39 protein-coding genes, 1 tRNA gene and 1 pseudogene (1 of these 41 running past the window's edge) are annotated in these 57,671 nt (G+C 52.9%); 22 read left to right on the top strand and 19 right to left on the bottom strand.

The genetic code is table 11. The annotated features are described in order from the left end of the window. Both I4V53_RS04545 and I4V53_RS04540 read right to left on the bottom strand, forming a co-directional pair. Positions 1–286 carry the 5' portion of a cytidine deaminase family protein gene (locus I4V53_RS04545; protein WP_195984203.1) on the bottom strand. 119 nt of this gene lie to the left of the window's left edge, so the window shows 286 of its 405 coding nt (coding positions 1–286); it begins with the start codon at positions 284–286; the stop codon falls past the left edge of the window. A gap of 11 nt (positions 287–297) precedes the next feature. After that, the gene (locus I4V53_RS04540; RefSeq protein WP_195984202.1) at positions 298–1,371 is read right to left on the bottom strand and encodes a CPBP family intramembrane glutamic endopeptidase; all 1,074 of its coding nucleotides are present in this window, start codon (positions 1,369–1,371) and stop codon (positions 298–300) included. Positions 1,372–1,509: 138 nt separating this feature from the next. Here I4V53_RS04540 and I4V53_RS04535 point away from each other — a divergent pair, with 138 nt between their 5' ends. From I4V53_RS04535 to I4V53_RS04525, 3 genes are all read left to right on the top strand, one after another. Continuing rightward, on the top strand, positions 1,510–2,361 hold the full coding sequence (locus I4V53_RS04535) for an HAD-IIB family hydrolase (RefSeq protein WP_195984201.1): 852 nt from the start codon (positions 1,510–1,512) through the stop codon (positions 2,359–2,361). 87 nt (positions 2,362–2,448) lie between these two features. Next, positions 2,449–3,090 (top strand): TetR/AcrR family transcriptional regulator, encoded by a 642-nt coding sequence (locus I4V53_RS04530; protein WP_195984200.1) that lies wholly within the window; start codon positions 2,449–2,451, stop codon positions 3,088–3,090. A 118-nt stretch (positions 3,091–3,208) separates the two neighbouring features. Continuing rightward, entirely contained in the window at positions 3,209–4,462 is a 1,254-nt protein-coding gene (locus I4V53_RS04525; protein WP_286167030.1) for an MFS transporter, read from the top strand. A 70-nt stretch (positions 4,463–4,532) separates the two neighbouring features. Here I4V53_RS04525 and I4V53_RS04520 read toward each other — a convergent pair whose 3' ends face one another. The 3 genes from I4V53_RS04520 to I4V53_RS04510 all read right to left on the bottom strand — a co-directional run bounded on the left by I4V53_RS04520 (position 4,533) and on the right by I4V53_RS04510 (position 6,877). After that, complete coding sequence (locus tag I4V53_RS04520) at positions 4,533–5,366, bottom strand: helix-turn-helix domain-containing protein (protein ID WP_195984199.1); 834 nt, start codon at positions 5,364–5,366, stop codon at positions 4,533–4,535. A 34-nt stretch (positions 5,367–5,400) separates the two neighbouring features. Continuing rightward, positions 5,401–6,252, bottom strand: coding sequence for a trypsin-like peptidase domain-containing protein (locus I4V53_RS04515; RefSeq protein ID WP_195984198.1), 852 nt, complete (start codon positions 6,250–6,252; stop codon positions 5,401–5,403). Between the two features lie 112 nt (positions 6,253–6,364). Next, on the bottom strand, positions 6,365–6,877 hold the full coding sequence (locus I4V53_RS04510; RefSeq protein ID WP_195984197.1) for a ferritin: 513 nt from the start codon (positions 6,875–6,877) through the stop codon (positions 6,365–6,367). 131 nt (positions 6,878–7,008) lie between these two features. Here I4V53_RS04510 and ytaF point away from each other — a divergent pair, with 131 nt between their 5' ends. After that, positions 7,009–7,653 carry a sporulation membrane protein YtaF gene (gene ytaF, locus I4V53_RS04505; RefSeq protein ID WP_207747839.1) on the top strand — a complete coding sequence of 215 codons (645 nt, stop codon included), beginning with the start codon at positions 7,009–7,011 and terminating at the stop codon, positions 7,651–7,653. A 102-nt stretch (positions 7,654–7,755) separates the two neighbouring features. On the opposite strand, the gene I4V53_RS04500 is transcribed toward ytaF, so the two are convergent. The 4 genes from I4V53_RS04500 to I4V53_RS04485 form a co-directional block, all read right to left on the bottom strand. After that, complete coding sequence (locus I4V53_RS04500) at positions 7,756–14,568, bottom strand: cadherin-like beta sandwich domain-containing protein (RefSeq protein ID WP_195984196.1); 6,813 nt, start codon at positions 14,566–14,568, stop codon at positions 7,756–7,758. An 805-nt stretch (positions 14,569–15,373) separates the two neighbouring features. Continuing rightward, positions 15,374–16,951 (bottom strand): asparagine synthase B, encoded by a 1,578-nt coding sequence (gene asnB, locus I4V53_RS04495; RefSeq protein ID WP_195984195.1) that lies wholly within the window; start codon positions 16,949–16,951, stop codon positions 15,374–15,376. A gap of 488 nt (positions 16,952–17,439) precedes the next feature. Next, on the bottom strand, positions 17,440–18,039 hold the full coding sequence (locus I4V53_RS04490; RefSeq protein ID WP_195984194.1) for a cyclase family protein: 600 nt from the start codon (positions 18,037–18,039) through the stop codon (positions 17,440–17,442). A gap of 117 nt (positions 18,040–18,156) precedes the next feature. Continuing rightward, the gene (locus I4V53_RS04485; RefSeq protein ID WP_286167029.1) at positions 18,157–18,864 is read right to left on the bottom strand and encodes a 5'-methylthioadenosine/adenosylhomocysteine nucleosidase; all 708 of its coding nucleotides are present in this window, start codon (positions 18,862–18,864) and stop codon (positions 18,157–18,159) included. Positions 18,865–19,090: 226 nt separating this feature from the next. Between I4V53_RS04485 and I4V53_RS13985 the strand changes: the two genes are divergently transcribed. Further along, positions 19,091–20,104, top strand: coding sequence for an N-acetylmuramoyl-L-alanine amidase (locus tag I4V53_RS13985; RefSeq protein WP_195984193.1), 1,014 nt, complete (start codon positions 19,091–19,093; stop codon positions 20,102–20,104). A 171-nt stretch (positions 20,105–20,275) separates the two neighbouring features. On the opposite strand, the gene I4V53_RS04475 is transcribed toward I4V53_RS13985, so the two are convergent. Together I4V53_RS04475 and I4V53_RS04470 are read right to left on the bottom strand one after the other, a co-directional pair. Then, entirely contained in the window at positions 20,276–21,904 is a 1,629-nt protein-coding gene (locus tag I4V53_RS04475) for a hypothetical protein (RefSeq protein ID WP_195984192.1), read from the bottom strand. Between the two features lie 65 nt (positions 21,905–21,969). Next, on the bottom strand, positions 21,970–25,167 hold the full coding sequence (locus I4V53_RS04470; protein ID WP_207747838.1) for a response regulator: 3,198 nt from the start codon (positions 25,165–25,167) through the stop codon (positions 21,970–21,972). Between the two features lie 734 nt (positions 25,168–25,901). Here I4V53_RS04470 and I4V53_RS04465 point away from each other — a divergent pair. The 4 genes from I4V53_RS04465 to I4V53_RS04450 are packed head-to-tail and all read left to right on the top strand — an operon-like array spanning position 25,902 to position 36,613. Beyond that, entirely contained in the window at positions 25,902–28,046 is a 2,145-nt protein-coding gene (locus tag I4V53_RS04465; protein WP_195984191.1) for an EAL domain-containing protein, read from the top strand. Beyond that, positions 28,043–31,630 carry a response regulator gene (locus tag I4V53_RS04460; RefSeq protein WP_195984190.1) on the top strand — a complete coding sequence of 1,196 codons (3,588 nt, stop codon included), beginning with the start codon at positions 28,043–28,045 and terminating at the stop codon, positions 31,628–31,630. Before I4V53_RS04465 ends, I4V53_RS04460 begins: the two co-directional genes overlap by 4 nt. Before the next feature lie 4 nt (positions 31,631–31,634). Next, positions 31,635–32,006 carry an Hpt domain-containing protein gene (locus tag I4V53_RS04455; protein WP_195984189.1) on the top strand — a complete coding sequence of 124 codons (372 nt, stop codon included), beginning with the start codon at positions 31,635–31,637 and terminating at the stop codon, positions 32,004–32,006. Then, positions 32,003–36,613 carry a hybrid sensor histidine kinase/response regulator gene (locus tag I4V53_RS04450; RefSeq protein WP_286167028.1) on the top strand — a complete coding sequence of 1,537 codons (4,611 nt, stop codon included), beginning with the start codon at positions 32,003–32,005 and terminating at the stop codon, positions 36,611–36,613. Before I4V53_RS04455 ends, I4V53_RS04450 begins: the two co-directional genes overlap by 4 nt. A gap of 180 nt (positions 36,614–36,793) precedes the next feature. Here I4V53_RS04450 and I4V53_RS04445 read toward each other — a convergent pair whose 3' ends face one another. Then, positions 36,794–38,254, bottom strand: a complete 1,461-nt coding sequence (locus I4V53_RS04445) for a GntR family transcriptional regulator (protein WP_195984188.1) — start codon at positions 38,252–38,254, stop codon at positions 36,794–36,796. A gap of 292 nt (positions 38,255–38,546) precedes the next feature. Here I4V53_RS04445 and I4V53_RS04440 point away from each other — a divergent pair, with 292 nt between their 5' ends. Continuing rightward, complete coding sequence (locus tag I4V53_RS04440) at positions 38,547–41,324, top strand: PAS domain-containing hybrid sensor histidine kinase/response regulator (RefSeq protein WP_195984187.1); 2,778 nt, start codon at positions 38,547–38,549, stop codon at positions 41,322–41,324. A 210-nt stretch (positions 41,325–41,534) separates the two neighbouring features. Here I4V53_RS04440 and I4V53_RS04435 read toward each other — a convergent pair whose 3' ends face one another. Then, on the bottom strand, positions 41,535–42,167 hold the full coding sequence (locus I4V53_RS04435) for a CatA-like O-acetyltransferase (protein WP_195984311.1): 633 nt from the start codon (positions 42,165–42,167) through the stop codon (positions 41,535–41,537). A gap of 329 nt (positions 42,168–42,496) precedes the next feature. Between I4V53_RS04435 and I4V53_RS14265 the strand changes: the two are divergent. The 5 genes and pseudogenes from I4V53_RS14265 to I4V53_RS14260 all read left to right on the top strand — a co-directional run. Continuing rightward, positions 42,497–42,646 (top strand): annotated as a pseudogene (locus tag I4V53_RS14265) (relaxase/mobilization nuclease domain-containing protein); the annotation flags it as partial. A 331-nt stretch (positions 42,647–42,977) separates the two neighbouring features. Further along, on the top strand, positions 42,978–43,628 hold the full coding sequence (locus tag I4V53_RS04430; RefSeq protein WP_195984186.1) for a TetR/AcrR family transcriptional regulator: 651 nt from the start codon (positions 42,978–42,980) through the stop codon (positions 43,626–43,628). A 13-nt stretch (positions 43,629–43,641) separates the two neighbouring features. Beyond that, positions 43,642–44,745, top strand: coding sequence for an alpha/beta fold hydrolase (locus I4V53_RS04425; RefSeq protein ID WP_195984185.1), 1,104 nt, complete (start codon positions 43,642–43,644; stop codon positions 44,743–44,745). Next, on the top strand, positions 44,742–44,897 hold the full coding sequence (locus I4V53_RS04420) for a cysteine-rich KTR domain-containing protein (RefSeq protein ID WP_502709355.1): 156 nt from the start codon (positions 44,742–44,744) through the stop codon (positions 44,895–44,897). The genes I4V53_RS04425 and I4V53_RS04420 overlap by 4 nt, the downstream gene beginning before the upstream one ends. Next, positions 44,869–44,958, top strand: coding sequence for a hypothetical protein (locus I4V53_RS14260; protein WP_502709354.1), 90 nt, complete (start codon positions 44,869–44,871; stop codon positions 44,956–44,958). Before I4V53_RS04420 ends, I4V53_RS14260 begins: the two co-directional genes overlap by 29 nt. 330 nt (positions 44,959–45,288) lie before the next feature. On the opposite strand, the gene I4V53_RS04415 is transcribed toward I4V53_RS14260, so the two are convergent. The 4 genes from I4V53_RS04415 to I4V53_RS04400 form a co-directional block, all read right to left on the bottom strand. Continuing rightward, positions 45,289–47,199: an ATP-binding protein gene (locus tag I4V53_RS04415; RefSeq protein WP_195984184.1), complete on the bottom strand. Its 1,911-nt coding sequence runs from the start codon at positions 47,197–47,199 to the stop codon at positions 45,289–45,291. 1 nt (position 47,200) lies between these two features. Continuing rightward, the gene (locus I4V53_RS04410) at positions 47,201–48,448 is read right to left on the bottom strand and encodes a class I SAM-dependent methyltransferase (RefSeq protein ID WP_195984183.1); all 1,248 of its coding nucleotides are present in this window, start codon (positions 48,446–48,448) and stop codon (positions 47,201–47,203) included. Between the two features lie 51 nt (positions 48,449–48,499). Further along, the gene (locus I4V53_RS04405) at positions 48,500–48,901 is read right to left on the bottom strand and encodes a KilA-N domain-containing protein (protein ID WP_195984182.1); all 402 of its coding nucleotides are present in this window, start codon (positions 48,899–48,901) and stop codon (positions 48,500–48,502) included. A gap of 207 nt (positions 48,902–49,108) precedes the next feature. After that, positions 49,109–49,184 (bottom strand) — tRNA-Pro (locus tag I4V53_RS04400). 289 nt (positions 49,185–49,473) lie between these two features. Here I4V53_RS04400 and I4V53_RS04395 point away from each other — a divergent pair. From I4V53_RS04395 to I4V53_RS04385, 3 genes are all read left to right on the top strand, one after another. Further along, positions 49,474–50,196 carry a 16S rRNA (uracil(1498)-N(3))-methyltransferase gene (locus I4V53_RS04395; RefSeq protein ID WP_195984181.1) on the top strand — a complete coding sequence of 241 codons (723 nt, stop codon included), beginning with the start codon at positions 49,474–49,476 and terminating at the stop codon, positions 50,194–50,196. A 13-nt stretch (positions 50,197–50,209) separates the two neighbouring features. Further along, positions 50,210–50,932, top strand: coding sequence for an elongation factor P 5-aminopentanone reductase (ymfI, locus tag I4V53_RS04390; RefSeq protein WP_195984180.1), 723 nt, complete (start codon positions 50,210–50,212; stop codon positions 50,930–50,932). Positions 50,933–51,043: 111 nt separating this feature from the next. Next, a complete protein-coding gene (locus tag I4V53_RS04385) occupies positions 51,044–52,144 on the top strand; it encodes a DUF3298 and DUF4163 domain-containing protein (protein ID WP_195984179.1) in 1,101 nt (366 codons plus the stop codon). 46 nt (positions 52,145–52,190) lie between these two features. Here I4V53_RS04385 and I4V53_RS04380 read toward each other — a convergent pair whose 3' ends face one another. Both I4V53_RS04380 and I4V53_RS04375 read right to left on the bottom strand, forming a co-directional pair. After that, a complete protein-coding gene (locus tag I4V53_RS04380; protein WP_195984178.1) occupies positions 52,191–53,573 on the bottom strand; it encodes a glycine--tRNA ligase in 1,383 nt (460 codons plus the stop codon). Positions 53,574–53,614: 41 nt separating this feature from the next. Beyond that, the gene (locus I4V53_RS04375) at positions 53,615–54,049 is read right to left on the bottom strand and encodes a GtrA family protein (RefSeq protein WP_195984177.1); all 435 of its coding nucleotides are present in this window, start codon (positions 54,047–54,049) and stop codon (positions 53,615–53,617) included. Positions 54,050–54,224: 175 nt separating this feature from the next. Between I4V53_RS04375 and I4V53_RS04370 the strand changes: the two genes are divergently transcribed. From I4V53_RS04370 to I4V53_RS13865, 4 genes are all read left to right on the top strand, one after another. Beyond that, positions 54,225–54,806, top strand: a complete 582-nt coding sequence (locus tag I4V53_RS04370) for a VanZ family protein (RefSeq protein ID WP_195984176.1) — start codon at positions 54,225–54,227, stop codon at positions 54,804–54,806. Positions 54,807–54,885: 79 nt separating this feature from the next. After that, complete coding sequence (locus I4V53_RS04365) at positions 54,886–56,055, top strand: iron-containing alcohol dehydrogenase (protein WP_195984175.1); 1,170 nt, start codon at positions 54,886–54,888, stop codon at positions 56,053–56,055. Between the two features lie 198 nt (positions 56,056–56,253). Beyond that, entirely contained in the window at positions 56,254–56,898 is a 645-nt protein-coding gene (locus I4V53_RS13870) for a S8 family serine peptidase (protein ID WP_207747837.1), read from the top strand. Next, entirely contained in the window at positions 56,882–57,451 is a 570-nt protein-coding gene (locus tag I4V53_RS13865; RefSeq protein ID WP_207747836.1) for a S8 family serine peptidase, read from the top strand. Before I4V53_RS13870 ends, I4V53_RS13865 begins: the two co-directional genes overlap by 17 nt. Positions 57,452–57,671 lie beyond the last annotated feature (220 nt).

Genomic DNA, 57,671 nt, shown 5'->3' with positions numbered 1-57,671 from the left:
GGCAGTTGCCACAGGGTGGGACCACTTCCTCCCCCTGCGCGCCGCGCACCGCTACAATACAGGTGAAATCCCGTTCGCCCGCTGTAATCGCCGCGCCGAGCGCCACCTGCTCCGCACAGGCCCCGTGCAGGGAATACAGGTTGACGCCGGTAAAGATCTGCCCATCGGCGCACCGTACCGCCGCGCCCACCGTATGGTTGAACTGGTCCGCGTCGTAATTGCGCGTAATCGCCTCACGGGCGCACGCGAGCAGCTCGTAATCCGCCGGTTCCAATTGCTTTTTCATCAAATTTCCTCCTATAGATACAGCATCAGGAAGCAGGACAGAATGCAATATACAAGCAGCACAATGGCTCCCGCATTGCCCACCAGTTTCCCAAATTTCTGCGAACCGCGGAGCGTGCTGGCAGAACGCTCCACCGAAAAGAAGCGCTGCCGGCGCACCGCCAGGAAAATCACCGCAATGATCCCCAGCACAATCCAGATATAAAACGCCAGCATATACAGGGCGTTGGCCATTCCATCCCCCATCTGCCGTTCCAGCAGGGTCACGGCCGCCGCCATCCCGTTGTTGATAAAGTGGATGACAATGGACACCCACAGGTTTCCCGTCTTGACCACGACAAACGCCAGCACCAGCCCGCACAGGAACGCGAACGGAATCTGAATAAAGTTGCCGTGGAACATGCCGAACAGAAACGCGGAGCCCAAAATGGCAAAACCATCGCCAAAGCGGCGCAGCCCGTGCAGAATTGCCCCGCGGAAGACCAACTCCTCCACGATGGGCGGGATTACCGCCAGAGAGATAAAATACAGGATTTGAATGGACGGCTCGCCGTTGAGCGGGGAATCCGGAAGCGTGCCGTTCACACCCAGACGGTCCAGCAGGTCGGCAACCCAGTTTGCCGGGTAATTCGCCAGCATGCAGACGCCCATCCCCAACCCGATGCAGGCAAGGGAGGTGCCGAATTTTGTCTTCTGGAACGGAAGCGCGGCGGCCAGAGGAACACGCTTGATCTTGAGATAAAACAACGGCGGGATCGCAAACGCCAGGATATAAGTGACGCCGTTGACCAGATAATACAAAAGGGGCGTGTATCCGCCGTACTCGTTATTTCCCAGCCATCGGAACCCGACCGATTGCAGAAACAAGTTGGCGGCGGAAGGAATGGACACCATCAGCGCCACAACAACGACCAGCATCCAACACAGGCCGCAGGCGGTTCTTCCCAGGCTCCGCTTCTCCTCCGGGTTGCCCAGGTCGCCGGGGACTGCCGGCTGCATATATGGATACGGCGCGGCCGGCGGCTGCACCGGATACGGCACATAGACGCGCTCCTGCGGAATCTGCGTGTTGGGCGGATATACCATAAGAAAACCTCCTTTAATCACAGGCCGGATAAACCGGATAAACAGGCAAATAACTAAATAAATTGTATTATAGCATACCCCACTCCGCGATGCAAACAAAACGTCGGTTGACCGCCGGGCCGCGCGGTGGTAAAATGCATGGGTGTGAAAGACCGCCGTGCGGCGGATTGGGAAAGGCGGATGATGAAACAGATGACAAAACCATACCAGGGCGCTGTATTTTTCGACGCGGACGGCACGCTCATCGACGGACCGGCCGGCGTGTTTTCCCCCACCCCGAAAACCTGTGCGGCCATTGCGCGCCTGCAGGAGCAGAACATCCTCACCGTACTTGCGACCGGGCGCTCCGAGTGTTACATTTTGCCGGACCTGCGGCGGTTCGGCTGCTATATCACCGCAAACGGCGCGCACGCCGAATGCGGCGGCGCGGTAATCCATGACCGGGCGATCGCTTCCAACGCATTGCGTGACCTGACCGCTTACCTCGACGGGGCGAAACTCAACTATGTGCTGGAAACGCCCGCTCTCTGCTACTGTAAGGATCTGAACGAACGCTGTTTTCACGGCATGATGCAAAAATACGGCTTCCCAAAAGAAAACTTCCTGCCGCTGTCCTCTCTGGATGGGCTGAAAATCAACAAGCTGATGGTCATGTACGACGCGATGGACAAGCGGGACCGCTTTCTGCGCGACTTTGGCGACCGGTACGACATCACGGACCAGCCCGGCAACCAGGCCTGCGACGTCGGGCAAAAGGGCGTCTCCAAAGGGTCAGGTGTGGAACAGGTCCTGGCGTATTTTCATATCCCGCGCGAAAGCGCCTGCGCATTTGGCGACGCGGACAACGACTATGACATGCTCGCCGCTGTGGGAACCGGCGTCGCCATGGGCCGCCACACAAAGCGGCTGGAGGAAGTCGCCGCGTTTGTAACCGGCACGGTGCAGGAAGACGGGATCGACACGGCGCTGCGCAAACTCTGCCTGATCTAAAATATGCTCCAATTTTTGCTTGACAGCGAAAACGGCGCATGATAGACTATATACATACCAAACGAATGTATGAAAAGAGGCGCCCGCATGGCACGCAACAAATACCCGGAAATCACCGAAAACCGGATTCTGGACGCGGCAACCAGGCTGTTCTGGGAAAAGGGATATGAACAAACCACCATTCAGGACATCGTAGACGCGCTGGGCGATTTGAGCAAGGGCGCGATTTACCACCATTTTAAATCGAAGGACGACATTGTCAATGCCGTTTGCGACCGCATCAGTATGGAAATCAATCCTTTTGATAAGATTAAAAATGCGCCGGGGTGGAATGGATTTCAAAAGATCCGTCAATTGTTTTTGCTCTCGCTGTCCAATAAAAAGCAACGTGAAATGTTTCATCTGTTTCCTTCCCTTTTAAAAAACCCGCGCTTCCTGACGCAGGCGCTGGAGGAATGTATTTCCATGGCGCCGTTGCTGCAGGAAATTATAGAAGAGGGAAACGCGGACGGCTCCCTTTCCATCGCCTACCCCCAACAGGCGGCGGAAACCATTTTGCTGTTGGTGAACATATGGATCAATCCCATTGTATTTTCCGTGAGCCGGGAGGAATTCTCCCAAAAGCTCCGCTATCTGGCGGATTTCCTGAATAACCTTGGATTGCATATTATTGATGAGGAAGTCTGGGCCGCAGCCATCGATTTTCGCGACAGCATTATTCCTGAATAGGCCATTCTTGTATGAATGGCTTTTCTTTTCTCTCTTTTCATACCTTCGTTCGGTATCTATCGACTGTTTCCAGCAATGAGAACCACATACTATATTACTTTGAAAGAGGGCGGTATCCTTGTACCAGAAACTCATGAACCGGGACTTCTCCCTGGTTGTCGTCGGACAAATCATTTCCCTGTTCGGCAACGCCATTCTGCGCTTTGCCCTGCCGCTGTATCTGCTGGACCAGACCGGCTCCACCGCTCTGTTCGGCACAGTGCTGGCAATCTCGATGATTCCCATGATCCTGTTTTCTCCTATCGCGGGCATGGTGGCAGACCGCGTCAACCGCCGGAACATTATGGTTGCGCTTGATTTCATCACCGCACTGCTGGTCGTCGCGTTCGGTTTTTTATCCGGTATCGGCAACGCGTCGGTGCTCATCGCCGTGATGCTGGTGTGCCTCTCCGTGATTCAGGCGTTTTACCAGCCGGCGGTACAGGCCAGCATTCCTGTGTTGTCCAGTGAAGAAAATCTGCTCAAATCCAACGCCATCATCAACCAGGTGCAGGCGCTCTCCAGCCTGCTGGGCCCCATTCTGGGCGGCCTGCTCTATACGGTCTGGGGCCTGACGCCCGTCGTGTGGGCCAGCGCGGCCAGCTTTTTTGTCTCCGCGGTGATGGAGATTTTTATCCACATCCCCTTCCGGAAGCTGGACTCCTCCGGCGGCGTGCTGGCCACCGCCAAAAACGACCTGAAGGAAAGCCTGCATTTTATGACGCGGGAACGTCCCATCATTTTAAAGGTGCTGGTCTTTGTCTCGCTGTTCAACCTGTTTCTGAGCGCCATGGTCACGGTGGGCGTCCCCTCTTTAATCAAGGTGTCATTACAGCTTCCCGACTCGCTGTACAGCCTGACGCAGGGCCTTTTGGCGGGCGGCGCATTGGCGGGCGGCATCCTGACCGGCGCGCTGGCGTCCCGCCTCTCTCTGCGGCAGATGCACCTGGTCCTGCTGGCGGCGGCATTGGTTCTATTGCCGATGGGTTTTTCCCTGCTGGTGGGCGCGCCTGCGATGGTCTCCTACGTAATTATTACCGCCTGCGGCTTCCTTTTCATGGCGATGGGCACGCTGTTCAGCGTCATGATGCTGTCCTTCCTGCAAAAGGAGACGCCCAACCACCTGATCGGCAAGGTCATCGCCTATGTGCTGGCGCTTGCCATGTGCTCCCAGCCCGTCGGGCAGGCGATGTACGGCTTCTTATTTGAGGCGCTGTCGGAGCACACATATGTCATCATTTTTGCCGGCGTGCTGATTGCCTCCCTGACCGCGCTGGTTTCCAAAAAGACCTTCAGCAACCTGTCTCAGCTGGAGACAGCCGAAGCCGGTTGATCTCATTATGATTCCGGACGCTGTATCAAAATAGAAAACAGTGCGGATCGCAGCGATCCGCACTGTTTTTTTACGGTTCTTCCGCCGCCGGGAATTTATAGCTTTCCTGGTAGAAAGCCTCTCTTTCGCGCACATACGCGGAGGGCGTCACCCCGCAGACCGATTTAAAATCACGGATAAAATGCGCCTGATCGTAATATTGCAGGCGGTGCGCAATCTCCGTCAGGCTCATGCCGCCGGATTGAAGGATTCGCAGAGCCTCGTTGACGCGCAGCAGCCTGCTGTACGTCTTGACGCCCATGCCCAGAGATTCCCGGAACAGGCGGTTTAAATGGCGCTCGCTGTAGCAGCTCTCCTGCGACAGCGCCCTGACCGGCAACGTTCCGTGCCTGCGCCGCAGCTCCGGCAGCAGCAGCGCGGGCAATCTGGCTTCCGGCCCCCGTTCCAGCCGGTTTAAAAAAAACCGGTCCGTCCGCTCCACCAGCTGCCGCAGATCCGCCGCCTGCTCCGCGATTTCTATCAGGCCGGAAAACGGCTGTATCACCTCGGAAAACATGCGCACATCGGTCAGTTCCCGCTGCGGGACGCCGGAGAACCGGTGCGCGCCGCAGGGAAGAAACTCCACAAAGAAGCGCTGCACCAGATCCAGGTCGTTTGTTACCTCCACCGTCTGGGTGGTCGGCCCCCAGAAGTGCCCTTCCACCTTCGCAGGACCAAAAGCGAACACCAGGCAGCCGCTTGCATCCGGAACCAGCCGCAGCGTTTTCGGCCCGCCCTTCTCCACCGCGTAGGAAAACGTATAGTGCGCGATATACGGCTGTAAAAGGGGATGGGGCCGGATATACAGCCGTTCGCTGGTTTTACGCATCAGCTGCGGTAAAGGCCGGTTCAGAAAATCCTGCATGTTTTTCTCCTGTTGTTCTCATAAAGGTAACCTGTTATTTTGCCAGCGCGTTCTCCAGCTGCTCCCGGATGCTCTGCGCGGAATGCCCATACCGCAGAGAACCGTTGGAGCCGATGTGAATCCCGACCAGCTCCCCCTTGCCATTCAGCAGCGGCGCGCCGCTCGCGCCCTGCGTGCTGAACTCGTCGCTGAGGATATAGCCGATCTCTTTTCCGTCGTCCTGCGTCACCACGCAGGGATACAGACAGTCGTCGTAATAGACGGAATTATCATGGTCCAGCCAGGCCGCCAGATAGATCACATCGCCCATCTCGCAGGGGTCCGCCGCAAACGGAATTCCGCCCATCGCACCTGCCCCGTCCACGTAAAACGCGGCAAGGTCCCTGTCCGGGTTCCCGTTTTCAGAAACGGATTCCGCATCCGGGATCGGCACAACGCCGGCCACCGTTCCTGAACTTTCACCCCCGTCGCCGAGGACGTCGTACAAATCGCCGCCCGATATGTAACCAGTCAAATCCCGCAGGTCCACGTCCATCTCATCGGATGTAAAATAGTGGCAGGCGGTCAATAACAGAGGCCGGTCGCTCAAATCGGTTTTGGCCAGAAACGACGTGCCCGCCATAAAGTCCCCTTCCACAGACTTCCAGTCCACGTCAAATACGGTATTCGGTTCCAGCGCCTCAAACTCCGGCAGCGGCAGATAATCCGTATCGGGAACGCTGCGCCCGTCGCTGTCCGTCAGCATATTTCCATCGCTCAAGTCGGACATGATCCGGCCGAGCGCCTGATTCTGGTCCGCGGCGCCGTTCAGCTTTACCAGGGACGCACAGCCCACTGTAGAAGCCATCAGCGCACAGGCCGTCAATACTGCAATCATCTTTTTCATGTTTTTCCCTCTCATTCTCCCTTTTTTGCAGGTATGGATTTCAGTATAGCATCAATTCGCGCAAAAGAAAAGCGGCCGCGCAGTACGCAGCCGCCGGAAACTATTTCCTGTATTACAGCACAAGGGAGGGCGCCGCATAAACGCGCGCCGCCAGCTCCGCATCCAGCATATAGAGCGATTTGGGATCGGATCCGTAGAGGTTCATCTTTTTCACCAGATCCTCCGCGTTTTTTTCTTCCTCGCCCTGCTCCTTGACAAACCAGTCCAGGAACTGCATGGTACGGAAATCCTTTTGGGTATATGCCGCGTCGTAGATCGTGTGGATCAATTCCGTGACATAGCGCTCATGAGCCAGCCCGGCCTCCAGAACGATCAGATGGTTCTCAAACGTCTGCACCGGGCGTTCCACCGCCTCCAGAACCACCTTTTTACTGTTGTTTTGCAGATATTTCAGGAACAGCATCGCATGGTCCCGTTCCTCCTGCGCCTGTACCTGATACCAGTTGGCAAAGCCGTCCAAACCTTCGTCCGTAAAGTAATTGGAGAAGGCCAGATACAGATAAGCCGAATAAAATTCCTTGTTAACCTGCGTATTTAAAAGCTCCGTCACTTTTGTATCCAACATTTTGCTCACTCCTTCTGCCGTTATTATAGCGCCGGCGTTTTGCTTTTGCAAGGGGTTGCTGTCGATTGATCCGCTGTCACGCTTTTTTCCGTGTGGAATAGAATGGAAAAAAGACAAAAGGCGGTGATTGCTTGGGCAATTCCATTTTTGCGGCGCTGGAATCGCTGGTTCTGGTGACCGCGCTTTCTGTAGACGCATTCGTCGCCAGTTTCGCCTACGGCGCCAACAAGATCAAAATCCCGTTCCGCTCCGTCGCGGTGATCACACTGGTGTGCAGCGCGATCCTTGCCGTTTCCCTGTCCCTCGGCTCATTGGTGCGCCCCTATGTTCCCGCCCATCTGGCAGGCGTCGTCTGCTTTGTGATCCTGTTTCTGCTGGGAATTGTCAAGCTCTGCGACAGCGCGCTGAAATCGATGATCCGCAAATCGCGGGGTCTGCATAAAAAGATTTCTTTTTCCGCTCTGCACCTGGATTTTATTCTCGACGTGTACGCCAACCCGGAAAACGCGGACTGCGACTGTTCCAAAACGCTCTCCCCCGCAGAGGCCGCGCCGCTGGCGGTAGCCCTTTCCCTGGACGGACTGGCGGTCGGCTTCGGCGCCGCCATCGCGAGCGTCGATCCCGTACAGGCGGTGATTTTTTCCCTCGCCGCAAACATCATCGCGGTTGGCTTCGGCTGCTTTCTCGGCAACAAGGTGGCGGAGAGGCTTTCTCTCGACCTGTCCTGGCTGAGCGGCCTGCTGCTGATGGTGCTGGCGTTCCTGAAATTATCCTGACAGCACATACCATTCGTATACGAACATAACACACCTCCAAACAAACGCCCCGGACGGAACGAATTCACGTTCTGCCCGGGGCGTTTTATGCGTCATCGCTTATCAGGCGATTGTAACCGTGCAATGCTTCTGCGGCTCACCGTTGGATATTTGGGTATACACGCCCGTGCTGGCGCCCGGTGTGCCGACCGCCCACACGCGGTAAGTGTATACATTGCCCATCTGGGAAACCGCCTGCGTTTTCAAAACACTGCCGTTGCCCACGGTGAAGTTTGGCGCAAAGCCGGTTCCATTGGAAACCGTGATCCGCATCAGCGCTGATTCGCCTCTTCTGAGCGTGAGCGTCTCCGTCGTATCGCAGCGGACGGACGGCGCGCCAAGCTGCACCAAAACTCTGCCGTCCGCGCCGTAGGTATTATACGCCACCGGTGCGGAACCGCCGCTCTTCTTCACCACAACCGGCTGCTTTGCTTCCAGAGCCGCCTTTGCCGCCAGAAGATTTTTGTAAGCCGCTTCCACATCCTGCTCCGTCGCGTCCGGATCGTCTGCGACTGCCAGCGCCGCGTTCCGCATGGAGCGGAAACGATTCGCGCTGGACGCTGTGTATTTGTCCAGACGCAGGTTCTCCGTCTCGCCCAGCAGGTCCTTCAGCGCATCCTTGTTCGGGATTCTCTGCAAAACCAGCATCGCCTTTGTGAGCGCATCCGCCGCCGCGTCGATTTCCTTCTGGGACGCTCCCGCATCCAGCTCTCTCGCCGCGTTCAGCGCGTTGCGGAAGGCCTTCTGGCCAACAGGCAGATACTTTTCCTCCAGGACTTTCTCAATCTCCTCCGCCTGTGCAAGCACCGTGTTCAGCATATCCCAATCCGCTTTGTAAACCAGGGAGACCATCGCCGCGTTCAGGTCCGACGCCGCTTCTCTGATCTCCTTGTCCATTGCGTCCGCGTCGTCATAGACCTCCTGCGCCGCCGCCAGAACCAGCTCATACGCCGCCCAGCTTTCGGCTGTGTAGTCGTCCTGCTCCAAAGCTGCCGCGGTGTCCAGCGCTTCCTTCAGGACGGTCTTGTCGCCCTTTGCAAAGCTCAGGTACTGGATGACGTTGAGCATCTTTGCCCATGCGTTGTCGATGTCCTTCTGCGATGCATCCGCCTGCGCCTCGACTGCAACCGCCTTATCGAGCGCCGCGTCGAACAGCTTCTGTACGGACGGCACCGCCGCGTTGTATTCGTCGCCATCCTTGAGTCCTTCCGCAATCTCGATTACGGTGCGCAGCACCTGCTTGTTCACAACGGTGAACGCAAAGTCCAGCGCGGTATCTGCGTTCGGCATCTTGCCGGTATAGGTGTAGGATTCCATATCTTTCAGGGCCGCCGGTTCCCCGTTCACGGTTACACCTGCAAACTCTCTGCCCTCCGCCGTGGGGGTGAAGGTCAACGTTACAGCGTCGTCCGCCATAACCGTTGCTTCGTACCTGCCAATCAGGTTGGCAAGCTTGACATCCTCGCCTTCAATGGAAAGCTGGGCGTGCTTCGACGGGAAGGTGACATTCAGCGTGCGCTCCACGGCAATGTCCGATTGGACGGCAACGGTGCATTCTGCTGTCAGGCCCTCCGGATTGGAAACCTGCTCCGTTGCCTGCAAGATCCCCTTCAGCGTATACGCACCCTCGCTCGCCGCATCATAGCCGCCAACCCATATCACGGACAGCGCGGCTTCCGACCCGTCGTCCAATACGACGTCAACCGTATCCGGCAGTTTCGCATCCGCAAGCGCGGTATGCAGGCCGACTTTCTTTGCCTCAACCGGCTTGACAGACTGTACCTGCCGCTCCGCCGCCGGCGCTTCTTCCATCGGCGTCAGGAACTTTGTATCGCCCCAGGAGCAGTGCGCGCTCCAGTCGTGCGCCACGTATTCCGCCTTGAGCGTGATGGTCTGCGCGGTTTCGTCAAGCGGGAGGTTGATTTCCGCCTGTTTCGTATAGCCGTTCGCGTTTTTCAGCTCAAACTTCACTTCGTCGTTGACCAGTACCGTAAAGTTGATATTCGGCTCATTCGGCTTTGTAATCTCCTGATCGATGCCAACAAAGGTATGGAAGCCGGTATAGCCCTTATCCGCCACATCATAGACGATCACAGAGTTGGCATGAATACCGAAGCCCTTGTCATAGGAGACTACGCCATCCTCGCCCAGCAGGCGGATCGCATTGCCGTCAAAGGATTTATCTTTCTGGATATTGCCCGTGTATCCGCAGGTCGCGCTCTTCCAATCCAAATCGGACAGATAGACCACGCCCGAAGCGGAAACCAATATTTCATACGTTTTAACGGATTGCCCATTCGGCGAGACAACACGCACATAAACGGGGTTTTCACCTTCGTAGAGGGTAATCTCCTGTTCAATGGAGCCGACCGCCTCATAGACTTCCGTTCCGCTTAAAACGGTGATCTTTGACTGCGGCTCAAACGTACTCGCGTGCAGGACCATCTTCCCGCTGTCCGCCTTTGCCGCATAGGAAACCGTGTTGGTATCAAACGCTTCAGACATCTTCGCCCCATCCAAAGAGAGCGCGGCCAGACCCGCGTCGGAATCTGACTGCTTGCGGACCGTCAGCGTGTAATATTTCGGTTTTTCCAGCGTTTCCGGCGTTACCTTAACAATGATCGTGTTGAGTCCGTCCTCCAACTGCACATCGGCGGAACCGGAGTCGATAAAGACGCCGTTTGCCGTAATGCTCACCCTGGCGTTTTCATCCGCCGGGGTAACGCGCAGCGGCAGGACGCCGTTTTCGTCCGCCTCAACGGTAACCACATAATCGGTCACAGACGGGTCAAAGTTTTCTACCGCGCTGATGGATGCCGCGTCCGCATTGGAGGAACCGGTGCGGAACACTACGGCGCGGTACAGCTTTGTGCTGCCGTCCTGCGCCCGCACAGTGATCTCCACCACGTTGCCGCCTGCCGCCAACGCAATGTCCTGTGTGAACTCGTTATCTTCATAGCCGGCGATCAGCCGGTTGTTTACCCGCACGGAAATTCTTGCTGTTTCCTCGGCTGTCTTTAAATGCAGGTTCATGGAGCGCTGTTCTGTCTCCGCCGTGGTCAGGTACGCTTTCTGATCCGCGGAGAAGGCCGGGAAATCCACGCCGTCGGCCTCAAAAACGGCCAGCCGCGCGTCGCTGCCGCCTTTGCGCACAACCGTAAATGTATAGACCTTTTTATTCTGTCCGTTGGGGGAGGTCACTTCCACCGTGAGGATATTCTCATCCTCCGCAAAGACGATTTCACCCGCCAGCGTACCAGTTCCCGAGGCTATTTCCGTTCCATTGAGACAGAGCTTCAGAGCCGCGCCCGGTTCCGCTGTAAATCCAAGCGGCGCGGAGGAAAGGGACGCCGGAGCGGTCATCTCATATGTCTCCCTGCCGGCCTGGAACGATTGATCCAGCACCAGTCCGGAGGGCAGGGATACAGATTCCAGCAGGGCGTTATCCGGCTGCGCTTCGCGGTCCGCAATTTTAACCGCCGCGCTCGCCACAGGCGCGCCCGCGGAACCGTATGCGTCCACCGGGACGACCTCTACGCGAAGATAACGGGAAGCGTCCGCGCTTTGCACCGTGTAGTCTTTTCCTGTTGCATTCGCAATTGGCTGGAACGGCCCTTCGGCGCTGTCCGCCGCGCTCCAGCGGTAAAGGGTGGCGCCTTCCGCGTCGTTTTCCGGATCGGAGAACACATAATCGGCACGCAGTATTTCACCCGCCGCCGGAACGCCGGCAATCGCCGCCTCCGCCGCGGATGGTGCGGTATTGTTGTCCACCAGCGGAATTTCCTTGCCATCCAGGGCAAAATCGGAGAAGGTATATGTCCTTCCGTTGTCCTTGTTGCCCGCATAGAAGCCGATCTTCAAACCGGAACCCGTCAGCGCGCTGTTGGAGGAGGTATCGCCCGTCTGGGTAATGGGCGTCCAGGTTTCTCCGTCCGCGGAATAGGAGCAGGCAAAGTCGGTTCCCGTCTTGACGATGCGCAGGAAAATATCCGTTTCCGCCGCATCGTTCATCAGGCTTTCCTTGGGACTGGCATTTATTTCATTGTTGACCGCCAGTTTTGGACTGCCCGCGTTGTTCTTACGAACCGCCGCGACGTAATTGTTCTGGTCCTTCATGATCACCAGGCCGGCTTCCTCCCAGTCGCTGCCGTTTCCGCTCGTCTTGCCGGCAAGCTTTACCGTCGCGGTAAAATCGCCCTCGGGCGCATCCGTAACAAACACGTTGCGCGCGCCGGTGCCGCCGGCCCACATGCCGCCGCCCTGGCCGGTAATGCTGACGCTCTTTTCTTCGGCATTCAGGCTCCAGCGCGCATCGTCGCTCTGCTGAATGCTCCACCTTCCATTCAGGCCCGTGCCGGAAGGCTTGCTCACCGTGACCAGTTTGGTTCCATAAACCGCGCCGCTGACCGCGGAGGTCGCTGTAACCTCCGCCACACCATAGGAAGTCGTGTGTAATACGCCGTCATCGCCTATGGAAGCAAACGAAGCGGTCTCCCCTGTCGCCGCGTCGCGCACGCTCCAGACAACCTCCTGCGCGGCGTCCGCCGGCATTACTTCCGCCACAAATGAGGCGGAACCGCCAGACGCCAGAACGTTTTGTTCGCCGCGAACCACAATCGCATCGGGAGCCTGATCCTGCGCCCCGGCGCCCGTCACAGTCAAAGCAAGCCTGTTCGATTCAAAAATACGGTCGCCGCAGGCAGTATACGCCCAGATTTCCACCGCACCGCTCTTCTTTGCATGCACCACGCCGTTGGCGTCCACCTCCGCAATGGACGGGTCAGAGCTGACATAGCTGACAGGCCCGGTACCCGGCAGCTGGTTCGCCGCGTTCAGCACGGTGTCTTCCCCGGTGATTGTTACATCGTCCGCCGTCGTGCCGTCCGCCGTGTTGGCGCGCAGGTTGAATCCCGCGTCATACACGTTATCCGCAATTTTTACGTTCTTGCAGGCTCGGAGCTGATACATCTGCGCGCTGTAGGTATTGCCGGACTTGTCCAGATCCGTCGCCAGGCTTCCGCCCGCCGCAAGGGACAGGCTGCCCGCAGAAAGGCTCATCTGTACGTCCGGGTCGTACCGCCGGAAGGTATTCCCTTCAATGGTCAGACCATTCACGCTCTTCGCGTTGATCGGATTGGGGCCGGAGAGATTGAAGATATTGTCCGTAATTTTTATATTCTGGTGAATCTGGTAATTTGGGTCGTTTGACGGGTTGGTCGGCTCGATCAGGATCGCGTTGCTCTGCGGCCGGTCAAACACGTTGCCCGTAATGGTGACGTCGCGTGAGGGGCCCGACTCATACCAGCCCTGTGCGTCACAGGAAATGAAGATACTGGCCATCCCCATACCGTCAAAATAGTTGTCCTTGATGAGAACCGGTTTCCGCGTGGTGACCAGTATTCCACGGGTGGGTGTTTCCACAAAGCGGTTTCCGGTGATCTCCACCTCCGGCGTGTAAGTGATGTTCTCAACCGCATAGCTGTTGTTGTCTCCGGTAATGCCCGGAATCGCCTTGTCCAGCGTGATCTTGATCTGGTTCAGGCTGCCTGCGTTGGGGCCGTCCACCGCGACGACGCGCGCCGTACCGCCCTCAACGGGGATCATTGTACCCTTGGTCACAAATTCGACTTCGTCGCCTACATAATACTGCGGGAAGCCGCCGGTTTCATTGTGCCTGTAGTTCAGCGTAAAGGTCTTGTTGTCCTCACTGACCGCGCCGACCGTCAGATAGGTGCCGTGGATATTGATCGGGTCGTCGTGCGGATTGGTGAAGGTACAGTTTTTGACCGTCACCTTGCCTTTGACAGAGGACATCTGGATGAAATCCGCAAATCCCACCGTGGTCCGGCCGGAACCGGGGCGCGGGGTAAAATCGACGTTGTCCAGCGTGATGGTATCGGAAAGCTGGCCCACCATACCGAAGCCGTGCAGAAAATGTACGTTGACGTCCTTAACCGTCACATCCTTGCTTTCCCAGAAAAAGGTGCCCGGCGTGGTGCGCGTCGTATTGCGCATCTGATAGCAGTATCCAACCGGCGGCATATTGCCTGTATTACTGTATGTAATTTTGACCCGATTGTCTCCAATGTCTTCAATCTTGCTGACATTGCTGAACAAATTGTTGGAGGCGCGCCAGGTTCTGCCGCTGGCATAATCGTAAATCTGCGTATAGGCAAGCCCGTTGGAACCGCTCCAGTAGGGCGCGCCGGTCACCGGGCTTTTTTCACCCTGCCAGCGGATGCTGGTCCCGTCAATGGTATAATTGTAGCACTCCGGGATGTAGGCGACGACGGAGGACCCTTCTCTGGATTCCACTGTCACGTCCACCACCGTCGGGCTGGCAAAGTCGAAATCAAAATTGGTAAACACGACGTTTTCCGAACGGATACTGGCAAAGGTTGTGATATCCCCATGGTACAGGAACATGGACCCGCCGCCGTCGATGGTCACGTCGTGCATATCCTCCACCAGAATGCCGATGTGCTTATCCTTATACGCCTGGTTGGTTCCCACCGTGTTGGAGACATAGAGTTCCCGCACCGGCGCATAATCCGACCAGAACCCATATTCACCCTTGGCGAACAGCAGACGCACCGCCATGCCCTGGTTTTTCTCCTGTTCTTCCTTAGCAAAGGCCAGCGCGCGCTCCACCGCGGCGGCAGAGTCCGTCTTGCCGCTCGGGTCCGCGCCAAAGGCCAGCACGTTTACCTCGATGGCGTCGGCTACAACGCGGCTGGTCCAGCCGTCGAACGTCTCCAAGACGTTTCCCTGCACCGGCGCTTCAGCCGCAAAAGCGATTCCGGTCCCCGCCGGAAGCGCCAGAATCATTTGTACCGCCAACAGAGCGGCGACGCTTCTTTTCAATTTTTTCTTCATTCTGCTTTTACATCCCTTTCCACTTTTCTCCACATTTTACTCCGATGTTAAACGCGATCATTAAGCTTTTATTTTAATAATTCTTAACATCAAAAGTATTATACAAGCAAAACTTATAAATAAAAATGTTTTCTGGAACGATATAAATGCCGGTATCACATTCTTCATTCTTGAATCTCATCAAGGATATTTTTCCTGCTGCGCATTCCCAACACAAAAAGTCCTTTTCTGGGACGATGCGCATCTGGTCGGTCCGGTACGGCTGTTGGATGACAGTGAGATGCTTGTCTATATGCACTATGTCTGGTACATTCGGAATATCAAGGGCAGGGCATTGCGGGAACTCTTATTAAAATGGCCAAAGAGAAGTACAAGGATTATTTGTCTATCGAGATCAGGCCGGAGAAAGCAAAAATGCCGCGTTTTCCAGAAACACGGTTTTCGACTCATGAAGAATGGCGTTGCCATACAGCTATGCAATTTCTCCGACCGCAATATAGGACAATGTTCTCCTTTCCAGTTTGAAGAATACGAAAACAAGCGTTAAAAAAATAGAACGGCCCTTCGGCAATCCGCACCGGGACGTCCCGTCAAATTCACAAAAAGAGCATTATGAACCATCTCAACCCTCACGATTTTCCTCTTGACCATAAAAAGTGCGGAGGCTGCCGCCAATTTTCCTGGCAGCAGCCTCCGCGCTTTTAGCAGTCGTTTGAGAGAAGCGGCGGGCCTCCCTGTTCGCGGCCCGGAAACCGCCTCTCCCGTAACAAAAATATATTTGCTCTTTTTCACCTGCATTCCACCCCTATTGTCCGCTGGCCCCATAGTTTGAAAGGACGCGGGCGGACGGATCGTTCACATCGCACCCGGCCCAGGCTTTGTTTGGCATCCAGAAATCGGAAACCATTTCGCTCTGGCCGGGATAATACTGTTCGAAGAGTTCCCGGTAAAGCAATGATTCCTTGGTAAACGGCCGCGCGTGGGTATACTGCAGGCGCTTTTCCTCAAACGCCTTATCAGTATACATACTGTCTGCATATGCCTTCAGGTCGTCTACCATGGAGTGGCCCACCGCGTCAGAAAACGCCGCCTTTTCCCGGTACAGGATTTCCTGCGGCAGATAATCGCCTTCAAAGGCGTGCCGGAGCAGATATTTCCCTTTTCCATAGCGGTTCCTTTTGAGCTCCGGGTCCACCGACATCACGTATTTGACAAAGTCCAAATCACCAAAGGGCACTCTTGCCTCCAGCGAGTGGACCGAAATGCAGCGGTCGGCGCGCAGGACGTCGTACATATGCAATTCCCGGAGACGCTTCTGCGCTTCTTCCTGAAACGCTCTGGCACTCGGCGCAAAGTCGGTGTATTTATAGCCGAACAATTCGTCGGAAATTTCACCCGTCAGCAGCACACGGATGTCCGTCTGTTCATGAATGGCCCTGCAGACAAGATACATACCGACCCCGGCCCGGATGGTGGTGATGTCATAGGTGCCCAGCGCGGCGATCACCTCTTCCAGAGAGGAAATCACATCCTCCCGGGTGATCAGGATTTCCCGGTGGTCGCTGCCGATATAATCCGCCGCCTCCCTGGCGTATTTGAGATCAATCGCGTCCTTGCTCATGCCGATGGCAAAGGTTCTGATGGGCGTTTTGCTTTTTCGGGCGGCAATGGCGCAAACCAGAGAGGAATCCAGTCCCCCGGAAAGCAGGAACCCAACCTTCGCATCCGCGATCAGGCGTTTTTCCACGCCTGCCACCAGCTTGTCATGGATGTTGCGGCACACCGTTTCCAAGTCGTCATGGCAAATCGTCTCCGGTTCGGAAATGTCGCAATAGCGGATGAATTCGCCGCCCTTATAATAGTGCCCGGGCGGAAAGGGCATGATTTTCCCCGCCAGCCCCACCAGATTTTTGGCTTCACTGGCAAAGAGGATCGCGCCCTTTTGATCATAACCATAGTAAAGCGGGCGGATGCCGATGGGGTCGCGGGCGGCGATAAACTCCCTGGTATCGCCGTCATAGAGAATGCAGGCGAATTCCGCGTCCAGCATCGCAAACATCTTCACGCCGTATTCCCGATAGAGCGGCAGCAACACTTCGCAGTCGCTGTCGCTCTGGAATGTATATTGGGAGGACAGCGCGGCTCTGAATTTTTGGAACCCATAAATCTCGCCGTTGCAGACGATATAGCTGCCATCCAGGCAGAAGGGCTGCATACCGGTGGAATCCAGCCCCATGATGGCAAGCCGGTGAAACCCCAGCAGGCCGTTCCCCGTATTGACGATCCTGCTGTCATCCGGCCCGCGTGAAAGCGTCCGGTCAAAGCCTTTTTGAAAAGCTTCCCATGCGGCGTTCGCGCCGCAGTATCCCATAATCGAACACATATCCATACCCTCCATTGTTGTTCTATACAGCATCCCGAAATTTGTTTCCACTGTAACGATTTCTTTCATAAAAACACAAAAAAGACAAAGACGCCGTCAAGGGATCACCCTCAAAGACGCCTTTGCCTTTCTGTTTGGGACTATACACCCATCAAACAAATTTGTCAACCCCCTTTTTGCAAGTTATACCAACTTTTTCTGCAAAACAAGGTGTTTTATCCAAATTATCCCTTGCAAAATGAATTTTACAAGGCATATCACTTGCATATAAAGAAAGTTGCCCACACATGGGAAACCCATTTTCTCCATGGATCGACACCTTTTACGGCGGCTCTGAAGCGGCACAAATAAAAAGCATGCAGCTTGTTGCCAAAAAATTGACAACACCCAACATGCTTTCCTGTTCCGTATTCAGTTTATGCAGATTCACCAGGTATCCCTTTTCCTATGCATTAAGCAAAACCAGTTTTCATCATCTATAACAACGATTAAAACCCATATTCCGGCGGGTCGTCCTCCAAGAGAACCGCGCGCACGGGAGACGCTTCCGCCCCTTTTAAAAACAACGGCAGAGCAACCAGAGTGTAATTCCCCTCCGATACCTGCGAAAGGTCCAGCCCCTCCAGGATGGGAATCTCCGCGCTGAGGAGTTCCATATGGGGCTCCGCCTCCGCATGCGGCGCGCCGATGCTCCACGCGTCGGTTCCCACCAGCGTCACGCCCGCATCCGCCAGGGCAAACGCGGCGCTCTGGGAAAGATACGCTGTTCCGTTCCCCTTCAGCAGAACGATGGATTCGCAGTACGGCATGATGCGGTCGATATCCGCGCCGGTCACAATCCCGCTCGCCGCCACAACGGTACAGCGGCCCATAAAACGGCCCGGCGGCAGCTCGTCGATCGTCTTTCCGTCGCTGATGAAGTGGCGCGGCGCGTCCACATGCGTCGCGCTGTGGCAGCCGGTATAGAAGCCGGAGAGGTTATAGGAATCCCCCAGCTCCATGCGCCGCACAATTTCCCGGCGCGGCTCCGGGTCTCCGGGATAGACTGGCGTACTGAACAGCTCCCGGGAAATGTCGACCACGCGCATACGCGTCCCCCTTCCTGTAAAAGTTTCAAAAATATTACAAAAGGATGAAAGAAATCGACCGGTTCCGTTGTTTTATATACAGCAGCCTTTGCAGATGCAAAGGGATAAAGCGCGCCTTTACGCGAGCTTTGCCAATTCCGGCAGGGCCCTGCACAACAGTTCTGTCGTCTGATGAGCGGCATACTCGGAAAACTGTTCGTAATCCGCGTCCGCGCCGTCGTCCGCATTGTCGGAGATACAGCGCAGCGCCGTGTATGCAACGCCGTTGATCGTACAGACCTGCGCGATGCTTCCGCTCTCCATCTCACAGGCGTCCGCGCCGAAGGTGGAGGCGATCCAATGCAGCTTTTCCGTGCTACAGATAAACTGGTCGCCCGAGGCGATGCAGCCCTCATGGACGGCCCCCGGGAACCCGCAGGCCTTCGCCGCGTCCGCAAGCGCCAAGTTCATCTGATGGGAGGTGGGCATTTCAACCAAATTGATTTCGGGAACCAATCCGGCCGGATCGCCAAACGGCGTTGTATCCACATCGTGCTGCACCGTGCAGCTCGCCAGGACCAGATCGCCGATCCGGATGCCCTTTTTGATGCCGCCGGCGACGCCGCTGTTGATCAGCATGTCCGGCGCATACCGCAGGATCATCGTCTGCGCGCACAGCGCCGCATTGACCTTTCCCACGCCGCAGCGCGCCACGACACAGTTTACGCCGCTGATTTTCCCGAGATAAAAGTCGATCCGGCTGACTGTTTCCTTCTCCGCATTTTCCATCTTTCCGATGATTTCTTCCACTTCAATTGCCAACGCGCCAATGATTCCAATCAACATTCTGCCCCCACCATTTCTTTACAATTGTACTTTTATTCCAATTATATCGGATGAAAGCTGGAAAAGCAATTACTTTACATAATCACTCATTTTTCTTGTGTTTTGCTCTTTTATATCATATAATATTTGTAATTCCATTTTTTTGAGAAATCAATTTCGTTATTACCGACGATTGACCGCCATAAAACCACAATTAAGTCAAAAGAAAAGAGGATGGAGCGAAAAAATGAACCGAACATGGAAAACCCTTCTTTCCGCAATTGCCATGGTCCTGACCCTGTGCATGGCTGCCGCCGTTGCCGGCAGTGCGGCGTCTGTCGACACGCAGCGCTATAACGGACCCAACGGGCGCTTTAAGGTCTACCTGAGCCCCGCCGCGCAGCCCTGGAATCCCTATGCGGATGGCAGCGGCAGCGAGGAATACTACATGCGCCAGGTGGCAAACGCCATGATCCCCTACCTGCAGGGCTATGGAATTGACTACATATTGGCCGGACCGCAGACCGGTGTTTCCGCCAATCAGAAGCAATTCCTGGTAAACCGTGCAAACGAGGCGAAAAACGGCGGATGCGACCTCTATCTTGCCATTCACTCCAACGCGGCGAACGGCAAGGCAAACGGCACCCGGATTTACTACTACACCAAGAGCGCGGAAAGCTTGCGCTTTGCCAAGGTTTTGCAGTCCAACTTCTGCTATCCGGATAAGTCGAATATCAAACTGGCCTATAACGACGCACTGATGGAAATGTACCTCCCCACCATGCCGCACGCGCTGATCGAGACAGCGTTCCACGACAATGCTCAGGACGTCGTCTGGATTAAAAACAACATTGACAACATCGCCAAGAGCATGGCGGCAGCCGTCAATGAATATGCGAAGGGTTACGTGGGAACCGCCGCTGGGCTCTCCATCGACCGCATCTTTGCCAATATGAACACCTCCACTGCCTTAATCCTGAATGTATCCTCCACCATGGGCGGCGCCGTGCCGAACCTGAAATGGAGTTCCAGCAATCCGGGCGTCGCTTCCGTTGACCAGGATGGATTTGTACTGGCGATGTCCGCCGGCGAGACGGTCATCACCGCCACCACGCCGAATGGCCAAACTGTCCGGTGCACCGTGACCGTGTCCGGCCCGACCATGCAGTATGGACTTGCAACCGGACCTATTGCCAACGCAGAGGGCGAATATATGCCCAATTCTACAGAGGAATCCGGCCCCATTACCCCCAGCAATTAAAGCAATCTCCCCGGCGCAATTACGCCGGGGAGATTTTTATGCTCACATAATGCACGCAGCGGGCCGCCGGTAAATTAACCGGCGGCCCGCTATTCATTTTACTTATATCAGAGCGTTACAAACGCCAACTTGCTTTTCACCGGCTGTCCCCTTTTTCGGAACCACACCCAATCATTCGGCAAATTCCTCCACAAGCGAAGGATCGGTTTCCAGTGTCTGAAAGACCTCCCACATGGTTTGAAGCTCCTGAATCTGCGGCGCGGGAACGAGAATCTCCCGGTCCCTGTCGCCGGAAAAACGAATCCGGACCTCCGTTGCACGAAGCATATCTTCCAGCATCGGTTTCAAATTGACCGCCCGTTTATACAGGCTGGAAGATTGCAGGGTATGGATGGCTGCATACCACTCAAGCACGCCGCCCCCAAACACCAACTGGCTGTTGCGGTCGTAAAAATCCACATGCAGCGGATATTCCCTGCCGTCACAGTCGACGGTAATCTCATCCATATAGAGGCTTTCCTCCTCCTGAAGGCCGAACAGCAGCACAAAAACGGCGCCTGTGGAATCCGCTGTGATGCGCGGTTCCATATTCCGGTTCTTCCCAAGGTTGATATACCGCGTGCTCAGTCCCTTCGGCGCAATCCTGTACGTCTCATCTTCCGCGTCGTAATAGACCGACAGCGCATTTTGGGTCTGGCTGAGCTTCCCGGCTTCCTGCTGCCTGCCGTATTCTTTGAGCTTCTCCGTCAGCTTATCGCTTGGAACCTCGCCGTTTGCCGTCTCCAGAAGCTGCGCCGCACGCTCCAGGTCGCCCTCTTCTGCGATATCGTCCGCCTCCGCGATTTTGGCTTCCGCAAATGCGGACGCAGCGCCGTCTGCAAGCTGAGAAATTTCTTCCGTCAGCATGGACGGGTCAAATTTCTGGATATATTCATAAACCGCCGCATACTGCTGTTTGTCAAACAGCTCTTTCGCCGTGGCGAAAACCTCTTCCGCCGCTTTTTCCCGCACCTCCGCCGTCAGCGCCTTTACGTCCTCGGACGCATACAAGGGGTCGATCTCCAACGCAGCCGTATATGCGCCAAAATAATCCTCCTGGTTTGCCTTTTGGCTGATCTTTGCATAAACCTGGTTGGACCAGCCGAGCGCGCACCGCTCCGTATATAATTTTGCATCCCTGTAGCTCGCCGTATCCTCCTTAAGCACCTCTGAAAAGCGCACAATCGCTTTTTTATAATCCTTTAACTCCATCGCGGCTTTTCCATCTTCAAAAGACGCCCTGGAAGCTTCGATCCGTTCAATCTGTTCCGCATATTGTTTCGTATCGATAATGAGGCCGACGGACTCCAATCCTGCCAGCGCACTTTCGCCGGATATTTCGCGGCTCTGATACGACTGTATCAGCTTGTCGACATACTCGCTGGCGGTGCGGCCCGCCCGGTCCATAAAGTCCGGATCGTTGGAATAACTCTGAAACACCGCCACAGCTCCCGCGGTATTTCCATCCTCCAGCGTCCTCTTAAACTGGCTGGCCGGCAAAGCGCGGTAATAAAGGGACAAAGCCGCGGCCGTCGCACCAACAAGCAGGAAGCCAACCACTGCCCCAATGACCCATTTCTTTCCGACACGTTGCTTTTTTGCCCGTTCCGGAGCGGCTTTTATACCTGCCGCCGCGGGCTGCGGCTCCAACGGGGCAGGTACGGCTGTAACAGCGTTTTCTTCCCTGGAAAGGGCGTTTCGGCAGCATCCGCAAAATACGCAGTTTTCTGGATTTACCTTTCCATATTTAGGACAATCCATCTTCTTCTCTCCCTTTACCCAATGATCTCCTCTTTTTTATAAAGAACATTCTTGACCGGCAGCAACTACATTTTCTCGCATAAAAACGCATGCATCTTTTCGTAGACAACTTTGATGTCCAGCGGCTTGGAAATATGGGCGTTCATGCCGGCTTCCCGGCTCTTCTGCTCATCCTCGGCAAAGGCGTTGGCCGTCATGGCAAAAATCGGAATACTGCGGGCGTCCGCACGTTCCATTTTCCGGATCATCCGGGTGGCTTCGTAACCGTTCATCCGCGGCATCTGGACATCCATCAGAATCAGGTCGTAGTAGCCTGGCTGTGACGCTTTAAATTGTTCCACCACCTGGCATCCATCTTCAACGGCATCCAACTCCGCGCCGGTGACCCCGATCAATTCCACGGCAATTTCCCGGTTGAGCGCGTTGTCCTCTGCCAGCAGGATACGCTTTCCATGAAAATCGTAATTGGCGGGGCCGTACGCTTTGGCGTCAAAGAGAGGCCGCTCCTGTTCAATACTGTTCAGGGCCTCCGCGACCGACGACCCAAACAGGGGTTTTATGACCACACCTGCGGCGCCAACCTCTTCCGCCGCCTGCTCAACCTCCGTCACATTGTAGGCCGTGATCAGCACGGCCGGACGTTTACCGTCCCCCGCGGCACGGAGACGGCGCACCGTCTCCAGCATGTCCGTATCCGGCGCTTTCCAATCCAGGATACAAACGTCAAAATCCGCCCCCCTGTTGTGCGCCGCTTCGGCGCACAGAACCGCCTGTTCTCCGCTTTCTATCCATTCCGCCCGCGCCTGCATCTGCCCCAGCAGCGCAGCGGTATGCTCGCAGGCGTCCCGGTCCTCATCTACCACGAGCACCCGCAGGTTCTGATAGCTGCCGGCAGCCTTCCGCTGTTCCGCTCTTTCAAACGGCAGTTCAACGGTAAATGTGCTGCCGGAGCCCAACTCGCTGGTCACCTGCACGCTGCCGCCCATCAGCTCGGTGAAACGCCTGACAATTGAAAGGCCAAGACCGGTGCCGCCGTATTTACTGGCCACATTCGAATTCTCCTGCTCAAAGGACTCAAATATTTTACTGTAGTTCTCCTCCGCGATCCCGCAGCCGGTGTCGGTCACTTCAAACCGCAGCCGCAAGGTCCTTTCGTCCTGAGAAATCTGTGAAATCCGCAGCAGAACCGAACCGCCGGACGGCGTAAATTTGATGGCGTTGGAGAGAAGGTTGGATAATATCTGGTTTAAGCGCAGGGAATCCCCCTTTAATTGTTCGTCTACCAACCCCACCAGTACGGTCTCATATGCAATGCCCTTCCCCTGGGCCTGTCCATAATATACGCTTCCAAGATTCTCCAAAAAGGCGCGGAAGTCAAAGCGCTCCTGCTTCAGCTCCACCTTGCCGCTTTCAATTTTGGACATATCCAGGACGTCGTTGATCAGCGCCAGCAGATGCCTGGAGGAAATGGATATTTTTGTGAGACAATCCGCCACCTTGTCCCGATCATCCAGGTGCTGCGTGGCGATAACGCTCATACCGATGATCCCATTCAGCGGCGTACGGATTTCATGGCTCATTCTGGAAAGAAACTCGCCCTTGGCACGGCTCGCCGCCTCCGCCTTTTCCAGATTACCCTGCATGACGGCGGCCCGGATCCGCGCCCGCCCCACCAGCAGCACAGCTACCATAAGAATCAACAGAATAACCGCCATAATGGACAGGGCAAGCATCGGATTCGCCATAAGGAATTCCATTAAGGAAAATTGATTCACGCCGATGGAGACCATATTGCGATTCAGCATAGCGGTCTTCTCTTCCGCAGAAAGATTGTTAATGGCCTTGTTGAGGATGGTCAGCAAATCCGGGTCCACAGGCCGCGCCATTGCCAGGCAGATATCGCTTTGATCGTTGACCAGCGTCACCGGCACCAGATTGGAAAATTGATACCGCTGGATATCCTGTTCCAGCCGGCTGGACAAGCCGTAGATAAAGTCCGCCTCGCCCCGGTCCACCGCCGAAAGCGCCTGCGTGAGGCTGGGATACACGCGCACCGACGCCGCAGGAATATCGCTGGGAAGCTTCTGGCCCTCTAGCACAGCGCCCACCAGCCCCGCATCCGGATAGCTGGACATCTTGTTGCGTACCACAATGTTGTTCATACGCACATACGGTGTGGAAAGCGCCAGCCCCATCTCGGCCGCGTCCTCCTCATTTCCCAGAAAAAACCCCAGAACGTCCGCCTTTCCCTGCTGCACCAGCTGCACCGCTTCTATGTAATTTTCGGCATATACATAACAAAACGTCAGGCCGGTAAAAGCCTTGACCTCCTCCAGCACCTCCGGAACCAGGCCCGGATGCAGTTCTTCCAGCAATTCCTGGCAGTATAACGGGTGCCAGCTCTTCGGAACGGCAACTGTAAGCGTCTGATTCTCTTTTACAAACGCCAGGTCCCGGTCGTTGAGCTGGATATCCACTAGGTGATCCGGGAAATTAGCGGCGTAACGCTCCGCGGCAAAATTGGGATTCGCATCTACTATCCGCTCCAGCGCCATATTCAAGCCGTCCAGTATCTCCTGATTTCCAGGGCGGGTCACAATGTAATACGGCTGCGAGTCGTAGGAAGCAACCACGCGAAAGGAGCTGCTCTCCGCCATATTTCCCAACAGCAGGTCTACTTCTCCGCTTTCCAGATACGGATAAAAATCTCCATTCTCCGAAAGTTCTTCGTATGTAAGATAACGCAGATTGCACTCCAAGCCGTTCATTGATAAAAATTCCTTGAGACGCCGGACATTCTCCACCGCACGATCATACACGCCGATGGTCTTTCCGTTCATACTTTCCAAATGAAAGCTGTGGACGCTGCGGTCATCCCAGCGGGCCAGGATGGTTGAACGGCTGTATCCCATATTATAATCTGGATAGGCATAATACTGTTCCATTCCAGGCAGATAATAGGCCCCGCCAATCAACTCAAAATCGCCGTTTTCCAATTCCTTCGACATGTCCTGCCCGGTTGTATCCACATATTCGTATTCCCAACCGGTATATTTGGCAATTTCATTGAGATAGTCCACAACCAACCCATAACGGGTACCGTCCGGCGCCGTCTGGCTCAGTCCCTTTACCTCCGGAAAGGCAACCCGAACCACGCGGTTATTTTCTTCCGCGTGAGCAGGTCCGCACAGCGCTAAAACCAGGAGCAGGCCCAGTAAGACGGATACGCAGCGATGCATGTGCTTTGTAAATGCTGTAATCATATATGAACCAGGCTCCTTATCAACAATCGGTTATACTCTCAGCTATTTTATCATTGTAACACAAAAACTGGTAACTGTAACGATAAAAAAACAGTTGTGTCTTCTCAGCTCCAGTCCGCTTCCCGGTTAACCCGGCAGGAAAGGGTTTTTTGCTACGTTTAGAGGTGGAAAATCCGGCGATTTTCTGAAATATGTAATAAAAAACATTTGCACACCGTCTGTTCCTTTTCCGCTGTATTTCTGCGGCGGGTTTGGAATCCAGACCCGCCGCGCCAATTTGGGAGAACCAGAATGCGGAACCCACGCCGGACGATTCCCGCCATCGAATGAAAATTGTTAAAATAAACAAATTTTCGACAGGAAATTTTATTGCGTTTCTGAATGTGATAATCTCATTATAGGGCGATTTAAATTTGATAAAATAATTTAATACAAACTGTGGACATCGATTGGATTGGTGAACATACAAAAGGGCAGCTGAATACGGTTGCCCTTTTGCCTTATGCCTTCATTTCTGTACGATTTGCATTTTGGGACGTTCTTTTGCCTCTGTGTCATTGCCAATCCAAAAGGTTTTTGTTATAGTTTAATTGGCATATGAGCAATACCGCCTTTCAGACTGTAATAAACGAACAAATCCTGAATCGGAAAAGTACCACATTCACATTTAATAAGAATTTTTTGTAAAAAGCTGCAGGGTCTGAAAATCACGCTGGTTAAAAGAGGTAGGAACAATGATCGCAAAGAAGAAAATTCTGGTAGTAGAAGATAATACGCTCAACCGCATGCTCCTGTGCCAGATTCTGGCCGACGATTACGACGTTGTGGAGGCGGAAAACGGGCAGAAAGCACTCGAAATATTGGAACACGAAGGAGAACGAATCTCCCTGATCCTGCTGGACATCATCATGCCGGTCATGGACGGGTACACCTTTTTATCCATTGTAAAGGCCAATCCCTCCTACTCCCTGATCCCTGTGATCGTGACAACGCAGAGCGACAGCGAATCGGACGAGGTTGCAGCCCTTTCTCACGGCGCCGCCGACTTTGTGGCCAAGCCGTACCGGCCGCAGATCATTCTGCACCGGGTGGCCAGCATCATTCATCTGCGGGAGACCGCCGCCATGATCAACCTGATCCAGTATGACAGTCTGACCGGGCTTTACAGCAAAGCGTTCTTCTACCAGCGTGTGAAGGAAACCCTTTTGCAGCGCCCCGATCAGGAATTTGACATCATCTGTTCGGATATCGTCAATTTCAAGCTGATCAACGACATCTTCGGCGTTCCTGCGGGGGATCGGATTCTCTGCGGAATCGCAGATCTGTATCTCGCGCTCTCGGGCAACAGAGCGATTTGCTGTCGTTTTAACGCGGACCAGTTTGCCTGCCTGTTGGAGCGCCGGTGGGAATACACGGATAAAATGTTTCAGCAGGCCTGCGCGGAGATCAACGCCCTGCCCCATGCGAAGAATGTGGTGATGAAGTGGGGCGTTTACCATGTGGAGAACCGGGATATCCCGGTTGAGCAGATGTGCGACCGCGCCATCCTGGCGGCCCGTACCATAAAAGGACAATATGGGAAGTACTTTGCCAAATACGACGATACCCTGCGCAACAAGCTGTTATGGGAACAGACGGTCACCAATCATATGGACGCCGCACTGCAGAAAAAGCAGTTTGAAATTTATTTGCAGCCCAAATTCCGAATCAAAGACAACCGGCTGGCCGGCGCTGAAGCCCTGGTCCGCTGGAACCACCCGGAGTGGGGCATGCAGTCCCCCGCCCAGTTTATCCCGCTGTTTGAACGAAACGGCTTTATTACCAAGCTGGACCAGTATGTGTGGGACCGGGCCTGCGAGGTCCTTCAGGATTGGGACCGCAAAGGGTATCCGCCCATCGCGGTTTCGGTCAACGTATCCCGGGCCGATATCTACAACGCGGATCTGGAGGATATTTTACAGCGCATCATAAAAAAATACGGACTTCCGCCCGCACGCCTCCATCTGGAAATCACGGAGAGCGCCTATACCGAAACCCCAACGCAGATTGTCGACGTGGTCGGCCATTTGCGGGAGCTGGGCTTTATCATTGAAATGGACGATTTCGGCGCCGGCTATTCTTCCCTGAATATGCTCAACGAGATGCCGGTCGACATTTTAAAGCTGGATATGAAATTCATCCAGAGCGAGACGGCAAAGCCGGCCAACCAGGGCATCTTGCGCTTTATTATCAGCCTAGCCCGCTGGATGTCTCTGAGCGTCGTCGCCGAGGGGGTCGAAACGCAGGAACAGCTGGAACGCCTCCGGGCGATCGGCTGCGACTTTGCACAGGGATACTATATCGGAAAACCGATGCCGGTCCAGGATTTTGAAGCGCTTTTGCGGCAGAGTCCCCCGCCGCTGGACTGCGCGGAGGAATCGATGCACCGGGCGCAGGACCGCCAGACCCGGGTTCTGCTGGTCGTCGACGAAGACCCGGACTATCGGCAGGAGGTACGGAAGGCGATGGGGAACCGCTTCCAGATCGTCGAAGCGGCGGACGGGAGAACCGCGCTGGCTTCCATCGCGGTATATGAGCGGCGGATTGCCGCCGCCGTTTTGAGCATGACCCTGCCGGAAGAGAGCAGCTTTGAAGTGCTGGAGGCATTGCAGCGGGAAAAAGCCTTCTGCCGCATTCCCATCGTCGCCACGGGCCCGGCGGAAATGCAATTGGAAGGGAAAGCCTTTGCCGCCGGAGCCGATGATTTCGCGGCAAAACCGCACCTGCAAACGAGCCTGTTCAAACGCATCCAGCATGTCATACATGCCAGTACATATGAAGAGGAGGCGCCCGGCACTGCGCCGGACAGCTGCGGTCTTTTAGGGGGGCGGAACAAATGAAATACGGTATGACGCCGGCGGAAACACTGGAGACATTCTGCCGGACCTGGTTTGAACAGCGCGACCTGGCGGGGCTTCTTCCCTACCTGTCGGAGGACGTGGACTTTGTCGGCACAGGCTGGAAGGAAATCGCCCGGGGCAAAGCGGAGATGACCGCCTATCTGCGGCAGGACATCCAGGAGATCATGGAACCGTTTACCCTTGATTTTTCTGTCATTCATGAACACTACCTTACAAAGGATATATGCAGCCTAGCCGTTAAAGCAACCCTGAAAAATCCTCTCTACGCCTGGCCGCTGCGGGGCTTTTTCACACTGTCCCAGCAGGACGGCGCCTGGCTGATCGAGAGCTTCCATTTTGCGGAACCGGGTCCCAGCCAGCGGGAAACCGAACATTACCCCGGTACGCTCGTGATGGAGAACATTGTCCGGCAGCGTCAGGAGCTGCTGAATGACTCGGTGCCCGGCGGCATGATGGGCGGATATATCGAAGAGGGGTTCCCTTTTTATTTCATCAACCAGCACATGCTGGAGCACCTGGGATACGCGGATGAGGCGGAATTTGTCGCAGACATCGGGGGCCTGATCTCCAACTGTATGCATCCGGACGACCGGGAACAGGTGGACGCGTCGGTCGCCCGCCAGCTGGAAACCGGTGATGAATATATCGTGGAGTACCGAATGCGCAAAAAAGAAGGCTCCTGCATCTGGGTACACGACGTTGGGCGGCGGGTAACCGACGAAACCGGACGTCCGGCGATCATATCGGTCTGTATGGATATTACAGCGCAGCGCAAAGCCCAGGAGGAGGTTCTGCAGCTTTACAACCACATTCCCGGCGCTGTTTTCCGCTGCCGGTACGACGCCGGTTTTTCCGTTATCGCCGCAAACGACGGCCTGTTTGATTTTATCGGCTACTCCCGTGAGGAGTTCGCCGCCATGGGCAACCGGATGTCCGCGGTCAGCAGTCCGGAGGACATCGCGGAAACAACGGCTACCATACATGCGCAGCTGCTCAAAGGAGACGCCATACACAACGAAACCCGCCTGATCTGCAAAGACGGGACAATAAAGTGGGTCTCCCTCAAGGCGCAGCGCGTGGTGGAAAAGGACGGGGAATCCTATCTTTACTGCGTCCTGGTGGACGTCACAGAGGAAAAGCAGCTGCAAAAGCAGATTCGCGAGCTCTATGAAAAAGAACTGGCCTATTTTGCGGAAATGGCCTCCGCGGAGGGCTGCATCCAGGGAAGCATCAACCTCACGCAGAACCGGGTGGAGAGCTATCTGGCAAACACAGACGTAGCGGTCGCGCACAATGGGGATTCCTACGACGAGGTAATCATGACCCTGGCGGCGACCGCCGTGGACGCCGCATACGGGAATGAAATCCTCAACACCCTGAACCGCGAGCGCGTACTTGCCGACTATGCCGCCGGCAAAGTGGATTATCATCTCGACTACCTGCGCAGAAGCCACGCCGGCGGGGTCTTTTGGGCAAATACAAGTCTGCGCACCACCCGGGACCCGGAAACAGGGGACATTATCGTCTTCTTCTATACGCTGGACGTCACGGAAAAGCGGCTGCTGGAACGGCTGCTCGACAACATCGCCCGGCTGGATTACGATATTATCACAGAAATCAATCTGACGCGCGGCTCCTACCGGTTGGTTGCCTGCGACCGTGAATGGGAACAGTCCGTTCCGTCTGAGGGAGATTTCCAAAAGGAAATCCGCCTGGTCGCAGACCGCTGTATGGATAAGGAAACCCGGGCGCTCTTCCTGGGCAAACTGGATTTTGCCTTTATGAAGCAGCAGCTGGCGGAGCGGGATTCCTACACCTTTATTGCGGAGCTTCTGGAGAAGGGCTGTGTGAAGGCAGTCAAGCGCTTCCAGATTTTTTATATCAACAAAGAAATGGGACGCGTCTGCATGACGCGCACCGACGTGACCGACGTCGTCCGTCAGGAACAGAGGCAAAAGGAGGAATTGGCCTCCGCCCTGCTGGCCGCAGAGCAGGCGAATGCCGCCAAATCCGACTTTCTCTCCCGGATGAGCCACGAAATCCGCACGCCGATGAACGCCATCATCGGCATGAGCGCCATTGCGGCACAGCATATCGGCGAGGACGACCAGGTGGCGGACTGCATCTCCAAGATCGGGATTTCCTCCCGGTTCCTGCTCTCCCTGATCAACGATATTCTGGATATGAGCCGGATTGAGAGCGGAAAAATGCTCATGAAAAGCGAAAAAATCCCCATCGAGGAATTTTTAAGCGGCATCAATTCCATCTGCTACAGCCAGGCCGCCGCCAAGGGCGTGGAGTTTGAGTGCATCGTCGATCCGGTGTTGGACGACTATTACATCGGCGACGCGATGCGGCTGCAGCAGGTACTGCTCAATATTTTAAGCAACGCGATCAAATTCACCGGAGAGAGCGGAAAGGTCACATTCTCCGCCTCCCAGCGCCGCAAAACCAAAAACGACGCCGGGCTGCGCTTCATTGTCAACGACACGGGCGTGGGCATGAGCGACGAATTCCTCCCCCACCTCTTCGAGCCGTTCTCCCAGGAATCCACCGGCACCACCTCCCTGTACGGCGGAACCGGGCTGGGCCTGGCCATCTGCAAAAACATCGTGGACCTGATGGACGGAAAGATCACCGTGCGGTCGATCAAGGGGATCGGCACGGAATTCACCGTGGACGTCAAACTGGGCATCACCGAGGAGGAGAAGCTTCGCCACAACCAGAAGAAGCAGCATTACAACTTTTCGCATCTGAAGACGCTGGTGGTGGACGACGATGTGGCTGTCTGCGAGAGCGCTGTCGTCACCCTGCGTGAAATGGGGGTTACGGCGGAATGGGTGGACAGCGGACGCAAGGCCGTCGACCGGGTAAGCGCCCTCTGGGGAAGAGGCGAATTCTACGATATGATTCTCATCGACTGGAAAATGCCGGAGATGGACGGTCTGGAAACCGCCCGGCGCATCCGCGGCATCGTCGGTCCGGAGGTCACCATCATCATCATGACCGCCTACGACTGGATCCCCATCGAGCATGAGGCAAAGCTGGCGGGCGTCAACCTGCTGATGAGCAAGCCGATGTTCAAAACCTCGCTTGTCTCCGCGTTTACAAAAGCGTTGGGGGAAAAGGAGGAACAGGCGCAGCAGACGGCCGCCATCGATTACAATTTCACCGGGAAACGCGTGCTGCTGGTGGAAGACAACCAGATTAACACCGAAGTCGCCATGGCGCTCCTGCAAAGCAAGGGTTTTGAGGTGGAAACCGCGGGCAACGGCCTGCGGGCGCTGGAGGTCTTCAGCAAGTCCTCCGAAGGGTATTACAACGCGATCCTGATGGATATCCGGATGCCTCTCATGGACGGTCTGACCGCCGCGATGAATATCCGGCACCTCAGCAATACCGACGCCGGCGCCATCCCGATCATCGCCATGACAGCCAATGCTTTTGACGACGATATCGAAAAGAGCAAGGCGGCGGGTATGAACGCCCATCTTGCCAAGCCGATTGAGCCGGACCGGCTCTTCCAAACCCTGTATGATTTTATCTTTGGAAAGGAGGTTTGAGGAGATGCAGGAATTAAAAGACGCCTTTGCCGTCTATGGCGCCGATTACGAGGCCACCATGAGGCGCTTTATGGGCAGTCAACCGATGTACCTGCGGTTTCTGGACATGTTTTTCCAGGATGAAAGCCTGCAAAAGCTGGGCGCTGCACTGGATGGCGGAGATCTGAACGCCGCCTTTGAGGCGGCGCACACCCTGAAGGGGATTTCCGGAAACATGGGCCTGGCTCCCCTTTACGCGGCGGTCTGCGCCATTGTGGAGCCGCTGCGCGCCGGAACGGTACGGAGCGACTATCCGGCCCTGTACCGGGTGATTCAGGAAGAATACCAGAAAGCGGACGCCTTCCGGCAAAACCTGAAAAGGGGGGATCCGGTATGACAGCGGGCGGTCTGTTTTCCATGGAGCAGATGACGGCGATACTGGACGGCGCGCCGTCCGCCGTTTTTGTTCACGCAGCTGTGGACGGAAATCTGCTCTACGCCAACCGTTTGGCAAAGGACTGGTTTCCCGCGATCAACGGGACAGAACCTACCGCGCAACCCTCCTTTCCCTGTTTTTACGCCGTCCCCGCGGGGACGGACGCATCCGCAGAACCCGTTCAGGAATACCGACATCCCGGCAGCAACCGCGTGTACCGGCGCACCGGAAAGCGCATCCAATGGGACGGTAAGGATGCTTTCATCACCTATCTGGAGGAAGCGGTCCGTCAAAAAGCGGAGGATCAATCGAAAGCAGCGCTCGAAGAGCCGTTGCGGGAAACCCTCGGCGGCCTCCCCTGCGGCCTGTGCATTTACCAGGTTGAGGAAAGCCGTATTTCCCCGCTTCTGCACAATCAGGCCTTTTATGAGATCATGGGCTACTCCGAAGCGCATATTCGCAGCGTGGAACAGGAAACCTCCTATTTGGGCGTCCACCCGGAAGACCTGGAGTCTTTGCGCAAAAAAACAGATGCATTGATCCGGCACGGCGGATTTTTACGGGAAACCTACCGGCTTTGGAACGATACCCGCGGGGAATACCGGTGGATTCAGCTATGCGCGTCTCTTCACATCCATAAGGACGGCAAAAAACGGCTTTACGGCGTTTACAGCGATGTCAGCGAACAGAAGCGGCTGGAGCAGGAATTGACCGACGCAAATAAACAGACATACGACATTATCAACGCGATTCCCGGCGGCGTCGCCATTTACAAGATCTCTGATATCTTTGAAACGGTATATTTCTCCGACGGCGTGCCGGAGCTCTCCGGATATACCATACAGGAATACCGGGAGCTGATCAAGGGCGACGCCGCAATCCTGACTTATCCGGACGATACTGGGATGGTGGTTGAAACCGTTTGGAAGGCGATCCGGAACCAGACCGTGGCAGATTTTGAATTCCGGAAACAGCACCGCGACGGGCACATTGTCTGGGTTCGCGCGCAGGCAAAGCAGATTGGCGAGGAGGACGGCTGTCCTCTGCTTCACTGCGTTTTTCATAACATTTCCGCGCTCAAGGAAACCCAGCAGGAACTGAACCACCTTGTCAATTCCATTCCGGGCGGCATTGCCAGCTACCGGATCGAAAACAATCACTTTGTCCCCGGCTTTTTCTCCGATGGCGTTGCCGCCCTCTCGGGCCATACCCGGGAGGAATACGAAGCCATCCTCCGCGGGGACGTGCTCAATACCGTCTATCAACCGGACCGGAAACGGGTTTTCACCGCGACAGAGGCCGCCGTCCGAAGCGGCGAGGCGCTGGACCTCTCTTACCGCACGCGTCATAAAAACGGAACCCTGATCTGGATTCACATGAACGGCCGGCGTATTGGCCCTCTTTCCAACGCCTGCCGCTTTTACGCCGTTTTTACCGGCATGCCGCCGGAAGCCCGCCTGTTCCAGAGCATCGCCAACGACACCGGCGATGAAATTTACGTCATTGACCAAAAGAGCTATGAGTTGTTGTATGTCAACGAATCCGAGCACGCTTTTTCAAACGGCAGCAACTGCATCGGGCAAAAGTGCTACGCGGCCCTGCAGGGTAAGGACGCGCCCTGCGCGTTTTGCACACTGAAAAGCCGCGCGGCGGACGGCGTGGAGCATCTGATGGAGATCGAGGATTCCAACCGGTTTTTCAGCACCCGTTTCCGGGAAATGGATTGGAACGGGATTCCCGCCTATGTAAAATTTGTGCGGGACGTCACCCAGGAGGTCCTGACCCACAGGGAAAAGGAGCGGCTGGAGATGTACTTCCGCACCGTAGTGGATGCATTGCCCGGCGGGGTCTCCGTCATTCACATGGAGCCGGACGGCGCAATGACCACCGAGTTTATCTCCGACGGTTTTGCCGCAATGGTTCGCATGAGCCTGGAGGAAGCGACCCGGCTGTACAAGCACGACGCCCTCGCGGGCATTCACCCGGACGACGTGGCGAACATCCAGCAGCAGCTGGAGCACTGTATTGCCTCCGGCGGCGATCGCTGCGAGCTTACCGGCCGCCTGCAGCTGGGCGGCGGGGGATATCTCTGGATCAAGAGCAATTTGTCCATCAGGAGGCTGAGCGACGGAAGCCTCATGCTTTATTCCGTTTATACCGACATCAGCGCGTCAGTGGAGGAAAAAGAGCAAATCCGCCGTCAATACGAAAACCTCCTGCTTCAGCACTACCGCATGGCCGGCCCCAACGAGCTTATCCTCGGGCACTGCAATATCACGCAAAACCGCATTTTGGAAATTCTGGACTACACCGGCTCGGATCTCCTGCAAACCTTTGGTACAAACCGCGAGGCGTTCTTCACCGGCATTGCAAGCCTCGTGGCAGACGAAGCCGAACGGCAGGCCTTCTTAAATCTGTATCTCAACAAGCCCGCTCTGGAAGCATTTTTCCGCCACGAAACAGAACAGATTCTCAAATGCTTTATCAAGCTGCCCAGGGAACCCCACGGACGCTACGTTCAGTTTAAGGTCAATCTGGTGGAAACGCCGGACACCGGAGATATCACCGGCGTTCTGACAGTGACGGACATCACCGAGCAAACCATATCCGACCGGATCCTGCACCAGCTCTCCGTCACCAGCTACGATTATGTCATCGATCTGAACCTGACAGAGGATTCCTTCACCGTTTTGACCTGCAGCCGGAACGCCCAATGTACGCCGCCCTCCCACGGATGCCATTCCGAACGGGTTGCCGATATGGCGCGGCAGGCGGTCGCGCCAAAGGACCGGGAACGGTATGCAGCCGCCTTGGGTCCGGATGAAATCCGGCGGCGTCTGCAGAAGGAAAACCCCTATACCATTTCCTATTCCCTGATCACCGAAAAGGGAGATATACTGACCAAAAATATGACCGTATCCGCCGTGGACCTGCGGCTCGGGCGGGTTTGTCTGGTCTGCTCCGACATTACGGCGTCTGTGCGCGAGGAACAGAGCCTCCTGAATATGATGGCCTACACGTTTGAACATATGGAGCTTCTTCACATCAGCAGCGGACGGTTTACCATGTATACCCGCCAAACGGTGCTGGAAAACCTCGCCCCTTACGTGATAGAGCGCTATGAGGATAACCTGGAAAGCTTTACCGAAAAATTCGGCACAGGAGAAAATCGGAAAGAAATCATCGAACAGTTCCGCACCGCGACCATTTTGCAGCGGCTTTCGGAACAGCCCGGCGGTTATGATTTTGTTTTCCCTTACCGATCGAAAAAAGGGCTGCGATACAAACAGATCAATATCCTGTGGGGCGATGATAACCACAGCATGGTTTGTATGGTACGCGCGGATGTGACGGAAATGCTTGCCGCGGAACGGCAGTCCAAACAGGACCTGGAAAACGCGCTCGCACTGGCAAAGGAGGCCAACCGGGCCAAAAGCGATTTTCTGTCCACCATGAGCCACGACATCCGCACGCCGATGAACGCCATTATAGGGATGACAACGCTGGCCCGCGCCCATCTGGACAATCCCAGGCGGGTGGAGGACTGCCTGCAAAAGATTTCCGTTTCAAGCAGGCATTTGCTGAGCCTGGTTAACGACATCCTGGATATGAGCAAAATTGAACAGTCCAAAGTCCCCCTGAATCATATGCCGGCTGACCTGCCGGACCTGATCGAGCAGCTTACCGCAATTATCGAACCGCAGGCCCGGGAGGCCGGGCTGCGTTTTACCGCGCGGATCGCGCGGGTATCCCACAGGAGCTTTCTCGGGGACGCACTGCGTATCAACCAGATCCTGATCAATCTTTTGAGCAATGCCGTTAAATTCACGCCGGAGGGCGGTCGGGTAGACTTTCTGGCGGAGGAGGTCCCGCCCGTCAAAAATGGATGGATCCGTTACCGGTTTACCATTTGTGACACGGGAATCGGAATGACGCCGGAGTTTCTGGATCACGTTTTCTCCCCCTTCGCCCGCGGACGCGCCGCGGCCCAGGTCGAGGGGACGGGGCTGGGGTTGAGTATCACCAAGGGTCTGGTGGAATTAATGGAAGGGACCATCTCTGTGGAGAGCCAGGTCGGCCGGGGCTCCACCTTCCGGGTAGAGCTGGAATGTGAAGATGCGCCGACTGTCCGGACAAAAACGTCCGGCATGAGCCCCTCAAACACAGTTAAACGCAATCCGCTGGCTGGCCGCACCTTCCTGGTCGTGGAGGACAATGCCATCAACGCAGAAATCCTGTGTGAATTGCTCAGCCTGGAAGGCGCCCAGGCGGTCGTCCGGACGGATGGCCTGCAGGCGGTACACGCAGTGGAACAAATGCCCCCGAATCGCTATGACGCGATCCTGATGGACATCCAGATGCCCAGAATGAATGGTTATGAAGCGGCCCGCGCCATTCGGAACCTGGATCGAAAAGACGCTGCGGCCATTCCGATTATCGCCATGACCGCCAACGCTTTCTCCGAGGATATCCAGGCGGCTCTGGACGCCGGCATGGACGCTCATGTTGCAAAACCAATCGATATGAACGTCCTGCAGGTCGCCTTGGACAAGGCGCTGCAAAAATGATAGAAGAGGCTGCACAGAGAATTTCCCTCTGGGACAAAAAAACGCCCGTTAAATCCAGCTGCAAACGGATTTTTCGGGCGTTTTGCTTTTGTTTTGGAGACTTCCTCATGCTTATTTGATTGCCGCATGGCCTTTTTCTTGAAACAGGACGCCTATCACACGGATTTCATCCCTATTCTTTCAGCTCTTCTCCGGAATCAATATCCTCCCGGCCTCCTCGACGCCCATCTGCACCAGATGCTCCGCCGCAAACCGGACTTCGTAAAGCAGAAGTTCCTCCAGTTTAGCGGAAAAGCGGGCTGCGTCGGAATGCTGCAGGCATTCCGTCATGAATTCATAATAGGGAGCATACAGCGCATTGACCGTTTCGGTATTTCCGTGCAACCCGCGCAGGGGATATCCCCACCAAAGCTGCTTTAACAACTCCGAATAGACGCTTTGGATCGCCTGATAAGGAGAAAACCGTGCAACCAAATCGAGGGTAACATAAACCAGCGAGACATACGCCCCCCTGTCTTTCAACATATGCCATTCCCGGTTCCATTGGTCAACCGCTTCCGCTCCCATCGTCTGAAGAGTCAGCATGCTGACCGCCTTGCAGGAGAGCGCAAGCAGTTGCAAGCTCTGGACAAAATCCATTAAACGGCCGCGTACGGAGGGCTTGGTGAAATTGCAGTTTTCCGCGCATTCCGTAGGAGAAAGAATCTGCGGCCGCGCTCCCCTTTCCAGTCTGACCACACCGATACACCGCAGAACGTCGAGCGCACGGCGCAGCGTAATGCTGGAGACATTCTTCATTTCCATCAATTCCTTTTGTGTGGGCAGACGGCTGCCAACCGGATACATACCGCGGCAAATTTCCACCAAAAGCTCCCACGCCAGAGAATAACAAAGCTGAGAAGGTTTTTTATACGTATTCCAGCAAAAGCCGATTTCCTGCTCCGGGGAAGGCATTGTCACTCCGGTTCTATAAAATTGCTCCAACGCACTGGTAATCTGGCTCTGAAACGCGTCTATATGGATTTGAAGCGCTTCCCAGTTTTTCTCGCGGCAGAAGCGCACGACGCCCGGCACGTAATCCGTCAGCGCGTCAAAGTACTGCAGGTTTTCCGTCAGGCTGAAAAACGGTGCCTGATAAAACATAAACATCTGCCAGGCGATGCGCATGAGGAGGTCATTCCCCAGGGACGCATACTTGTACGATAAATGCCGCAGTGCGGTATACGGCGGCAGAAGCCCGCATCGGGCGATATTCTCGATACAGCACAGCGTCTCTGGAGATGCGTTTTTGAGGCCCACCCACTGGGCGTTTCCAAAAAGAGGTTGTATGCATTTGCTCAGGTCGAGCAGCGCGCTTTTCCGGCTCGCAAAATAAGTTTGGATAAATCTTTCGACTTCTTCTTCTCTGTATCGCACCTGTACCCTTGCACCGACATTGGTGGAGAGGGAAATATACCCTTCCTCCTTCAGACGGCCGTAGGCCGGGCGTACGGTATCAATTGCAACGAGAAACCATTTACTTGCATCCATCAGGGTAGGAAGCGTGTCACGGTAACGATACACCCCAAATTGAATCTGCGTGAGCAAAACCCGGTAGACAATCTGGCGCGATTCCATATATTCACCTGTGTAATTTTCCAAATCTACCCCTCCGTGTATCCAACCATTTTGATACATAGTATAGCATTCTCCCCGCCGTATTTCTATATTTTCCGTTTGGCTCAGACAGTCATTGCTATTTTTTTCAACTCTTGCTATACTTATGATTAATTGTAATGTGATCTTATAATGTTCCCGCAGCCGGTCGTGTACGATATCTTTTTCTCTTTTGGAAACCTGTAAATCTGCGGTTCCGGCGTATCATTGTTTTACAACTGGTATCATTGTCATACATAAATTGTGATAAAGCTATTTCAAATAAGGAGAATGGTTCATGGATCATCCAAACAGGGCGGAGCTGCCTGAGAAACAGCCAAATGTATCCGGAGAATTCTGTAACATCTTGAATATAATGAATTTTGCGGCGATTGCCTTTCTGTTGGATGAAAATTTATCCATCCTGTGGGCAAACGAGCAGTTTCTTCATAAAACAGGCTATTTGTCAGAGGATTACCAGTATCACTTTCAAACGCTGCGCCGGTACTATGCAAAATACCCAAACGACTTTGCCCTACTGAAAAGCGAACTGGACCGCACCGCGAAAGACGGCATGGAGATGACAGTCCGGCTGCCGCAGAAAAACGGCCTCTTTATCTGGAGCTGTCTCTCAATCGCCTTTGTGAAAAACGACGCAGACGGTTCCACACAGTGCTATGCCGTCTGTAAGGACAGCGGCAAAGCGGCGGCCCCAGAAGCGGAAGAACAGCAGCTTTTGAAGAAAAGAGCATCGTACTTCCCCTGGATGCTGGACGAATACATGGGAAACGTCTATATTGCCGATATGCAAACCTACGAATTGTTGTACCTCAATCGATCTTCCTGCGAGGTCTTGGGCCTCCCTCTAAAGGAGGCGCTCGGCCGGAAATGCTATGAGGTCATCCAGGGCCGATCTTCTCCCTGCCCCTTCTGCACCAATAAACTGCTGACGGAAGACACCTTTTATGAGTGGGAATTCTTTAACCCTCTGTTGGATCGCACCTTTCTGATCAAAAACCGTATTGTGAACTGGAAGGGACACAGGGCCCGTCTGGAACTCTCTCACGACAATTACAGCCTGGAATATAAACTGACAAAGAAAGACCGGGAACGGGAGGCGATTCTCCGTACGATCCCCGGCGGGTTCGCCCGGGTTGACGCCCGGGACCTGCGTACCATTCTATGGTACGGCGGTGGATTCCTGCAATTGATCGGCTATACAAAGGAGCAGTTCGAATCGGAACTGCATTCTCAATGCACCTATATGCATCCGGACGACATTGACCGTGCAGTCAGCGCCATGCAGCGTTCAAGGGAAACTGGCGAACATACCATTATAGAAGGGCGCGTTGTGACCCGCAACGGAAACATTAAAATTCTGACGCTCACATATAGCTATGTGAGCAGCGAGGACATCTGGGACGGCATCGCTTCTTTCTACAGTGTCGGCATCGATGTAACGCAGGAACGCGAGGAGCAGGCCAGACAGCGCAAGGCTATAGAAGACGCCTATCAGGCGGCTCGGGTGGCAAGCCTGGCAAAAACCAATTTCCTTTCTTCCATGTCCCACGATATCCGTACACCGATGAACGCCATCCTGGGCATGTCCGCCATCGCACAGACAAACCTTCAGGCGCCGGAAAAGGTGCGCAACTGTTTAAATAAGATTGATACCTCAAGCCGGCATCTGCTCAGCCTGATCAATGAGGTTCTGGATATGTCCAAAATAGAAAGCGGCAAAATCGACTTGACGCTGGAAGAAGTCAATTTGTCTAATTTGCTGCAAAGCGTAACAGATATGTGCCGCCCCCTGATCGAGGAAAAACAGCATCGATTTGAAATCAGCATTGGCCAGGTGCGGCACGAAACGGTCATTGCGGACGGGGACCGCCTGCAGCAGATTTTAATGAACCTGCTGTCCAACGCAATTAAGTACACCCCCGAGGGCGGCGTTATCACGCTGCGAATCAACGAGTTGTACATGCAGGGGGCCGAAAAAAGCCAATATGAGTTCATTTGTACGGACAACGGTATTGGGATTTCCCGTGAATATCTGCCGCTGGTTTTTGAACCGTTCTGGCGGGCGGAGGACCCCCGCATCAGCAAGCTCCAAGGCACCGGACTTGGTATGACCATTACGGAAAATATTGTACGCATGATGAACGGGACGATCAATGTCCAGAGTGAACTGGGCACGGGAAGTACATTTACCGTATCGGTTCCCATGACATTACGCCTGGAAAAAGAAGCCTGTTGCAACGAGCTGCAGGGATTGCCCGTATTGGTCGTGGATGACGATCCCGTCACATGTGAAAACGCCGCGGCACTTTTGAATGAGTTGGGGATGCAGGGATCTTGGGTCCTGTCCGGGATGGAGGCCTTAAACCGTGTAACTGAGGCGCACAACCGGAACAATGATTTCTTTGCCGTCATCATCGACTGGAAAATGCCTGAAATGGATGGGCTGGATACTGTTAAAGCGATTCGGAAAAAGCTGGGTAAGGATGTCCCCATCATCATTATTTCCGCATATGATTACTCCGATATTGAAGAAAATTTCCTGCAGGCGGGCGCTGACGCTTTTATCACAAAGCCACTCTTTAAATCAAAAATGCTGCAGGTTCTGCAGTTGTTTCTCTCAACCGGCAGTTCAGACGCCACAGACTCTGAAGAGCAGAAAAGCCGCCCGATGCTATCCGGAAAACGGGTGCTGTTGGTGGAAGACAACGATATAAACCGCGAAATCCTGGTTGAACTTCTCGAAATGCAGAATATGATCGTGGACTCCGCAGAAAACGGCCAAAAGGCGCTGGATGCGTTTGAGGTCTCCTCTCCTGGTACATACGATGCAATTCTGATGGACATCCAGATGCCGGTTCTTAATGGCTATCAGGCCACCGAAGCGATCCGCTCTTTAAACCGCAGCGACGCACAGACCATCCCCATTTTTGCTTTAACCGCCGACGCTTTTGCCGCGGATGTGGCAAAAGCCCGCAACGCTGGAATGAACGGCCATATTGCAAAACCGATCGAAATCAATCATCTGTTGGAGGTTCTGCAAAAGTGGATTTGCTAAAACATACAGATGCATTTGTAACTGCAAAGAAACCCTTATTCAATCTTTCACACCGTCAGGATTTCCTATAAAACCGGCCCCGCCTTTCGCTCCGATGGAACGAAAGGCGGGGCCGGTCCATTTGTGCATCTATCAAAACTTCCTGTCAAAAGCGCTTCCTCTCACATGGCCTGCCGGCTCTTTCGACCTGCATCTGTGGATTCGCGCGCTTTATAAATTGTAAAAAAGCTGATTCGCCGTCTTTTCAAGCTGCTGGAAGAACAGGCTGATATGCGCCCCGTCATTTACCGCATGAGAAAACTCTCCACTGACCGGAAGCCGAACGCGCCCTCCCTGCCGCTCAAACTTACCGAACAGCGTAAAGGGCGTAAAATCCATTTTGGGACTCCCACCGAAGCTGAATGAAGAATACTGCAGTCCCGGGACAATGGAAATACCGCAGATATTTTCGGGCAAGCTTTCATCGCAAAGCAGCCTGCCGCACTCCTCGGCCAGCGCATAATCCCGCAGGAAGTCCGCATAAAACGCAGGAAAATCAAACGTGAACTCAGTACACTTCATAGAAAAAAGCATGCGGTTATTTTTTCTTGGCACGGTATAATAGGGATGCAGCAAATCCCAGACTCCCACGTTTTGCTGGTCATCGTATGCATACCGAAATTCCGGGTGTTGATTGATCACTTTTGCCGCACAGTAAACCAGCGCCGGGTAAAGCCGCATGCCGCGCTGCTGAACCTCTTTATATAGTGTGGATATATCAACCAGAGCTGTCATATAGATCGCCGTGTTTTGAAAATACTCCAGAAATTCTTTACGCTCCCATTGATCATAATCGATGCGCATAAAGGACAATTTACATTCCTCCTTTCTTGCTTTATAAAAGCTGTATTTTTTAATTCCCTTTAAAAATCGTTATCCAGATTTTAAAGCATGATAGCATATAGAAAAACCGCTGTCATTGCGGTCATCTTCGCAAAAGGCCGGTTTTTCACCAGCAGTATACTATTTTGGCTTTACTTCTACGCAAACTCGCCTATGACTTCGCTTTCTTATTTAAAGTATAGCAAAAAGCGACGGTCGCGGCAAGAATTTGCGTATAAAAATAAAGTGCCCTTGATTAGGATACTCAAATCCCATCAAGACACTTTGTAGTGGACGCGCTGAAAAAATAGCGCCGAGAGCTTGCGGAAAAGAAAAAGGCCCTCTATGCCGAGTACAGGTCGGCCCAACTGGAGATGCGGGAGGCCGTGGCGGTGAAGGCAAATATAGACCATCTGCGCGACCATACGGACGAGCGGAAAAATAAGGAACAGACGCGATAGCGGCGGTAACACAGACAAGACTTTGGGACAAAGTCCAGCGGGGTTTGGGGAACTCTCCAACAAGCGTTTTCACAGCCAGGCAGGGCGCGAAAATAGCAAGTGTGACCACACTTGCCCTGCTTGCCGGCATAATCAAGGCCGATAAAGATGGCAACTTTACCTAGGGTTGTATTTAGGGGAACGCCGCATTAGTCTAGTTAAACCCCGCCTAACCACCAAGTTTTATTGCGTTGCCATGCTTTTCCATAAATGCAACGCTACTTGACAGGAACAGAAATAGCTTATACAATAAAAACCAACGGTCGGTTTTTATTGTATAAGGAGGTATATGATGGCCAGAAAGAACAATCCCAAGCAAGCGATTGAAAATATTATCACCGTTTCTGCAAAGCTGTTTGCTGAAAAAGGATATGATAAAACAAGTATGCAGGATATTGTAGACGCTTTGGGAATGTCAAAGGGTGGGATTTTTCATCACTTCAAATCTAAAGAAGATATTTTTCATGCGGTTATGGAAAAGCAGTTTGAACAAATAATAGAAACTGTAAATCAATGGCTTGACGAAATGCACGGACTTACAGCAAAAGAAAAACTGAGAGGTTTAATTAATCGGAATTTAATGGATGAAAAGATAATTAAAGAGTCCAGTAACATGATTTCAAGTGCGATAGAAAGCCCACAAATTACACTAGCCTTTACACAGAACAATTTGGAAAAACTTGCACCAATAATAGCAGATGTTATACGAGAAGGCATAGAAGATAGAAGCATTTCTACGGCGTTTCCAGATGAATGCGCAGAGGTTCTTTTGCTGCTCCTAAATTTTTGGTGTGATACGGATGTATTTCAGGGCGATTTTCCCACACTTCATAAACGATTTCAATTTTTGCAATATCTTATGAGACAATTAGGCGTTGATATACTTGAAGATGAAACCGTAAATTCAATTAGCGACTTTTATAGAAAAGAAGAATATTCATAAGGAGGTATTAAAAATGCTGTTAATCACTCTTTGCTCACTGATTGCTGCTTTTATTCTGGCGTTTGTAGGTTTGCGGCTGATAGCCCCTGCAATTATACGAATGAGCCATAAAATCGAAGCTCCCGGCATAGACCGCATGGAAATGGTAGACATCGGCGGCATACAGCAGGCATTATATATCCGGGGACAAAACGTAGACAACCCCATCATCTTATGGGTGCATGGAGGCCCTGGTAATTCGATGATGCCACTTTTACATCTGTACCAGTATGCGTGGGAAAATGATTTTACTGTGGTGAACTGGGATCAACGCAACGTAGGCAAAACATACTTTGCGAACGATCCGGCGGCAGTTTTGCAGACCATGAGCGCGGAGCGTGTTCTGGAAGATGTCCAAGAGGTGACGGCATATCTGAAGCAACGGTTCAACAAGGAGAAAATTATCCTCGCAGGCCATAGCTGGGGGACGGTTCTGGGAACTATGGCTGTGCAAACCTATCCGGAGGATTACATCGCATACATTGGGATTGCACAGGTCATTAATATGGCGGACAATGAGCGCGTGGGCTATGAAAAGACGCTTGAAATGGCGAAAGCGGCAGGGAATCAAAAAGACATCAAGGCGCTGGAAGCTGTTGCGCCATATCCGCCATCGGAATACGGTTCAAGCTGTATGGCAGATATGATAACAGTAAGAACATACCAAAGCAAGTACGGACTTTCTGTAAATATGGGTTTAGGCGATGTAATCCGCATACTAGCAACCCCGTATTATTCCTTTAACGAGCTAAAAAATTCATTTATATTCAACCAGCTTAATGTGTTTCATTATCAAGGGGGCATAGTACAGTTTTTAATGAACGAAGCTGACATGAGAAATTACGGAACTGATTATCAAGTTCCAGTATACTACATAATGGGGGCAAATGATTATAACAGCCCTTATCTTTTGGCAAAGACTTTTTTTGATGAAATAGTGGCGCCAGATAAACAGATTTTTTCAATTCCAGACGCAGACCATATGCCCTTTCTTAGCAGCAAGGCAGAATTTGACCGCATATTGTTAGAGGAAATTGCGCCGAAATTAGCAAACTACCAGAATGGGGGCGTAGTATGAACAATGAGAAATGGTTGCTTTGCCCTGTTTGCCAAAGCAAAACCCGCACGATGGTTAGAGAGGAAACGGAGTTAAAAAACTTCCCCTCTTCTGCCCCGGTGCAAACAGAAAACCCTTATCCATGTGGAAAAGCTGAATATGACTCTTATTAAAGAGCCGGACGCTGGATGTAGATTTCAGGATAGGATGCTGTTGAGGGGATCTTTTTCGTAGCACAAACACATATCTTGTCATTCAAAAAACAGCGGTAGCTGTTTTGGATGTAACACAGTGCTGTTATTTAATATTAATTATAACAAAAATCTGCCGACAAAGCAAAACTGCTTTATTCGACAGATTTCAACATTTGTGTTACAGCTACAAAATAGATGCCCACTGAAAATGAGAATTTCAGGTTCAATATCAATTATTTTTTACATTGCGGTTTTTACTGTGGAATTCACTCAAAAAGAGTAACAGTTTAAGCGCAAGTTTGCAATACAGAAAAAAATGTTGCAAATTTGCGTTCATCTCACTTGTGAGTTCAAAATTTCGACAGTTCAACTATTGAATTGTCAAACACGCAATAATATATCCTTTCATACTATTCCATGTCTCCTGAAGTAATAGCGCATCCACAGGCTGCTCATTATGCACATATTGATTAAGCGCATCAATTAATTTTCTCTTTGTTACAGTATCTTTCCAAATCTGGACATCCTTGTGCTTATTACATAGAGGCTTTCCCTTTCTGCATTGATTTCTAAGATAGTTCAGCGCACTAACAATAGATGCTTCTAAGCTGCTATTATCAAACCTAACTTGAGATTGTTGTTGAGATAGATATTTTGTTGCACTTTCCAATAATGCTCTATACAAATATGCGTTGGAATGTCTATGAACCTGCAAGTCCAACTTAGATAATTCGAACGTCACGTTATAGATCTTATTACTCAAATCATCGTGATTTATGAGGGCTTTAATTACTGCACTTTCTGCTTTTGTAAAAACCAGATTTTTTTGTTCCAGCTTTTGCGGCTTATATACATTATCAGGTGAATATGGGGTACCCTCATTTCCCTGAGCTTCTTCTTCACTTCCATTTCCATTACTACCGGAATATGTAGACCCCGCACCTTCTTTCTCTTTATCGTCGCACTCATGACCTGAGTGTCCTTCAGCGTCAGCACCACTATCGCCTGTTGGTGTTTTCTGCTGCGGATCACTTTCTTGAGAATCAGGATTTCCTTGATGTGAATCTTCTTTATATTTTGGATTCTTATCAGCAACATCAATATTGAAAATTGCGAACATTACAACGCCTTTTAACAGGTACATCAATTTGCTATAGGTAAAATCTTGTATAAAATCTGCACGTTCATTGGAAATCTTTAATTTCTCTTCGTTTTCATTGAAGCAAGGGAAGTTAACGTAGCCGAAAACATTATGAGGCTTTAAACGCGTAACTTTTTTACGCTGAGAATAATCTGCAAGTCCTAACCAATCGTTTTCTTCAGCTAAATAGTTATATAATGCGAAATCATTAACATAAATATTCACGCCAGCCCCATAAGCTTTTAGTTGAGCACCAGCCATGCTTTTCTCATATACAAGAATCCGGCCTTCAAAATCAGGAACCGTAGTAAAATCCGAAAACGCAAGTTCGTTCGAGCGAGTCGGAATAGTCTCTTTAATTCCATATTTGACTAACATGACTTCTTGTAATTTCTGCAATTGGAAATCATCAAAAACCACTTCGTCCTCGCATATATTTTTTCCAGGAGACGCGCAATTGAAGTAAATGGCATGATTAGCTTTTCGATAATTGAAATGGACATCATACAACATAGAAGGAAAATCACAAAAAAAATTGATTTCTTGCGCAGGCTGCCCAAAGATATGTAACCTTATCGTAGGGAACGGCACCAAATCTTTTTTGTAAAGATAGGTACAAACATGACGCAACTTCCTTACTTCAGATTCAGATGAAAGAAAGTCTACAATTTCTTTATCAACATTTTTAAGAAGTACTTTTGTGAACTCCTTCTCAGAAGTTTGATCTGTTGTAAATTGTTCAACTGTTCCCTTTGCCTTATCGAGTATAATCTTATAAACTTTTTTATCTTTCGGTGCTGTAATTATTTCAGCACGCTCGCAAAGTAAAAATACAGATAGTAGGCCTAAACCTTTGCTTCCGGTTAGAAACATACCTTTATCATTCGTGAGATTAGTAGCCTGCTTTTTTGTTGAAGTGCCAGGATGTGATAGTTTCTCTATTTCTTCGAATGTGAACCCTTTATAATCGTTCTCTACGGCAATGGACTGCTCCTCTCGATCATAATAAATATCTATATTTTCGGCTGAGGCATCAACTGCGTTTTTAAGTAATTCTGAAACAACAATAAGAGGGCTCCCGACAGTTCCCATAATTTCGGCAATTTGAGATGAACTCATTATAAATTGTTGTTCTGCCATTTCATTCACTCCTTTTTCTATATATCTTTACATATTCCTTGCTCATTGATTTCACCGCGCCATGTTCTTTTATATTAGATACTTTACACGGCATTCTTTTCCCAACGATATTTCTGGTTATCGTTGAATCTAATTCCATACCATATTTATTGGCCAGCATATCATTAAAAGTATCAAATGGTATCTCCTTGTCATCCACACGGCGATTCCCAAGAGTCAAAACTAATAGTTTCCCTGGCTTTAGCGATTTTGCCAACAAGTTGAAAATATTTTCATAATCAGAAAGAAAGGATATGACTTTCTTCTGCTTATCAGCCGATATCCCCGAGACATATTCGCAATACTCGGCATCGCCGTCTTTTTTTCGTTTAATCTTCCCGCCTAAACTGGAAGAGTCTATCGCAGTAAACGTTTCAAGTAGCTTATCATCCCAGATCATTAAATCGTTCTTATCAATCCAAAGAATAGGCAAAATTGAGAATTGCCCATATGTAACAGTTGTATGATTATCACCATATGGGGGCGATGTGCAAATTAAATCGATAGATTCTTGTGGGATTAAATTTAGTAACTCTTTTGAATCTCCGCATCTAATACAGATTTCCCCAGCGTCGCTCTTTATTAACCTTGGGTAATTTTCTTGAATGTGGGATTTAAAATATTCAATGGAATCGTCTACAGTACTATCAATTTGTGCTTGCTCTTTGACATGGAGTTTAAATGTAGATGTTCTTGTATTGCTAAATTTTTTTACTGTTTCAGCAAAGCAACACCAAAAAAATCGTCTGATGCGACTGTTCGGTTCTCCCAGTATAGCTTGGCGAATAACACTCAAGGAAAGAATGACATCGTCATTAAACCACTTTTGTATGTTTCTAAAGTTAAAAGGGGTAACATTCCCTACTAAAAGAGCCAGCCGGGAATGTAGATTAGTTATACTAATAGGTGTTACATTGGCAGGTAATCCTTCTAATTGAACCTGGGTAATAAGTGTGGCCAATGGATTTATATCAAAGCCTGTCACATTAAGACCTAGTTTTTTCCCTTCTTGCAACACTATGCCAGAACCGCAGAATGGATCAAGTACCTCTTTAATTGTATTATCTGCACTAATAATTTCTTTAAGTATACAGGCCTGCATAGGGGCAACCATAACAGCTGGGTATCTCACAAGTGGAGTCACATTTCTATATTCAGAAAAATCCCAGTATTCTTCTGTATAGGCACTCAGCTTTTCTGCTAAAGTCATCGTCAATACTCCTCTCGAAAATCTTTCATCTAAAAATATAGAAAGCATATATCATTTTATAATATTAAAAGAAATAAAGCCTCGAAATAAATTATATTTAAAGTGTGGCGAAATCCAAGCCACAAAATCATACAAAAAGAATTCCACTCCATAAGTGCCGCCGTTTTTTCCCGCTTTTGAAACCAATCCCTTCGCGTTTGTGTTTATAATCCATTGCTTCGGAGTTAGAGTAAAGGAAGTTGTATGCAATCGTTTCTGTAACTCTCTTGCCGCTTTTCCATTAAAATCCGGATTATTTTCTTTTTCCCATAAAATCATGAATTCTATCGTTGTATCCTGGCGAAGCCAACTCTGTATTACATGGGCGGGCAATTTATCTTTGCATTTTAATTTAGAAGAGTGAGTAAGATTCCAGTATTTAATGCCATCTATTATCAAAGTATGATCATCCATGTGGCCACCTCTTTTGAGAATTATATCATATGGCGCTTGAAAAATCAAATATAAGTGATGTTTGTATTACACACTTTCGAGTAAAGTCAAATATATCTGATGAATAACAGCAAAAATAGCCTTGTATAGTACCTGAAACAGCGTATTTTAGGTGTTTTAAGCACGAAAAAGGACAAGTCACGACACTTTCTGTCGAAACTTGTCCTATGGTCGGAGTGACAGGATTCGAACCTGCGGCATCCTGCTCCCAAAGCAGGCGCGCTACCAACTGCGCTACACCCCGTTATATTCCAACTCTTTATATATTTTATCGTTGTGATGTCTTAAGAGCGGCCACAAATGAAACCACTCCTTTTGGCCTCTCCGATGAATAGCTTTTTTATTATATGCAAAATGCTGATAAAAGTCAATATCCCGTTGGGAAACAACTTCCCATGTCTGTATTTTTTATAGCCGGCATGCTATAATAGCAGCGATACTGCAACCGATTATCGGTTATTGAAGCATTATTTGCATCATACAGAACGATGTGATCACACAGTTTACAGATATAAGGAAAGGATGTTGCCCGCATGCCCAGATTTTTTATCGACTACGTTCCGGAGGAAACCGCCGTTTTAACCGGCGCGGACGGAAAGCACATCGCCAAATCCCTGCGGATGCATCCCGGAGAAAATCTGATTTTATGCGACAGCATCGGGACAGACTATCACTGTGAGATCGACCGTATCGATGGGGAAACCGTCACGGTGCGGGTTTTAAATTTCTGCCGCAGCGTCAGCGAGCCTTCCGTGCGCGCAACGCTGTATCAGGCCTTTCCAAAGGCGGACAAAATGGATACGGTTGTGCAGAAGGCGGTGGAACTCGGCGTCAGCCGGATTGTTCCCATAATGACCACGCGTTGTATCTCCCGGCCCGACGCAAAGGCGGCCAGGAAAAAAGGCGAACGCTGGCAGAAGATTGCCGAGGAAGCCGCCAAGCAGAGCGGGCGCGGCGTGATCCCGCAGGTGGCGGCGCCAATGGAATTCCAGGACGCGGTTCTGGACGCCACGCAGGAGGGCGTTTTGCTCTTTTTCTATGAGGGCGGCGGGGAAAGCATTGCCTCTCTGGTTCACCCGCAAGACCATTCTGTCTCCATTTTTATCGGTCCGGAGGGCGGCTTTGCGGAGGAAGAGGTCGCCTTTGCAAAGGAGCACGGCGCAAAAATAGCCACCCTCGGCCCGCGGATCCTGCGTACGGAAACCGCTCCCATTGCGGCGCTGGCCGCGATTATGCTGGCCAGCGGCAACATGTGAGGAGAGATTGGACATGCAAACTGCACTGATTACCGGCGGCGCGCGCGGCATTGGCGCGGCATGCGCACGGGGACTGGCACAGGACGGATTTCGTGTGGCGGTCAACTACCGATCCAGCCGTGACAAGGCGGAAGCGCTTTGCAAAGAGCTCCACCATATCAACGGACTGGAACACCTCGCCGTACAGGCGGATGTTGCCGACCGCACACAGGTAGAAGCTATGTTTACCCGCGTGGGCAGCGTAGACGTGCTGGTCAACAACGCGGGCATCGCGCAGCAAAAGCTGTTTACCGACCTGACGGATACGGACTGGGATCGCATATTCGCGGTGGACGTGAAAGGTGTATTTCTCTGCTGTCAGGCGGCGTTGCCCCATATGATCCATGAAAAGCGAGGTGCAATCGTCAACATCAGCTCCATGTGGGGACAAGTGGGCGCTTCCTGTGAGGTCCATTATTCCGCGGCAAAAGCGGCGGTGATCGGACTGACCAAAGCACTGGCAAAGGAGCTTGGCCCATCGCAGATTCGTGTCAACTGCATCGCGCCCGGCGTCATCGCCACGGAGATGAACGACCTGCTCGGCGCGGAAACCCTGGAAGCGCTCCGTGAGGAAACGCCGCTGGAAGCCATTGGCACCGCGGAACAGGTGGCGGACGCGGTCCGCTTTCTCGCGTCCGATCAGGCCTCCTTTATCACCGGCCAGGTATTGGGCGTCAACGGCGGTATGGTCATCTAATTGTTAACAAACTGTTGACCAGGGTTTACATTTGTGTAACGGTGGTTGCCTTTTCAGGCCGCGTTTCGTATAATACATTCATAAAAAACTTGTCAGAGCGGAGGAAGCACATTGAAACAAATAATTTGCAAACGCGGGCTTGCCCTGCTTCTGGCAGCGGGAATCTGCCTGTTTGGATACGGTTGTACAAGCCCTGAGGAAGACGTCTCATCCGGCGCTCCCTCTTCCGAAATTGTTTCCAGCGAGCCGGACATCATTGTTTCCTCCCAGCCGCCGAAACAGGAAGAAACGTCCTCCATTCAAGCGCCTAAGGTGACCGTAGTCAGCCAGACCGTGGACCATATCCAGCGTGAAGTGGTCACGCCGGCCTTTGCGGGCTTTGCCGGCGCGGAGGAACTAAACGACAAAATCCGACAGCAGCAAAACGCCGATCTGGAGGAAATCGCTGAGATTCTGGAGGATTATTTTGAGCCTCCGGAAAGCCCGTTTTTTTATCGGAGCGTCTTTGATTATCAGGAAAACGGCCTGCTCTCCGTCTGCATGCTGAACGAGGATTACACCGGCGGGGCGCACGGCATGCACTGGATCACGTCCTACAATCTGGATCCGGCAACCGGCGCTTTTTACGGCTTCCGCGATCTGTTCCGAAATCCGGACACAGCGGTGCAAACCGCTACAGCCAAAATTCAGGAAACCATTCGGAGTTTTGATCTGGATGAATCCATGATCGCCGGGGCGGTGCAGACCGTTCAGGAGCAAAACGGCGATTTTTCCTACTATCTTTCCGGGGATCAGCTGGTGATCTACTACCAGCCCTACGATATTGCGCCGTACGCGGCGGGTCTGATCCGCATCCCGATCCCGTTGAGCGAACTGGGAGAAACCGTCGTCCCTCTACGCCACACCCCGGAGCGCGGCAGCGTGCGCGTTAACGGTAAAGATACCAGCGTGAGCCGCAAACTGCTGCTCAACGAAAACGGCGATGCGACCGTTCTGCTCCCCATGCCGGAAATTGCGCGCCTGTGCGGCGTGGAAGCGACAATCAAAAACGAATCCTGCATGATCGCAGGCAAGGAATATGCCGTCACGTACGCCAACGGCGGCGCATACATCTCCCTCTATGACCTGTTGGACGCCATACAAAACGATGTGCCCGGGTGCCTGGTTGTCTACGGCCAGGACGAAGTGCTGCGCATGTACACGGAAGCATAACGAAACCCCCGCCGGTCTGGCGGGGGTTTTCCATGCCCTGTTTTAATCAGAACTGAATCTTTTTCAGGATGTAATGGGTCAGGTCGCTGATCTTCACGCGCTCCTGCTGCATGGTATCGCGGTCGCGCACGGTGACGCAGCCGTCGGTTTCACTGTCAAAATCGTAGGTGATGCAGAACGGCGTACCGATCTCGTCCTGGCGGCGGTAGCGCTTGCCGATGGAACCGGCGTCGTCATAGTCCACCATGAAATGCCTGGTCAGAGACGCATAGACCTCCTGCGCCTTCTCGTTCAGCTTTTTGGAGAGTGGCAGCACAGCGGCCTTAAACGGCGCCAGCGCCGGATGCAATCGCATGACGACGCGCACGTCGTTCTTCTCCGCGTCGACCACTTCCTCGTCGTACGCGTCGCAGAGGAACGCCAGCGCCACGCGGTCCGCGCCGAGGGACGGCTCGACCACATAGGGGATATAGCGCTCGTTGGCCTCCTGGTCAAAGTACTCCAGGCTCTTGCCAGAGTGCTCCTGATGCTGCTTGAGGTCGTAGTCCGTGCGGTCCGCAATGCCCCACAGCTCGCCCCAGCCGAACGGGAACAGGTACTCGATGTCCGTCGTCGCCTTGGAATAGAAGGAAAGCTCCTCTTTCGCGTGATCGCGCAGCCGCATGTTCTCTTCCGTCATGCCGAGGGAAAGCAGCCAGTCGCGGCAGTAGGAGCGCCAGAATTCAAACCACTCCAGATCCGTGCCGGGCTTGCAGAAGAATTCCAGCTCCATCTGCTCGAACTCGCGGATGCGGAAGATAAAGTTGCCCGGGGTAATCTCGTTGCGGAAGCTCTTGCCGACCTGCGCCACGCCGAACGGCACCTTGCGGCGCGTGGTGCGCTGAATATTGGCAAAGTTGACAAAGATGCCCTGCGCCGTCTCCGGACGGAGATAGATTTCGTTCTTCGCGTCTTCCGTCACGCCCTGGAAGGTCTTGAACATCAGGTTGAACTTACGGATGTCCGTAAAATTGGAGCCGCCGCAGTCGGGACACTTGATCTCGTGCTCCTTGATGAAATCCATCATCTTCTCGTTGCTCCAGCCGTCCGCGGACTCGCCGGTGAAGTCCTCGATCAGTTTATCCGCGCGGTGGCGGGTTTTGCAGTCGCGGCAGTCCATCAGCGGGTCGGAGAAGCCGCCCACGTGGCCGGACGCCACCCACACCTGCGGGTTCATTAAAATGGCGGAATCAAGCCCTACGTTGTAGGGGCTCTCCTGCACAAATTTCTTTTTCCAAGCATTTTTAACGTTGTTTTTGAATTCGACGCCCAAAGGGCCGTAATCCCAGCTGTTGGACAGGCCGCCGTAGATTTCCGAACCGGCGTAGACAAAGCCGCGGTTCTTGCAGAGCGCCACAATTTTTTCCATGGTTTTTTCTGTTGCTAACATGTAAAATCCTCCATTGTCCGGGGCGCTGGCTGCGCTCCGTTTTATTTTGCAGGGGAATGCGGGTCTTTGAAAACAAAGAGCTTGCTGAACACGTAATTTAACACAATTACAATGACGTTCATAATGACCTTCGCCAGCCAGTCGTTCCAGGAGAGAAGACGGACCAGCAGCCACATGCCCGCGGTATCCACCCCAAGGGAAAGCAGCCGCGCGCCTGCAAACGACGCCACCTCCCGCCAAAGCGTTCTGGCGGCAAAGCTTTTGCTTTGAAACACAAACAGCTTATTGGTGACGAATGCGAACGCGACGGAAAGCACCCAGGCGAGCGTATTGGCCGTCAGAAGCTCCCAATGCAGGACGTCCCGCAGCAGTCCGAATGAAAGGATATTGACGGCGGTGGTCAACACGCCGAATGTGATATACAGCACCATTTCCGGCGCGGTCAGAAAGTTCCAAAGCTTTTTGAGCCGTTCCACTTGCACCCCATCCTTTTCATATTCTTATAGTGTAGCATTCCAAAGCGCCTCTTGCAAGGAAAAGCGCAAAGTTTTCCATCGGCGGGCCGCTCCCTTGACGGACACGACCAAATATGCTATTCTGTCTGTACTATATTATATAATACAGATAACACATAGAACAGGAGGATTCCCCATGGTCTTTGGCATATTGCTGTTCGGACTGCCGGTTGCATGCGTTCTGTCCCTGCTGATTTACCTGCCTGTCTGTCTGGCGCACCGAAAGGAAAAGCTTCCCATGCTGCGCCATCTGACGGTTTACGCCTTTCTGGTATATTGCTGCATCGTCCTCTTCGCCACGCTGTTCGTGGGCGGCATCAATTTTAACCCGGGGTATTATCTCCTCAATTTACAGCCGTTTATCTGGATCACGGAGACCTATGAGATGGGCTGGGCGAGAATGATTGAGCAGCTGATTTTAAATATCCTGATGTTTGTGCCGCTGGGTTTCCTGGCGCCGATAGTCTTCAAATCCCTGCGCCGCCTGTGGTCTGCCGCAGCGTTTTCCCTGTGCTGCACGGTTTTCATCGAGACGTTCCAGTATTTCACCGGGCGTGCCGCAGATATAGACGACGTGATTATGAACCTGTTGGGCGGCGTCCTGGGCTTCCTTGTTTTTGCCCTGCTGAACTGCTTCCTGCGGGACAAGCCCTTCTGGAGAAAGCTGCTGGGAAATGCACCAATAAAAAATTTTGAAGAATCCACCGAAAACACTTGACTTAAAGTGCACTTTAAGGTCTATACTTCTTTCAGTGACACGGCGCAATCCGTGCGCCGCAGGAAAGGAGTCTTCATCTATGACATTTCGTTATTACATGCCCACACGCATCCTGTTTGGAAACGGGATGCTGAACGAACTGCACAAGCAGGAGCTGCCCGGCAAAAAGGCGCTCATCGTCACAACCAACGGCACGTCCGTCAAAAAGTTCGGCTATCTCAGCCGTCTGGAGGAACAGCTGGACCGCGCGGGTGTGGAACACCTGCTCTTTGATAAAATTCTGCCCAATCCCATCAAGGACCATGTGATGGAGGGCGGCGCGCTGGCCAAGCAGAACGGCGTGGACTTCGTGATCGGCCTGGGCGGCGGCAGCGCGATTGACGCGGCAAAGGCCATCGCCATCATGGCGGCAAACGAGGGCGATTACTGGGATTATATCTCCGGCGGCACAGGCAAGGGTCTCCCCGTTCCAAACGACCCGCTGCCGGTCGTCGCCATCACAACCACCGCGGGCACCGGCACAGAGGCCGACCCGTGGACCGTCACCACCAAGACGGAAACAAATGAAAAAATCGGCGGCGGCTATGACAAAACCTTCCCCGTCCTGTCCATTGTGGACCCGGAGCTGATGGTCTCCGTCCCCGCGAAGCTGACCGCCTACCAGGGCTTTGACGCGCTGTTCCACAGCACGGAGGGCTACCTGAACAACACCTCCTTTGCGATGAGCGACATGTACGCGCTGAAGGCGATCGAACTGATCGGCAAAAGCCTTGCCAAAGCAGTCCAGGACGGCTCCGATCTGGAAGCGCGCGGCGACGTGGCCCTTGCCAACACATTGGCGGGCATGGTGGAATCCACCTCCGGCTGTATTTCCGAGCACAGCCTGGCCCACGCGATCAGCGCCTATCATCCCAATTTTGAGCACGGCGCGGCGCTCATTTCCATCAGCAAAGCCTATTACACCTACTTTGCGAACACCGGCAAATGCGATGCTCGCATGATCCAAATGGCAAAGGCGCTGGGCAAGGCGGACGCCGCCAGCCCGATGGACTTTGTGACCGCTCTGGCGGAACTGCAAACCGCCTGCGGCGTAGACAACATTCAGATGAGCGGCTATGGTATGAAACGCGAGGAACTGGAAAAATACGCGAAGAACGCCCGTGAAACCATGGGCGGCCTGTACGCCGTGGACCCGGTCCCGCTGAGCGATGCGGACGCGCTGAAAATTCTGGAAGATTCCTTCCGGTAATCCATTTTATTTCAAAATATTTATATTCCATATAATAAAAAAGAAGCGGCGGGTATGATCCCTGCCGCTTCTCTTTTTGCTTTGCATGGCTCCGTATTCTGAAGAGAATCTGCCATTGACTGTTTTGTCCGTCTCCCCGTAACGAAGTGAAAACCCCTTTCATAAGATGACATAAGTACCAGAAAGGGGGATTTCACCTTGTATGACGATACATCCGGCAGTTCTTACGCGGCGGGAAAAGTCATTGTCGCCTTAAATCGTAACAGCGGTCCGTCCACCAGGCCCAGATACGACCTCCACCGCATTTTAGATGGGCTCGACTATGAAAAAGTGGAACTCCTGTTCCACTCGGAAAAGGTTTACGGGGAAAACGACACAGGAGACATCTTATTGGTTTATCTGAAAAACAAACATCCTTCGGCGGTCCTCGATGCAATTGAAACGCTGGCGGGTAATCCATCTATCAACTATGCGGAACCTGATTATATGGAAAACCTGCATGCTGTCCCCAACGACCCGCTTTACAACCAGCTTTGGGGAACACAGAAAATCGACGCGCCTTTGGCCTGGAATTATACAACGGGAAGTTCCAAAGTGTCCGTCGGTGTGATCGACACCGGTATCGATTTCCATCATCCGGACATCCGAAGGAATATGTGGGTTTCCCCAAACGGGCGGTTGACCAACGGGTGGAACTTTGCCGATAACAATCGGGATTCTATCGATACTGACGGACATGGGACGCATGTCGCGGGTACCGTCGGAGCCGTAGGAAACCAACTGCATCGGCATTACGGGCGTCTGCCAGCATGTAAAGGTCGTTTCCATGAAGTTTGGACTTGACGCGGCTTCCGCCATTGCGGCAATCTCTTTCGCAAACCGATTCAACATTCCTATTTTAAATGCCAGCTGGGGCGGGCGCGGCTATTCACGCGCTCTGAAGGACGCGATTGAACATTATAACGGCCTGTTTATCGCATCGGCGGGAAACTCCGCTGAGGACAACGATATAACCCCCGTCTACCCCGCTTCATATGACTGCGATAACATTATTTCCGTTGCGGCAACCACTCCGGACGATACCCTGGCCCGCTTTTCCAATTATGGGGCGGAAAGCGTCGATCTTGCAGCGCCCGGAACCGATATTCTGAGCCTAGGCCTGCAACGTGAATACAGCACGCAGAACGGGACCTCCATGGCGGCGCCGCATGTCGCCGGCGCGGCGGCTCTGTTAAAATCGTATCTGCCCAATCTGACAACTTCAGACTTGAAGGACATCATCTTATCCAGCGCGGTCAAGACGCCCTATCTTGCCGGTAAGGTATCGACCGGCGGTATGCTGAATGTGCACGCCATGTTTGAACGGATGAACCGGCTGCGGCGTTCGAGTATATGACCGTTAAAACCAACGGACTCCCTTTCAACTTCTCCGGAAGTGAATTATATCGCAAAATCACAGTATCCATTTTTGCCTTAGTCAGGACCCCCGGCAAAGCCGGGGGCTTGGGAAAGCCCTAGAAGGGCATGATACAGACAACGCCCCTGAAGGGGCCACGAATGGGTCGGCCAACTGCATTACTGACTCATGGCGGGCCCCTAAAGGGGCATTACTTTTT

It is taken from the genome of Clostridium sp. D33t1_170424_F3, from assembly GCF_015667585.1.
Lineage (GTDB): Bacteria > Bacillota > Clostridia > Oscillospirales > Acutalibacteraceae > Anaeromassilibacillus.
The sequence above is the reverse complement of the archived record's forward strand: the minus strand, read 5'-3'. Positions and strand labels throughout refer to the sequence as shown.

Coding starts and splice junctions, on each gene's coding strand:
- I4V53_RS04485 (WP_286167029.1), bottom strand. CDS start 18,864: ATGTTGATTGGAATCATTGGCGCGTTGGCAATTGAAGTGGAAGAAATC.
- asnB (WP_195984195.1), bottom strand. CDS start 16,951: ATGTGTTCGATTATGGGATACTGCGGCGCGAACGCCGCATGGGAAGCT.
- I4V53_RS13985 (WP_195984193.1), top strand. CDS start 19,091: ATGAACCGAACATGGAAAACCCTTCTTTCCGCAATTGCCATGGTCCTG.
- I4V53_RS04415 (WP_195984184.1), bottom strand. CDS start 47,199: ATGGCAGAACAACAATTTATAATGAGTTCATCTCAAATTGCCGAAATT.
- I4V53_RS04515 (WP_195984198.1), bottom strand. CDS start 6,252: ATGAAAAAGATGATTGCAGTATTGACGGCCTGTGCGCTGATGGCTTCT.
- I4V53_RS13865 (WP_207747836.1), top strand. CDS start 56,882: ATGAAGTTTGGACTTGACGCGGCTTCCGCCATTGCGGCAATCTCTTTC.
- I4V53_RS04520 (WP_195984199.1), bottom strand. CDS start 5,366: ATGCAGGATTTTCTGAACCGGCCTTTACCGCAGCTGATGCGTAAAACC.
- I4V53_RS04500 (WP_195984196.1), bottom strand. CDS start 14,568: ATGAAGAAAAAATTGAAAAGAAGCGTCGCCGCTCTGTTGGCGGTACAA.
- ymfI (WP_195984180.1), top strand. CDS start 50,210: ATGCAAACTGCACTGATTACCGGCGGCGCGCGCGGCATTGGCGCGGCA.
- I4V53_RS04425 (WP_195984185.1), top strand. CDS start 43,642: ATGCTGTTAATCACTCTTTGCTCACTGATTGCTGCTTTTATTCTGGCG.
- I4V53_RS04420 (WP_502709355.1), top strand. CDS start 44,742: ATGAACAATGAGAAATGGTTGCTTTGCCCTGTTTGCCAAAGCAAAACC.
- I4V53_RS04410 (WP_195984183.1), bottom strand. CDS start 48,448: ATGACTTTAGCAGAAAAGCTGAGTGCCTATACAGAAGAATACTGGGAT.
- I4V53_RS04540 (WP_195984202.1), bottom strand. CDS start 1,371: ATGGTATATCCGCCCAACACGCAGATTCCGCAGGAGCGCGTCTATGTG.
- I4V53_RS04465 (WP_195984191.1), top strand. CDS start 25,902: ATGATCGCAAAGAAGAAAATTCTGGTAGTAGAAGATAATACGCTCAAC.
- I4V53_RS04365 (WP_195984175.1), top strand. CDS start 54,886: ATGACATTTCGTTATTACATGCCCACACGCATCCTGTTTGGAAACGGG.
- I4V53_RS04370 (WP_195984176.1), top strand. CDS start 54,225: ATGGTCTTTGGCATATTGCTGTTCGGACTGCCGGTTGCATGCGTTCTG.
- I4V53_RS04470 (WP_207747838.1), bottom strand. CDS start 25,167: ATGATTACAGCATTTACAAAGCACATGCATCGCTGCGTATCCGTCTTA.
- I4V53_RS04430 (WP_195984186.1), top strand. CDS start 42,978: ATGGCCAGAAAGAACAATCCCAAGCAAGCGATTGAAAATATTATCACC.
- I4V53_RS04490 (WP_195984194.1), bottom strand. CDS start 18,039: ATGCGCGTGGTCGACATTTCCCGGGAGCTGTTCAGTACGCCAGTCTAT.
- I4V53_RS04395 (WP_195984181.1), top strand. CDS start 49,474: ATGCCCAGATTTTTTATCGACTACGTTCCGGAGGAAACCGCCGTTTTA.
- I4V53_RS04475 (WP_195984192.1), bottom strand. CDS start 21,904: ATGGATTGTCCTAAATATGGAAAGGTAAATCCAGAAAACTGCGTATTT.
- I4V53_RS04405 (WP_195984182.1), bottom strand. CDS start 48,901: ATGGATGATCATACTTTGATAATAGATGGCATTAAATACTGGAATCTT.
- I4V53_RS04455 (WP_195984189.1), top strand. CDS start 31,635: ATGCAGGAATTAAAAGACGCCTTTGCCGTCTATGGCGCCGATTACGAG.
- I4V53_RS04380 (WP_195984178.1), bottom strand. CDS start 53,573: ATGTTAGCAACAGAAAAAACCATGGAAAAAATTGTGGCGCTCTGCAAG.
- I4V53_RS04450 (WP_286167028.1), top strand. CDS start 32,003: ATGACAGCGGGCGGTCTGTTTTCCATGGAGCAGATGACGGCGATACTG.
- I4V53_RS04535 (WP_195984201.1), top strand. CDS start 1,510: ATGGGTGTGAAAGACCGCCGTGCGGCGGATTGGGAAAGGCGGATGATG.
- I4V53_RS04440 (WP_195984187.1), top strand. CDS start 38,547: ATGGATCATCCAAACAGGGCGGAGCTGCCTGAGAAACAGCCAAATGTA.
- I4V53_RS04530 (WP_195984200.1), top strand. CDS start 2,449: ATGGCACGCAACAAATACCCGGAAATCACCGAAAACCGGATTCTGGAC.
- I4V53_RS04460 (WP_195984190.1), top strand. CDS start 28,043: ATGAAATACGGTATGACGCCGGCGGAAACACTGGAGACATTCTGCCGG.
- I4V53_RS04435 (WP_195984311.1), bottom strand. CDS start 42,167: ATGCGCATCGATTATGATCAATGGGAGCGTAAAGAATTTCTGGAGTAT.
- I4V53_RS04510 (WP_195984197.1), bottom strand. CDS start 6,877: ATGTTGGATACAAAAGTGACGGAGCTTTTAAATACGCAGGTTAACAAG.